This is a genomic window from Nocardia flavorosea NBRC 108225, from assembly GCF_001613385.1.
Lineage (GTDB): Bacteria > Actinomycetota > Actinomycetes > Mycobacteriales > Mycobacteriaceae > Nocardia > Nocardia flavorosea.
This window is the reverse complement of the sequence record NZ_BDCG01000022.1, coordinates 228,060-273,046: the sequence shown is the minus strand read 5'-3', so window position 1 is coordinate 273,046 and position 44,987 is coordinate 228,060. Positions and strand designations below refer to the sequence as shown.

Annotated in this window: 26 protein-coding genes and 1 pseudogene; 12 read left to right on the top strand and 15 right to left on the bottom strand. The window is 63.5% G+C overall.

Translation table 11 applies throughout. The annotated features are described in order from the left end of the window. Positions 1-125: 125 nt before the first annotated feature. Both NFL01S_RS29300 and NFL01S_RS37715 read right to left on the bottom strand, forming a co-directional pair. Positions 126-590, bottom strand: a complete 465-nt coding sequence (locus NFL01S_RS29300) for a TetR-like C-terminal domain-containing protein (protein ID WP_062979528.1) — start codon at positions 588-590, stop codon at positions 126-128. A gap of 6 nt (positions 591-596) precedes the next feature. Continuing rightward, positions 597-785 (bottom strand): annotated as a pseudogene (locus NFL01S_RS37715) (helix-turn-helix domain-containing protein); the annotation flags it as partial. 82 nt (positions 786-867) lie between these two features. Between NFL01S_RS37715 and NFL01S_RS29295 the strand changes: the two are divergent. From NFL01S_RS29295 to NFL01S_RS29270, 6 genes are all read left to right on the top strand, one after another. Further along, positions 868-1,722 (top strand): SDR family NAD(P)-dependent oxidoreductase, encoded by an 855-nt coding sequence (locus NFL01S_RS29295; protein WP_062979527.1) that lies wholly within the window; start codon positions 868-870, stop codon positions 1,720-1,722. After that, positions 1,719-2,945, top strand: a complete 1,227-nt coding sequence (locus tag NFL01S_RS29290) for a thiolase family protein (protein ID WP_062979526.1) — start codon at positions 1,719-1,721, stop codon at positions 2,943-2,945. Before NFL01S_RS29295 ends, NFL01S_RS29290 begins: the two co-directional genes overlap by 4 nt. Next, complete coding sequence (locus NFL01S_RS29285) at positions 2,945-4,495, top strand: class I adenylate-forming enzyme family protein (RefSeq protein WP_063916084.1); 1,551 nt, start codon at positions 2,945-2,947, stop codon at positions 4,493-4,495. Before NFL01S_RS29290 ends, NFL01S_RS29285 begins: the two co-directional genes overlap by 1 nt. Positions 4,496-4,523: 28 nt before the next feature. After that, positions 4,524-5,237 carry an SDR family oxidoreductase gene (locus tag NFL01S_RS34910; RefSeq protein ID WP_084493356.1) on the top strand — a complete coding sequence of 238 codons (714 nt, stop codon included), beginning with the start codon at positions 4,524-4,526 and terminating at the stop codon, positions 5,235-5,237. A 23-nt stretch (positions 5,238-5,260) separates the two neighbouring features. Beyond that, positions 5,261-6,172 (top strand): alpha/beta hydrolase, encoded by a 912-nt coding sequence (locus NFL01S_RS29275; protein ID WP_062979523.1) that lies wholly within the window; start codon positions 5,261-5,263, stop codon positions 6,170-6,172. A gap of 738 nt (positions 6,173-6,910) precedes the next feature. Continuing rightward, on the top strand, positions 6,911-7,945 hold the full coding sequence (locus NFL01S_RS29270) for a GlxA family transcriptional regulator (RefSeq protein WP_084493355.1): 1,035 nt from the start codon (positions 6,911-6,913) through the stop codon (positions 7,943-7,945). Here NFL01S_RS29270 and NFL01S_RS34905 read toward each other — a convergent pair. Next, positions 7,909-8,559, bottom strand: coding sequence for a hypothetical protein (locus NFL01S_RS34905; RefSeq protein ID WP_157117062.1), 651 nt, complete (start codon positions 8,557-8,559; stop codon positions 7,909-7,911). The genes NFL01S_RS29270 and NFL01S_RS34905 overlap by 37 nt on opposite strands. A gap of 558 nt (positions 8,560-9,117) precedes the next feature. Between NFL01S_RS34905 and NFL01S_RS29265 the strand changes: the two genes are divergently transcribed. The 6 genes from NFL01S_RS29265 to NFL01S_RS29250 all read left to right on the top strand — a co-directional run bounded on the left by NFL01S_RS29265 (position 9,118) and on the right by NFL01S_RS29250 (position 12,854). Next, positions 9,118-9,498 (top strand): YbaB/EbfC family nucleoid-associated protein, encoded by a 381-nt coding sequence (locus tag NFL01S_RS29265; RefSeq protein WP_245670939.1) that lies wholly within the window; start codon positions 9,118-9,120, stop codon positions 9,496-9,498. Then, positions 9,489-9,791 carry a PE family protein gene (locus tag NFL01S_RS37710; protein ID WP_084493352.1) on the top strand — a complete coding sequence of 101 codons (303 nt, stop codon included), beginning with the start codon at positions 9,489-9,491 and terminating at the stop codon, positions 9,789-9,791. Before NFL01S_RS29265 ends, NFL01S_RS37710 begins: the two co-directional genes overlap by 10 nt. Before the next feature lie 12 nt (positions 9,792-9,803). Next, complete coding sequence (locus tag NFL01S_RS34890) at positions 9,804-10,739, top strand: PPE domain-containing protein (RefSeq protein ID WP_084493351.1); 936 nt, start codon at positions 9,804-9,806, stop codon at positions 10,737-10,739. A 10-nt stretch (positions 10,740-10,749) separates the two neighbouring features. After that, positions 10,750-11,541, top strand: a complete 792-nt coding sequence (locus tag NFL01S_RS29260) for an ESX secretion-associated protein EspG (protein WP_062979563.1) — start codon at positions 10,750-10,752, stop codon at positions 11,539-11,541. 94 nt (positions 11,542-11,635) lie between these two features. Further along, on the top strand, positions 11,636-12,379 hold the full coding sequence (locus NFL01S_RS29255) for an alpha/beta fold hydrolase (protein ID WP_062979521.1): 744 nt from the start codon (positions 11,636-11,638) through the stop codon (positions 12,377-12,379). Next, on the top strand, positions 12,366-12,854 hold the full coding sequence (locus tag NFL01S_RS29250) for a MarR family winged helix-turn-helix transcriptional regulator (protein WP_062979520.1): 489 nt from the start codon (positions 12,366-12,368) through the stop codon (positions 12,852-12,854). Before NFL01S_RS29255 ends, NFL01S_RS29250 begins: the two co-directional genes overlap by 14 nt. A 90-nt stretch (positions 12,855-12,944) precedes the next feature. Here the strand turns inward: NFL01S_RS29250 and NFL01S_RS35820 are convergent, their stop codons facing one another. The 12 genes from NFL01S_RS35820 to NFL01S_RS29195 all read right to left on the bottom strand — a co-directional run bounded on the left by NFL01S_RS35820 (position 12,945) and on the right by NFL01S_RS29195 (position 44,038). Continuing rightward, positions 12,945-13,118 carry a hypothetical protein gene (locus NFL01S_RS35820; protein ID WP_157117060.1) on the bottom strand — a complete coding sequence of 58 codons (174 nt, stop codon included), beginning with the start codon at positions 13,116-13,118 and terminating at the stop codon, positions 12,945-12,947. A gap of 230 nt (positions 13,119-13,348) precedes the next feature. Further along, positions 13,349-14,893, bottom strand: coding sequence for an amidohydrolase (locus NFL01S_RS29245; RefSeq protein WP_281181551.1), 1,545 nt, complete (start codon positions 14,891-14,893; stop codon positions 13,349-13,351). 245 nt (positions 14,894-15,138) lie between these two features. Continuing rightward, on the bottom strand, positions 15,139-36,225 hold the full coding sequence (locus tag NFL01S_RS29240) for an alpha/beta fold hydrolase (protein WP_062979518.1): 21,087 nt from the start codon (positions 36,223-36,225) through the stop codon (positions 15,139-15,141). 53 nt (positions 36,226-36,278) lie between these two features. Continuing rightward, the gene (locus NFL01S_RS29235) at positions 36,279-36,785 is read right to left on the bottom strand and encodes a YbaB/EbfC family nucleoid-associated protein (RefSeq protein ID WP_084493349.1); all 507 of its coding nucleotides are present in this window, start codon (positions 36,783-36,785) and stop codon (positions 36,279-36,281) included. 6 nt (positions 36,786-36,791) lie between these two features. Continuing rightward, positions 36,792-38,375 carry a hypothetical protein gene (locus tag NFL01S_RS29230; RefSeq protein WP_245670938.1) on the bottom strand — a complete coding sequence of 528 codons (1,584 nt, stop codon included), beginning with the start codon at positions 38,373-38,375 and terminating at the stop codon, positions 36,792-36,794. A gap of 117 nt (positions 38,376-38,492) precedes the next feature. Beyond that, on the bottom strand, positions 38,493-38,816 hold the full coding sequence (locus NFL01S_RS29225) for a hypothetical protein (protein ID WP_157117058.1): 324 nt from the start codon (positions 38,814-38,816) through the stop codon (positions 38,493-38,495). 49 nt (positions 38,817-38,865) lie between these two features. Next, positions 38,866-39,153, bottom strand: coding sequence for a hypothetical protein (locus NFL01S_RS29220; RefSeq protein WP_062979515.1), 288 nt, complete (start codon positions 39,151-39,153; stop codon positions 38,866-38,868). 26 nt (positions 39,154-39,179) lie between these two features. Further along, entirely contained in the window at positions 39,180-39,479 is a 300-nt protein-coding gene (locus tag NFL01S_RS29215) for a WXG100 family type VII secretion target (RefSeq protein ID WP_062979514.1), read from the bottom strand. 38 nt (positions 39,480-39,517) lie between these two features. Beyond that, the gene (locus tag NFL01S_RS29210) at positions 39,518-40,756 is read right to left on the bottom strand and encodes a hypothetical protein (RefSeq protein WP_063916082.1); all 1,239 of its coding nucleotides are present in this window, start codon (positions 40,754-40,756) and stop codon (positions 39,518-39,520) included. Further along, positions 40,740-41,072, bottom strand: a complete 333-nt coding sequence (locus NFL01S_RS29205; RefSeq protein ID WP_062979512.1) for a type VII secretion target — start codon at positions 41,070-41,072, stop codon at positions 40,740-40,742. Before NFL01S_RS29205 ends, NFL01S_RS29210 begins: the two co-directional genes overlap by 17 nt. A 288-nt stretch (positions 41,073-41,360) precedes the next feature. Then, positions 41,361-42,146 (bottom strand): ESX secretion-associated protein EspG, encoded by a 786-nt coding sequence (locus NFL01S_RS29200; protein ID WP_062979511.1) that lies wholly within the window; start codon positions 42,144-42,146, stop codon positions 41,361-41,363. Then, positions 42,143-44,038, bottom strand: coding sequence for a hypothetical protein (locus NFL01S_RS29195; protein ID WP_168433921.1), 1,896 nt, complete (start codon positions 44,036-44,038; stop codon positions 42,143-42,145). Before NFL01S_RS29195 ends, NFL01S_RS29200 begins: the two co-directional genes overlap by 4 nt. Positions 44,039-44,987 lie beyond the last annotated feature (949 nt).

The following is a 44,987-nucleotide window of genomic DNA, read 5'->3' as shown; positions in this document are numbered from 1 at the left end:
CAGGTCACCGAGTTGGACCGGGCGAGCACGCATTCCGAGTATCGGACCGCTTCATCGACCTACCCAGAAATACCTTATTCTGCCGCTGATCGGACCGACATGACGATAAGTTATTGCTGAGACGGTTACTGCTGAGCTTCGCCCAGCCGAGATGCCACACCGTCTGATTCGGCAGTCATTTGGAGGGCGGGAGAGGCAAGCCCTCCAAGGAGGGCCTGGCTTGCACACTTGGCGAACTGATCGTCCAATACCCCGCCGGTGATCAAAAAGCGATAGTAGATCACGCCTCCGATCAAATCGAGGCAAACCTCGGTATCCAAGTCGTTGCGTAGTTCACCACGTTCTCGCGCACGGGTCAGTACCTGCGTGAGGGCCGAGCGGCGCTGTCGTAACCAGCCATCGCGGAAGCTGACAGCGAGTTCCTCGTGCCGAGCCATCTCGGAGACGATCTCAGGGATGAGTCGCGCCGGGCGAGAATCCGAGTAGAGGTGGACAGCTTCGCGTAAGAGTTCGTACAGATCATCTCCGAAGTCGCCTGTGTCGGGTATGCGAATCTCGCTGACCAGTTCTGCGATCGCATCGACGGCCAAGTGTTCCTTCGAACGCCAGAGTCGATACATGGTTGCCTTGCTGATACTCGCACGGGAAGCGACGGCGTCCGTCGTGAGTCCACGAAAGCCAACCTCCGCGACTATGTCGAGGGTGGCGTCGAGGGCTGCTCGGCGGGCTCGTTCCGTCCGAGCGTTGCCCGCGGATCGGGTTCTGGGTGACAGTTCTCTGGACACATAAAAAACTGTACGGTACAGTTCGACCTACTACTAGTACTGTACCGTACAGTTCACATCGCCTCAACGAAATGGAGGCATCATGAATGCCCTCTCAACTGGCCCCGCATATGGGGAGTGGCCATACGGGCCGCAACTGTCCGGAAGAAGAGTCATTGTCCTCGGGGCCGGCACCAGGCCATCGGCGGATGCGGATGCCCCAGTCGGCAACGGCCGGGCGATCTCGATCGGGGCCGCCCAGGCCGGAGCAACCGTTGCCTGCGTGGATGTCAGAGAAGAGGCAGCACGAGGAACAGCCCGGACAGTTGAGGGGTACGGCGGAACGGCTATTGCGTTGACGGCGGATCTGCGCTCCCCCGATGCACCCGCGAAAGTACTCGACCAAGCAGCCGAGACTCTGGGGGGCATCGACGGAATAGTCGTGAATGTCGGGATCGGTGCGGGATTCGGACTGGCGAGAACAAGCGTCGAACAGTGGGATGAGACGCTCGAAGTCAACCTCCGCGCGCATTTTCTCACCGCCAAAGCAGCACTCGGTATCCTGCCTCGCGGCGGCAGCCTGGTTTTCATATCGTCGACGGCTGCAGTAGCGGCGGGTTCGTTTTTCCCGGCATACGACGCTTCCAAGGCTGGACTCACCGGTTTGCTTCGTCAAGTTGCCTGGGAAGGATCACCTCTCGGGATCAGGGCCAACGCCGTCGCGCCCGGCGTCATCGACACCCCACTGGGGCGTTTCGCTTTCGATGCACACGGCACCGCCCCCAATGAGGTGCCGTTACCCCTCGGACGACCGGGAACGGCTGCCGAAGTTGCCGCCACGGTGATCTTTTTGCTGTCCACCCAGAGTTCGTACATAACGGGTGAAACCATCATGGTTGATGGCGGTTTGACATCTGTGCCATCGGCCTCGCCCATACAGACGTCATCGATTCCATGAGTTTCATTGTGGGCGTCGGTATGACGCCATTTCGCTACGACGTCGCATCAACAGTCAAGGGCCTGACCGCGGCAGCGATCACAGCAGCGTGCTCAGATGCAGGCGTGAGTCCAGGAGCTATCGACTCTGTGTTCTTCGCGAACAGTGGTCAAGGAGTCTTGGAGGGGCAACACGCGGTGCGAGGACAGGTCGCCTTGCGGGCCATGGGTATCCAGGGGGTGCCGGTGACAAATGTGGAGAATGCATGTGCCGGCGGTTCGACCGCCCTGACCTCTGCGATAGCGGCGGTCAGGGCAGGAATGGCCGATGTTGCGCTTGCCGTAGGCGTCGAGAAGATGTCCGATCCGGATCGCTCTCGCAGCTTCGAGATATTCGCAGGTGGCTGGGATGTGACTGCCGCTGAGGTCACGATGGCGCGGCTACGGACTCTCGGCACGAGTGTGAAAGTTCCGACCCAGTATCACGACCTCAATGGCAAAAGCCTTTTCATGGATGTTTACGCTGCGCTCATCAAGGACCACATGGCGCGGTTCGGTACCACAACCTACGATCTGGCGGTTGTCACGGAGAAGAATCGCACACACGCCGCAGGGAACCCGGGGGCTCAGTTCCGGAGCCCGATGACGGCCGCCGAGGTCCTTGCCTCGCGTATGGTCACCTGGCCACTGACTGTCCCCATGTGTGCTCCTCTGGCCGACGGCGCCGCTGCAGCCATCGTGTGCCGAGAAGAATCGCTGAACCGGTTCTCCCGCGGCCGCGCTGTACGTATCGCTGCCTCCGCACTCGGGACGGGGACGGATCGAAACGTAGATGACTTCACAAATCATCTCGTGTCCCGTACAGCACGCCGCGCCTATGATGAAGCGGGGATCGGCCCGCACGATATCGATGTCGCGGAAGTGCATGATGCGACGTCCTTTGCCGAAATCTGGCAGTGTGAGAATCTGGGACTGTGCGACTTCGGTATGGGTGCGGAGTTGGCACGTAGCGGCGACACCGCGATCGGGGGACGTATTCCGGTGAACCCTTCCGGCGGACTGGAGTGCAAAGGCCATCCCATAGCAGCGACCGGCTTAGGTCAAGTCCATGAGATCGTTACTCAGCTCAGAGGTGAGGCCGAAACTCGGCAGGTCGAGGGCGCGAGCCGCGGACTGGTCGAGAACGGCGGCGGTTTCATCGGATTCGAAGAAGCTGTTGCGTCCATTCTGATTTTGGAGCGCTGATGCGACCGATCGACTTTTTCGACCGAGGAGTAAGACTTTTCGGCAACGCTGTGTGCATGCGGGCAGCAGATGTCGTCCTTTCTTACGCGGAGATGGCCGAACTCACCCACCGGATTGCGGGGGCACTTCAAAACCGAGGAATCGGGCCCGGTGCTGCTGTCGCCGTCCTGAGCCCGAATGAACCGCTAGCGTTCGCCGCCGTGCTCGGAACCATGCGATCGGGCGCGGCGTGGGTTCCAGTCAATGCCCGGGGTACGGTATCCGAACACGCGCACCTCATACAACTTACGGGTTGCACGATGATCATCGCACACTACTCGCTGGCCGAACACGCCCGTAAGGTGGCCGACTGTGTGGACGGAATAGCAGTGGTCCAGTTCGGCGGCCCCGATCCGAGTCTGCCCGACCGGTGGCTGGCTCCGCGGGATACCCTCGTCGCCCCCCTTCCCGAGGACCCGGCCGCCACGGTGGCATTGCCAGGGACGGGGGGAACAACCGGTCGCCCCAAAGGTGTCGTCCTCACCGAGCGCAATTTCGAAACCATTGTGACCACGTTCAACGCTTGTCTTCCCTACCCAGCCGACCACCGTCCGGTCAATCTGGTCGCGGCTCCGATGACTCATGGTGCCGGTATGATGACTTTTCCGCTCCTGCCACTCGGCGCCGAGGTCGTGGTCAGCGCTCCTGACGCTGTCAGCATATTGGAGAACATAGAGCGTTACCGTGTAACTCAACTGTTCGTACCTCCGACACTGCTGTACATGCTGATCGATGAACAGCGGCAAAGACGTGCTGACGTCTCGTCGTTGCGTTACCTCGTCTATGGTGGCGCTCCAGCATCGGTGGAGCGGCTGCGAGAAGCTGTCTCCGTCTTCGGCCCGGTGGTTACACAACTCTATGGGCTCACGGAGGCACCGATCGTGTGCGCGCACCTCACACCCGAAGATCATGCACTCGCATTCGACTCACCTCAGTACGAACATCGGTTATTCAGTGCTGGACGACCGACTATCGCAACATCCGTGGAGATCATGGATGAAGCGGGAAAATTGCTCCCTGCCCACACCTCGGGAGAAATCGTAATCAAAGGATCGGTGGTCATGGCAGGTTATCACAACAACGCCACTGCTACCGAAGAGGCGATGCGATTCGGCTGGTATCACACAAACGACATCGGCTACCGGGACGAAGAAGGTTTCGTCTATATTATCGATCGAAAACGTGACATGATCATCAGTGGTGGGTTCAATGTATTCCCATCCGAAGTAGAGCAGGTTATTCATGCTCACCCGGGTGTCGCAGACTGTACTGTAATCGGTGTGCCGGACCCCAAATGGGGCGAGGCAGTAACGGCAATCATCGAGACGAAGCCGGGTGCGGCGATATCACCTGAAGAGATCCAGGAGCGATGCCGCCGGGAACTCGGATCGGTCAAGACTCCGAAGACAGTGGAATTTTGGACCGAACTACCTCGCAGTCCCGTCGGTAAGATCCTGAAGCGGGATATCCGTCAGCAATTCCAGCACGGCAAACAACACCGGGAAATCTGATCTCGCGCTGAAAAACCAAGGAGATAAAATGGACCTTTCAGGTCAACGTGTTGTTGTGCTCGGTGGAAGTTCCGGAATAGGTCACGCGATTGCGCGGGAAGCTCGAAAATCCGGTGCCGAGGTCACAATTGCCAGTCGTAACGAGCTTCGACTCGAGCGCGCAGCCTCGGATATCCCCGGAAGCCGCTTCCAGGTCTGCGATATGCGCGACGAGAGGCAGGTCGAACGACTCTTCGAGGAGTCCGACCCCATCGACCACGTGGTGGTGACGGCGGCCGAGGTCGGCGTGGGACCGGTATCTGGCCTACGCAAAGATGATGTGCAATGTAATTTCGACAGTCGAGTATGGGGGTCGTTCTTCGTCGCCAAACACGCGGCCTCCAGACTTCCCGAGCACGGGTCCATCACACTGATGTCCGGTATCGCGGCATGGCGTGGACTACCCGGCGAGGCGGTCGGCGCCGCATCAGTAGGAGCCGTCGAAGCCTTCGCTCGAGCTCTTGCGGTAGAACTTGCTCCACGTCGGGTGAACACGTTGTGCCCAGGTCTGGTCGATACTCCGCTGCTCGATCATGTTCTCGGAGACGAAAGAGAGGCAGTTGTCCGGCATTTCACGGAAAAGCTTCCAGCGGGACGAATCGGAACGCCGGATGAAATAGCGGATGCCGCACTTTTCCTGATGCGTAACCGGTACGTCACCGGTACAACTTTACACATCGACGGCGGTCATCTGCTCGTATAATCGACACGAGAAAGGTTGCAGAATTGCTCACAGATATTGAGTTCTTGGCCGATGACGGCACAGAGTTACGCGGCTGGCTATTCGAACCCGATCACTATTCCGGACCTCGCCCGACAATTATTATGGCGCACGGCATAACCGGGGTCAAAGAACTTCTCGAACATGTCGCCGAGGCGTTCTGCGCTGCGGGTTTCGCAGTTGTTCTATACGACCACCGCTGCTGGGGGTCGAGTGGAGGATTGCCACGACGCGATGTCGACCCTGTGGCCCAGGCACGTGATATGCGTGCGGCCATCACGTTCGCCGAGACCGTACCTCGAGTGGATGAGAAGCGAATTGGGCTCTGGGGCACCAGCTTCGCCGGCGCCCACGTGCTCCAGGTGGCAGCGGCGGACCAACGCGTGCGCTGCGTGGTTTCGCAGGTTCCGATGATTCGCGGTTACCAGAATTTCGCGACGCTATTGTCCACGGAGGATCTGGTCGCGCTTCAGCAGCAACTCATTGCCGAACAACGTGCACGATTCGATGGTGCGGAGCCTTTGAAGATCCCCGTTTCCAGCGCAGATCCAGATCAGCCGCACGCCCTACCCGGCGCGCGTACGCACTGGTACCTGAACCATAGCCCGAATACTGGCCGGTCGCCGGACTGGAGTAACGAAATCACCCTTCGTTCACTTGGCTGGGCACTCGACTACGACGTCGCAGCTTCGGTTCCACGCATCAGTCCGACACCCCTTCTGATGATAGTGGCCGAACACGATATGCTTACTCCCACAAACCTTGCGTTGGAGGCGTTTGAAAGTGCCCGGCAACCGAAACAGCTGGTGCTCATACCTGGCGACCACTACGCGCCATACCATGAGGAATTCGATCTGTGTTCCTCAGCCGCCGTCGACTTCTTCACGGAGCATTTGATCGAAACACAGCCGGCCTGACTCGTCGTGGTTTTGGTTCGACGCCACCACGCTTCCACGCCAGCGCACAGCGAAGAAACTACATCCGCCGCGTCCAGGAACCGCTCGCAACGTGATACTCCAGCCGCACTTGGTCATACCGATCGGCGTCAGTGAATCGTCTCGGTATGTCCGGAGAGCTGTTGTTCGATCCGGTCTACCTATTCACCGGTGACGACCTCAACGCTCCGCCACAGCCCCACGGCGTGATTTATCGGTCCAGCAGAGATCGTTCATTGTTTCGGCAAGGCGTTGATCCGGCAGCATGAGACCGACAGTCATACAATGATCGACTGCGCCGACCGACTACTGGATTCCGGCCGCTGCGAGGCCCGGTCAGCGCGATTGAGCTATACCGAGATTCTTCACACCTACGTATTCTTGGCGATCATCTATCACGTGCACGGGTCCGGATCACGGGCTCGATCACATTCGGCACCAGCGGTGTGGTCATCGCCATCGAGGTCGGGCACCTTGGGACCCGACGACGGAGGCGTCGATGACGAAAGCGAATCACCCCGACCACATCGGCGAATAGCGGTGGCGTTGCGAACGATATCAAAATACCAGCGATTAGCTACGCGTAAGTAGCTACCGCATGCTAAACTCACTCCCATCCCCGGACTTCCACAATGCAAGTCTCCGAACCGACGGTGTCACCGGATACAGTCCCCGCTGATTCGCTCCGGGCACACCATTCAAGTCCCAAAGGATGGCGTCGTGTCAAAACTCATAACAATTGCCGTTTTCGAAGGTGTGGAACCTTTGGATATCTTCGGCCCGATTCAAGTATTCACCACCGCCGATCGGTTGCTCGACACCGACAACGACGGGTACGAGATTGCGATAGTCGGCGCCCAGCAAGGGGCCGTTCACTGCGCCGGAGGATCAGTTGTGGTCACCGATAATTCCTGGGGCAGTCTCAGCAAGCCGATCGATACACTCGTTGTCACAGGCGGAATATCCCTGCGCACCGAGACGCCGACAGCGATCACCGATGACGACCTCATAGATTGGCTCGCCGACACTGCCGAGCACCTACCCCGCGTCGTTTCGGTCTGCACAGGGACTCACCTGCTCGCCGCTGCCGGGATACTCACCGGTCGCCGAGCTACGACCCATTGGACAACCGCCCCTCAACTCGCCGCGGAGTATCCCGAGATCACAGTCGATCCTGAGGGCATCTTCGTCCGCGACGGAAGTATCTGGACTTCTGCAGGAGGAACGGCGGCGATCGACCTCTGTCTTGCATTGGTGGCCGACGACTACGGCTCCGAGCTCGCCCGCAGAGTGGCACGTGCACTAGTGATGTCGATTCGCCGCTCCGAGATACAATCTCAGCGAAGCAAGTACCTGGAGCCTTCGAAAGCAACCGACGCGCGAATCCAGGACCTCCAGGAATGGATCCGTGGCAACCCTTCTGAAAATCTGTCCGTCCACGCCCTCGCCACACGGGTCGGTTTGAGCCCCCGGCACTTCACACGAGTCTTTCGCGAAAACTCTGGCGTATCACCTGCGCAATTCGTGGAAGACGTCCGCGTAGATGTGGCAGCCCAGCTATTGCTACATACCGCAACCGGCTTGCGATCGGTTGCCCGTTCGGCCGGGTTCGGCTCGATCGAAACCCTGCATCGGGTATTCAAGCGACACTTCGGCTTGGCGCCAGCCGCGTACCGGGAAGAATTCGCGCCCACGGAGCGCGCAATACCACGCAGCGGTCAACGCTGGGTCCGGCCCGCACTCATTTCGCAGTGAATGCCGGTTGCCGAAATAAGCTGATTGTCATATCGTCGGCGCCATGCCTTGCGCCGACGGCAGGCGTTGCGCAGGCATCCGACGGTGGCAGCCCCTAGGAACAGCGGCCAGAACACAGTGCTCAGATAGCAACTGAAGCACAGCCAAGCCCAGAGGTCGTACGCCTGGCCGGAAAATGGGTCGACCTTATCCCATGCGACGACAGACATCCCGATGATCACTGTGAGCGCCAGCGCACCTGCGATGCCGGCAATCCCGGCGATCACCTGCCCTGCAACATATGCTCGGGTCGGCACCCATTTTGGCGTGAATCTCTGAATATCCAGCACGAGAGCAAAGGAACATGCGGCTGCGGCCAGTTGCAGTGCCGACAGCACGAGAAGGTACCATGCGCCGGCCCCTGGGATGTCCTGCGCCGACCGCCAGGACGCAGGCGTCCCGAGCGAGTTTCCCGCAGCGAGCATGAGCCTCCAGACGATGGACGGAAGGGCCGCAGCGAACGCTCCCCACGCACACCAGACCACCCATTTCGGCATAGGAACAACCGTGGCTTTCAGAGTTACTTCGAGCAGCGGTTTTTGTAGTTGTCCGCTGGCACGTCCGGACTCATTCAACGCAAAATCCGATCTCGTGGACGATCCTGATTCCGGTCACCGTATCCGGAGATATGGACCATGGACGACAGGAGAGCTGGTGGTGACCGACTCTGACACAAACCTGTCCTTGTCTGCGGCACGCGAAGTCGAGAGACTTGCATCAGCGAGGTTCAACAATGCGACTCTCACCACCCGACACCCTGCCATGGACGCGAGGGACAACCATTACATTCAATGAAGGCAAGTGGACACTGTGGGATCAGCAGTATCAAGAAACGGCTCAATTGCGGTCGAGACCACCGAGGAAGGTCTACCGATCCGGCTCACCGTCGAATGCTACGAAATTTGTCGCCCTCCAGCGGAACTAGCGCGTGAGATTCTCCGGTTGTGTCAGCAGTCCGCCAACCGTGCCGGACTCGCGCACCGTGCGGAGCTGGAAGCCGCCGGACTCGGCCGCGAAGCTCTCGAGTGGACCGGCCTGCCGATGACGGCTGACATCGCACATCAGGAACTCGTCGAAGAATCACTATACGACTATGAACCCCGGAGTTGGCTGACACCGTCATGAGCACTGCAATGGATGCGTTGGAAGCGCTGGTATGGCAACAGCTACATACCGTTCGAGACCTCTCCGAACAGATCACGGCCATTCGCGTGCGAGAGGCGTCCGCCGATGGTGCCGTTATCGCCGAAGTCGATGGCAACGGCACTTTACAGGACCTGACCCTGTCGGAAGCGATACTGACAATGTCGACAAACGAATTCGAAAGCGCCGTTGTCACCACCGCCCGACGTGCAGCACATCTCGCTATCGCTCGGCGAGGCGCGTTGGTGACGACGTACCTGCACGCGTTGACCCACTCGGAGTCGAGCCTCGACGTCCCCGCTGATCGCCAGGGCCCAGCCGATCAGCGACCTACTGCCGTGATGCCCGACCAAGACAGGAAATGGCTATGAGATTCGATCCCGAGGGGACACTCCGGTGCGCGGCCGAACTCGACGCACTCGCCCATCGTCTCGAAGTCGATATGACTGCCAGACAAACAGTTCTCACTGTTCCGCCTGCAGGACGGGATGAGGTATCAGTTCGTGCCGCAACAACGCTGTGCCATGTTGCGACAGCCTACCGTGAAGCAGTTGACCTGGGAATCCAGGAAGTACGCGCAGTGGCTTCAGTTCTGCGTACCCACACGTCACAGTTGGTCGAGATGGACGACAGTAATGCAATCGTTCTTGAGTCAGCGCGTTAGTGCGGAACACTGATGGCCGAGCCTATCGAAACAGGTTTCACGGGCGTGATCTGGGCAGCCCGGTCCACGGAACAACTTTCACATGACCTCGGTGCCGGCCCCGGCGCTGCGCCGATGATCGAGGCCGGTATCGCTTGGGCCGAAATTGCCGCGAGCTTCGCCGCGGCCGCGTTCGAATACGAGGGGATAGTCGCCCGTCTTCGCGACCATTGGGACTCCACCGTAAGTGGTCCGCTGGTCGAAAGCTTCACCGTCCTCCGGGATTGGCTCGTCGACGCAGCAGAGAACGCGAGTACGAATTCAGTGTGTTGCGCTGCCCAGGCCACCGCACACGAAACTGCCCGGTCGGTGATGCCACACGGAGCGGATATCACAGCATTGGAATCCCTCAAAAATACCATGGAGATGGTGGATGCAGCGTTGGGAGCGGCGTTGTCTGCCGGAGCGGCGCAGATCGAGGCAGAACTGAGAACGACCGCATCCACCGCGGCACGCGTTATGCACAGTTACGAATCGGCGACCGCCCGTTTGGCCACACCGTGGCCTCAAAGCGCCCCACCCCGACTTGTCCCGACCAATATACTGAACGACGAGCCTGCCTCATCATCGGTAACAGCCGTCCAGAGCTCCCATACTATTCGCCCGATCCCGGCACCCGGTGTGGGCAGCCTGCGGGCATTGCAGGGGGTCTCTGAACACTCCGGCAAGGTGGTCAACCAACCATCGACGATCACCGGAGCGGCCACAGCATCGGCTACCCCAACCGAGCAAATGAGCACCGGGCCTGTACCTCTCAGTTCGGCGGCGACGGCAACCGGAACAAGCGAGCGCACGCACACCAGCCGGGTCATCGCGTCGGCTGGTGCTGTAGCGACGGAACTCGACACCGAAGCGGCGCCCCCGGTGCTCGGCGCCAGTGAACACAGCCCGCATACATCTACGGCATGATCTGCCGGCCATGGTGACCCTGACCGTCGATGCTATAGCCGTCCTGTCCGAGCTCTTAGGTATACAGACGCTTCCCCTTGTTCTCGATGTCGGCCCACGGCATGATTCAGTCGCGTCGTGGAGGGCAGCGCAGCAACAAACGACTGCGGCTTTGCGCGCGTCTGAACTCATCGATAGTTTTGGTGACGTAGCGCCCGGTCTGGCTGCGGCCCTGCACATCCTGGCGTTGCCCGACCGAGAGATAGCGGCACGGCAGTACACCGCGTCTGGCATACAGCGGGTGTGTGTGGCACGCAGGGGTGACCAGCACGCGTACGCCGCGAGGGCCGGCGATACCTTCGAAATTGCCACCTTTTGGTCTGGTTCTGATATTGCGGACCTCGTGCGACCGTTGCTCCATGCCCTGGGCTCACGACCGCCCGCTCGGGTATCGAGCTTCAGCCTGCCCACGGAGGACCTCGAGGACCATCTCGATCGCGCGGGGGGCGGATCGGGCGACTATACCCAGGCTCTCCGTAGGTCCGGACTCGACGAACGGACCGCAGTCGAGTTCGGCGTGGCGTTGGCCAGGTGTCTCGCCCGTGCGGAGATCGTGGGATATGCCTATGCCGACGGCGTCACATACCGCGCACCCGGGGCTGTTGTCGTCCATGACAGCGCGCAAGGACGTATTGTGGCCGGTCCTTCCTTATCGTCGGACGGACGGATGTGGTCGACTTTCACGGCAGGATCCGATCACCGGATCGTGCATTCCATAGCCGCCATGATCGAACTGCTACCCGGGCACGGCTGGGACAGCTAACAGAACGCTACTCGCTACGTCACCCACACAACCGCCAGAGGTGTGCCACACATCACTATGTTACACGACATGTATGTCGTGTAACATAGCCTCCATGCACACAACAACTTTGGTCTTCATTCCTTGCTTCTCCGGCGCACCCTGGGATCTCGATCAACTCGGACCACTGTCGGACTTTCCGATGCGCACGATGCGCCTCCCGGAAGGAATCGACAATATCGAGGCTTACGCCGATGCGGTCGCCGCCCACACCGCCGACCTCACCGACTACGCATTGGTCGGCGATTCCTTCGGGGCCAATATCGCACTGGCGGTAGCCACCCGCCGGCCCACCGGCCTCCGGGCCCTCGTACTTTCAGGGGGCTTCGCTGCCGACCCCATCTCATCCCCACTCTGGCGAGCCGGTATGCGGTTGATGGGAAAGGCCCGCGGCCCGCTCTATCGCCAGTTGGTCCTCCGTGCCCACGCACACCGATTGGCCTCACCCTTCGACGACGAAGGCGAAGTGGCGTGGTCCGAGGCCGACAGTCGACAACTGTTCCTGGACAACACTCCGGCTCATTCCTTCGGCACTCGTGTAGTCGCCGCCCTGACCGCCGACTACACACCGGCATTGGCCGCTATCCAGGTACCCACCCTCGTCCTGACCCCCGGCCATGATGTACTCATCGGTGAAAATGCAGCGACCGTGCTACGGGAAGGTATAGCCGACTCGACGGAGACAGTACTACCCCGCACCGGGCATATGTTCCGGTTCACCCACCCGCAGGCTTACGCACGTGCCGTCGACAACTTCTTGACAGAAAAACTCCCGGAGGTACACCGTGCGCCGCGCTGAGGAACTGCGCTACCTGATCCTGGCAGCTCAACGCGAAGGCAACCGGCTACTCGCCCAAGCCCTGCGCCCACTCGGCCTGACCCCGTCGCAGGCCGAGGTGGTGCGGGTCCTCCTCGAACGGCAACCACTGTCTCTCAACGGAATCGGCGAGTTGTTGATCTGCGAAAGCGGCACCAACCCGAGCCGGCTGATCGAACGCCTGGTCACCGCCGGAATAGTCCAACGACAACCTTCGGCCCACGACCGCCGTCATATCGAACTGACGTTGACTCCGACCGGCGCGGACCTGGCCGGCAAAGTCGGTGAGATCGAAGCCGAACTCTACCGAAACATAGATCGTGCCGCCGAGTTGTTCTCCACCGACGACATCACTGGGTTCCTATGGGCGTTCCTCGGCGATACCGCCGGGGCCCAGGCTCTTTCACTGCGCGCACAAATAAGCCGGCCGGACGGGACAGGCAATCACGGGGCGTGATCAGCCCGAGATGAATTCCGCTTGTTGAATCCTCCGGCATGTCCAGAGGCTTTGATGTACCCAGGCTTGTTGGAGTCGTGTCGTTGGACTTCAGGCCACGGGTTGGATGGTCGGTTGCATCATCCCGTGCTCGATCGGCGGTTCCATACTCGGAGTCGAGTGATGGAGTGGCCGGATATGGAACATATCCGGCCACTTCAAGATCGCACTGGTCAACCCGATCCGGGTGCTCCATCGTTTCCGGCTCAGTAGGTTGATTTGCATTCTCCCCAGAATGATTCGATGTGTATCGTAGGAGCTATCACCGACTCGGGCATCCAGAGCAGACCATAAGCCCACTGGACAGACAGTCTTCGGCGGCCCTCGTGGTTGTGACCGCGTGCTCGGCGCGGAGCGGGCCCGGCTGCTGACCAGTGCCGGCAAGAACACAACTCCTTCGACAGGATCGTGACCGAGGAGTCCGCCATCCCGACTCTGCGGAACCCGCGGGTACATCAGATGCGGTCGGAACTCGGGAAAGTGGATGTAGTCGCTGCTGCGCCGCTGGCGAGTACTGTGCCGGCGAGAGCTCGCGCGCCGTAGGCGAGTGCGCGTTCGTCGAGTGCGTGTTCGTCGAGTCCGAGTGGCGGTTGGTGCAGGCTGTACTTGTCGCCTTCACCGGACCATATGCCAACGTTGACGTAAGCGCCGCTTTTCTCTGTGTGATTCAGGAAATGTGCGAAATCATCACCACCCATGGACATCTGAATTGCTGTCGCAGCGCCCGGCCCGAGGGAGGCGATGGCCTTCATGAACAGTACAATAGATTCGGGGTCGTTGACGACCGTGGGCACCAACTCGTCATGGTGTAGTTGGGTTTTCAGTCCGGGGAACCGTTCTTTCAGCTCGGTGAGTCGTTGGTTGAGGAATTGCTCGACTTCCTGCTTATCGACGCCGGCGCGCCGGATTGTCCCGGTGAGAGTTCCGGCGCCATGGCTCGCATTGATGTCGTAACCGGCTTCGGCCTTGCCGAATACCGTGACGATTTTTCCGGATTCGAACCTTTCGGTGAGTGCGTCGTCCAGATCACGGGTGAACTCACCGATTGCATGGATCAGGTCCACTGACCCATCCGGGCGTCCCACGGGCCCACTCGGGTCCGCCGGGTCGGCATCAGGCTCATGATCCAGCGTGTATGTCAGCCCATCGAAACGTTGCTTCAATTCCTGCAGACGTTGCTGCAGAAGATTGTGAACAATCGGATATTTGATCACTGCGCGGCGAATCATTCCCTCAACCCGACCGGAATCGGGAATCGCATTCATTTTCTCGCCGGCCCGGAACTGCCCGAATGCCGCCTCGATCGTGCCGTCCGCACCGATGTGCCCGGTCAGCAAGATCTGCAGAGTGGCCGTAAACTCACTCATCGCGCGGATCAGATCCGCAGTCTCCTCCGGGTGTACTGTATGCCCACCCGGACCATTGAAGTCGACCGCGAGCTTGTCCGTGGAGGCGTCCACCGCGGAATACCCCGTCGGCTCACCACCGAAGTCGATGGTCAGCTTGTCCGCAGAGGCATTCATCGGGCCGACCACCACACCGAACTCGCCCACTGCCAGCCGTGGATCGCAATGCAACGCGAATGCCCTGACGATCCCGTCCAGCAGGCCGGCTTGCACCATTTCCTCGGCGCCTTCGGCTGCCTCTTCTGCGGGTTGAAAAACCAGCCGCACCCCGATTCCCACCTCTCCCAGCCTGTCCGGATTCGATGCCAGTGCCTGCCCGGCGGCCAGCACCATGGCCGTATGAGCGTCGTGACCGCACGCGTGTATGACCTTCTCTCGGCCACCGACGGGCATCTCCAGTGCATCCATATCCGCCCGTAGTGCGACGCGCTGTCCGTTGTCCGGGCCGAAATCACATACCACACCCCGCCCGTCGAGTACCAGTTCCGGGTTCAGCCCCGCCTCCCGTAGTACGTCGAACACGTATTGCGCGGTGTGGTATTCGTTACCGGCAGCTTCCGGATGATGGTGAATATGGCGACGCCAACCTCGTATCTGCTCGTCGTGCTCGGTCAGCCAATCCTGGACCTACTGGTCATCCAGAGGCGCTGAGACGTCCGGCAGACCAGCGAGTGGACCGACCCGGTCCGCCCACTCGTGCAGGCTCTCGCTGTCCTCCGGACCGGGCATCCGCTGCTGGTGCCCGAGGTCTTGGGGCACAGGACCGGGAATCACATCGGTCGTCTCGGCAGCCGATCCGATATTCGCATCAAGGCGGGAGTCCGGATCGACCGCACCCGTCACGGGGTCGAACGACTTCTCCTCTCTGCGCGCATGAGTTTCGCCACCGCCTGGCTGTCCCAGTCGCCGACAACGGAGGAGATGATCTGCCTCGACCGGGCCGGATCGTACGAGGTTCGCAACTCGGGCGGAGTCTTCAGCCAGTGCAGCTGCCCGGCCATGGTGAGTCCGGTGACCAGATGACCGGCATCAAAAATGTGCAGGAAAATACGGACGTCACCGTCCCGACCCACATTTTTCCGTAGCCATTCGGCATGCGTGGGCGGCGAGAATTTATCAGCGGAGGCGGCAACGATCATAATATTCGCCTTCTTGATCGACCGTACATCGAAACCCCACCCGAAAGGGTGCGAAACAGCGCGGGCATCGTCGATATACCCCCAGGGTCCGTTCTTGAACGATCGCCGGAAGTCCAGGCTCGTCGCGGCCCGGCGTTCCGGGTCGTCGTGCATTTTCTTATGGTCCTTACTGCGACCCGCACCGACGATGGCCTCGATATTATCTGGGTCCTCGACAAAAGCCTCATACTTCGGGCGGAATATTTCCACCAGCCTCTGATAGTCCGCCTGGTACATTTCGAGGTTCGTCGACGACATATTGCCGCCCCACTCCGGAAAAGATCCCATCGGGGCCTGCGGAACACCTGCCACCACTTTGGTCACCCGCTCCGGCATGATCGCGGTGGCCGCGAGTGCCGTGCCGGTCCCACCCGAGTAGGCGAGGACAGCAAACTTCTCGATCTCCAGAAAGTTCATGATGTCTTCGACGTCGTAGGCGTTATCGATCATCTGCCGTCCCGGGTTTCGATCCGAATCCCCAAACCCCGGCCGGTCGTAGGTGATCTGCAGGACGTCATCCTTACGAAGACTCGCCGCCCGATTCCCCGGGGTGCCGTGCAAATACAGGAGGGGCATGCCGTCGGCCGGGCCCTCGAGCCGAACAGCGAGTCGACGGCCGTCGCGGGTCGTTACGAAGAAATCCCGGTACTTCGCATCACCGGGATCCTCCTGGAGCAACGGTGGCGGTATCTCGGCGGCGGGCAGCCCGGCCACTTTCGCGTAGGCGCGCCGGCCCATCTCCCCGGCATCAGGTGCCAAGCGGTCCCCGTCAGCCTTCGTCCCGTCGGATCGGTGACCATCACCCGATCCAGCGCCACCTCGAATGTTCGGATCCCGGACAGGTATCCCGAATCGGCCCGGGCCCTGCTCCCGCACCGTACTCACCACATCGTCCCGAGTACGGACTCCCAGCTCACGGGCAATGACCTCGAGGTCGCGCTCCATCCGCTCCGGCCCCAAAGCCTCCGCAATGAGGTCGAACGGCAGCCCCGCACCGATCATCCGGACCAGCTTGCGCTGGCTCTCGGCAGGTGCCGTCCCCGGCACACGCTGTGCGGAATTGAATGCGTTCAGCCCGTCCTCCCCCGCCCCCGACGCGAACTCCACCGCCCCGTGAGGACTGTGCCGCTCAGTCGAGTTCGGAGTGAACAGGCTCGGCGGCGAATCAGGGTCGAGCCGACGCCGGGGAACTAAAGCGGGCGGTATTCCGCCGAACTCTGCCCGGCCGTCCGGCCCTAGAACTCGAACGTCCCTGTTCGGGGCCACGAGCCCGTTTCCCGGCTCCGGAACTCCGCCCAGGCTGCCGCTTCGCTGCATACCTCGTGAATCATCCCCATGTCCGTTGCCATCCGGAAAGAGCTCTTCTGGATTGTCAACAAGTGGTCGACGGCCGGCTCCGGCGGTTCCGTCAACGATCGTCCGCGGACCCGATACCGGATCTCCGTCTCGGTCTCCTGCGTCGCCTCGATCGACACCTGCCATATCGGCGGGAAGATCTGAACGCCCGGCACCGGCCGGCCCCTGCGGATCTCCTCGTCGTACTCCTGTCCGATCACCTCCGACGGCATGGTCCGGTGTTCGGTGATCACCCCTGTCTCCTTGTTCACCACGTAGTTCGGCAGGCCCCTCCTCATCTCGCTGTCGGCCACTTCGCTGGTCGGTACCGGTCGGCACACCCAACCGAACTCCGTCTCCAGAATGTTGCATGTCAGGTCCAAGCGGAGTCGGTAGCGCAGATACCGCGCCACTTCGCTGCTCGTTCGAAAGGGCGGGGTCGCCGGCAAGATCTACTCCCTCATCGGGCGGTACGAGAATGAACGTAAGAGATTTGGAGCGCTCCACATAGTTCGGAGGTGGAGTATCACTGGTCTCCCCCGATTGCGGATCCCACCACACCGGCCCCGTCGCATCGACCGGATAGACGACGAGAGTCTGGTGGCCACCGCCGGCCACCCAACGGATTCGCACCAGGGCGGCGGATCCTTGCCCCATCTCTTCGACGTGACGGTGGACTTCCCAGTATGCGTCGTCGGAGGAGCGCGCTATGGGCTCCTGCCACGCCGCGCCGAGCGAAACCTCAGGTCGGAGGCTCATATCCCCGCGAAAGTTTGCCTCGTAATCGCGCCAGGTAGGTACGGCTACGAGCGGGCTTCCGAGGAAGGAGGACAAGCCACTGAGCGTACAGTCGATGCAATTCTGCGTACGCCCGCGCGATCCGTGGGGCCCGTTGATCATTTGGCCGTAGGGATGGGATCGGGGATCGGCACCGACCGCGAACCGGAAACCCTCACGAAGCGCATCCTCCAGGTCGCTCTGATACTTCGGCTCCTCTAGCTCACGAAGCTCTCCTGGCCCATAGACACGAGAGGACTCCAGATCGGGGAATCGTTGGTGCGTATTGGCGTCACAAATCGACCTGCGGATTGCGCCCAGATCGTCCGCAGAGAGCGCCATCTCACCCCCGTGCCCCCACGGCACCAGGCCCAGATGCCGCCGCAGTTCACGTGCGATCCGATCGGGAGAGAGATCGACGGACCAAGGATTACCGACTGCTCGGCTCTCGCGGACCAGATCGACATGCAAGTTCGCATCGGCAGGGTCGGACACGATTTCCACGTCGACCAACAGATGGTGACCATCGAAAATCTCGATACCCGTATTGAAATAACGATCGACCACCATATCGAGCTCGGCAACAAAACCTTGGCGGTCATCCGAGGTGACATCGAGTGCGGATCCCAGATGGAGCCGGACCGTCAATGTGTACAGATATACACCGGATCCCAGGCGGTGGCGGGCGCTGTAATACGCCGGCCGACCTTCCGGATACAAGCTGGTGCCACCGGGAGTAACCTTGTTGCCCAACGGATAGTAGTAGCGGTGCTCGATCCGTAGGCGTCGTAGCCGAGCCAGCTCGGCATCCGACCGTTCCTCAGCGTAACCGTACTCGTAGACAGGCGAGGTGCTGGGCCGCTCCCGAATGGATTCCTCGCCGCGCGCCGCACCATCCGTCCAGTCCGCACCGCTGCCGGGCTCGTGCCGGAATGCTGTGAACCCCTCCACCAGGTTGCTCTTGAAATCCAGGCCGCTGGCGCCGCGACGCCCCCCACTACCGCGCCGGTCGTCCCAACTGGAATCCTCGATCAAGCCCTCCGCTGCAGCCTGGCTCGGAGGTCGGCCGGCCGCACCTGGCGGCTGGTGACGATGTTGTGTTGCCGGCTTCTTCCACCGTGCTACGCCATCGGTCACCGACGAATTTTCGACCCACGTGTTCATGCCCCAATCGGCCTCCTCGAGGCGTGCGCTCCCGGAGAAGACCTGCAACAAACTGGGCATATTCGACTTCAACACGTTGTGCACATTCATGCGCCGTATCTGTTCTTCGGTAAACCAGCCGCCCGCGACTGCTTCTCGGCCATCAACTCGAAGCTCGAACGCGCCAGGCGCATCGACGACCACCGTCTCATAGGTCCAGTCGTAAATCGGGTGCTCATAAATATGACTACCGACGATCTGAAGTCTGTCGAGCTCCTTTTGCGTTACACCGGCTTCTTCGAAGAGCTCTCTGGCGGCCGCATTCGCTGCTGTTTCCTTCGATCCTTTGGCTCCACCCGGGATCTGCCAATTCGCCTGAGAATATCCTTCGCTCATCTTCAACATCAAGTAACGAGGGACGCCCTGCTCATCTACGTGTCTCACCAGGGCTCCACCTGCACCGAAAAGCCCCCAAGGGCTACCTGGTCCTGCTACCGGTCCATCACCGGAGAATCCCGGGTCTTCCAGGATTCGAAGGGGAGCAGTCGATGATTGCGCCGAGAGTACAGTTTCGTGATTCACTTGGTTCCGGATTCGCCCGGCCGCCGGCGCCAATAGCTCTATGGCAGATTCGAATGATTCATGATTCCGTGGCAAACCATGTTCGTCCAACGCCTCCAATCTTTGGCCGTGTTGAGTCGACACCGGAACAATATAGTCCGCCCTGGAATCACTTTCTCGTTCTATCCTGTCCGAGATCGTGTCCATTGCCGTTCGAAGCTGACGTTTCATGCGGGCGTACATTTCCGGATTTCCCGGGAGGGAATCCGAGAGAATCATATCCGGAACTTCAATTACATGGCGATCCACCCAATTAATATCGTATCCAGCATCAAGGAAAACCCTCCGGACCGGGTCAGTAACCATCTCTTCCGAGGATGGCTCCGACCAGTCCGACCCAAACCATTCACCTTGCCTTAGTTGCCTACCGCTATAGCAGGGAATGATATACGCCCGATCCAGCGGGTAATGATATTGGTCAGAGTTCCCGAGAGGACGAAATACAGAGTCGGAAGACAGGTGGTCACCGTCCGGCGAGGTGGTCTTCACCTCCGAACGCAATGGCGTGTGCCGGATTATCTCCCCCAGTGGAAGCACAATCACAGCGCCCAGCGCACCCGGGATAAACCTTCCGGAGGCCGATTTCGTTTTGCTCGAATAATCGATATACCAGTTGTAGTTCTCGATCCCCATCCAACGGCCCGGCTTGATAAAGTGCACACCATCGGAATAAACGGCATTGGTGGTCGCCATTACGCCGGCGCTACGTCCAGAACGAAGCTCGCCGGTGAGCGCGATTTCGCGGATATTCGGCGTGAAATGACAGTACAACGTGGACGCCCGGTCCACATAGTCGTCCAATTGACCACCACGAAGGCGGCGCATCTCCTCTAATTTATCCGGAAAGTCGCTCGATACACCCAGTCGGCTGCCGAGATCGGCAGCAATGGATACGTAATTGGCAATTCTTTCGACGTCGGCCGAATCGAGAGAAACCCCGGCCATCGAAGCCTCCGAAAATTTCCCGACCAGCCATTTATTCAGATTCTTAAGGGCGTTAGAAATGTTCGCATTTGCAGGACGGGCGCGCTGGATTCTCTCGATGTCGCGAAAGAGATCGCTCGTACTAAGCTTCCCTTGCACCAACTCCGACAGCAGTGGAGTTATTTCATCGTCGGATATCTTCTCCCAGGGGTCGACAAATTTTCTCAGCTCTTCATAGCGTAGCCTTTCAAGGCTAGCCAAATAGTCGATGAGCCTTTCTCGATCCGTTTTGTTCGAGCCAGTGGGAATCCTATCCACGAACGTGTCGATCGGTCCGCTCCATAATGATTTCAGTTTATATGCTGCACGGTCCGCATCAGTTGATTCCATGAAAGACCGATTCTGAGTCAACTCGATCAACTGTTTCCGCGCGGATGCCTGTAGGGCTCGAACATAGCGGTTCCGGGCACCGGGAAGCAGTCCAACGATATTTCGCCCACCAGAGGAAAGAAGATTGGACAGCAATCGCATCTCCGAGACGCTGAGATGTTGCTTCTCGACCAAGAGGCTCAGCTGCGCGATTTTCTGGTCTTCTCGTCCACGTTCGGTGCCGAGAAAATCGCTGATCCGACGCTCCAGCACATCTTCGATTTGGGCCTGTATCTGAGATACGAATGGCGCCGTACTGTACACGCCCGATTCGTCGACTGCCTCCTCCAGTAAATTGCGCAAGTTTCGGATGCCGACGATACACCGGTCAACTCGCGCCCTGCGTTCCTGCACTACGTCAGCGAGCATCCGACGACCGTCCGCTGATAGTTCCAGCTGACCTTCCGGAACAATCAACGGCACCTCGGCCGTTCCCGATCCCGGCTCGACGGTGGCCGAGGCAGGGGGACCGGAGGACGTCGCACCATCCTGTCTCCGCTGCGAAGATCTCGGAGAGTTGAGGGCATTCGGTTCATCGCCGCCCACACCGGATGCAAACCCCACGGCACCGGGAGGGTTGTTGCGCTTCTGCCGCATCGACGGAAGCACAGCGATGCCCGTTTCAGTGTCCTCACCAAGGTCGTGCCGGAGCGGCCTTTCCGAAGTGTTCGCCGCGGGGTGCGGCGTGCCCTGATGACGAAGCTCGTCCGTCTCGACTCGACTAGCTACCGGATTTTCGTCACCGATGGCCGTGTCCAGGGAACGCATCCGCCGTTCGTACTCGAGGAAATCACGAAGAATCGAATACCTGGTTCGCGCGTTCGTTTGTTCCTCGGTCAGAGCGCTGCGCGGTTTTCCCCGCCCCTCTTTCACTTTCTGTTCCAGCGTCGCGAGTTCTTGCAGGAGTGGCGCCAGATCTGTCTGGGTTCCGGGGTCGATATTCAGCTTAGCGGCTGCGGCATCGCGTAGCGGGCGCAGGGCTTCCCGTTGTTCGCGGCGGTGGAGAAGTTCGTCCGGGTCGACGGCTGCCGCCGGTCGCGTATCCGGTACCGGCGGCGGAGAATCGTCCGGACGCGATATCTGCCGGGCATGTACTGGTACCGCCGCGGCTGCAACAGCGATCCCGTCGCGAACACCCCACGAACCACCGATCACTTCGATCGGCGCGCCGTCGAGATCGCGCGGGTCGTCCAGGAGCCGGGCCTCGAAGATCCGGGCTTCCAGGTCCACCGTTACCTGGATTCTGCGCTCCGGGATGGGTTCGGGGAACAGCATTTCGGTGGCCGAGTACACGGAGGCCTTGATCGAGTACAGGAGCGCAACCAAATGTATTCCGTTATGCTCCAGACGTTCGCCACCGATCTGCTCCATCCAGGCGATCTCACTGGGCACGAACAAGGCACCCAACTGCTGAGACGGCCCGTCGAAGGGGGTGTTCTTGCGGACACCGAGTCCGAGCGCGCGGATATCGTCCGCGGACGCCGCCAGTGCGGCGGTATAGCCGGTATTGCGTTCGCCGGGGCCTGGTACCGCGGTACCGATCACGCCTTCGGGCCAGAGCAGCGGGCCGTCCGTCGAATAGTTCGGCCGGACGGCCGCGTCGCCCCCGAGGGCGGCGAGCGCTCGGCGAGCGGCGACAGCGCCCGGATCGCTGTCGAACCGATCCCACAGCTCCGCCTTCGCGACACTTTCCGGAAGCCCTCTCACGAGCAGCGATTCGTGGAATGCCAGCCAGGTCGCGCGGCGACCCCCAGCCAGCACCTCCCCTGTGTCGTCGAGGGCCTGCGGCCGATCCGGTTCCGCCGGACGAGGGCTGGAGGCATGGTCGACGACCTCCACGATCAGCTTCCGGGCAGTATCTTCGCCGGATATCCTCGCGGCCACCCGAGCCCGGCTACCGCCGGCCTCCACCAGCTTCTCGACGATCCCGGCCGCCGCCTCGATCTGTTCGGAACTGCCCCAGTTCTCCGAGTGCAGCCAGGCGGTGAGCGCGCGGGCCGTATCAACGGCGCCGGCGGTTTGCCCGCCGGTATCGGTGACGATATCGAATCCCGGTCCGGCGGTGCGCCGGCCGGGATACACCTCCAGCGCGCCGGCGTCGGGCCCGGGGGTGAAGAGCCGGTCGATCCAGGACGGCGAACCGGGTGATGCCGCCATATCGAGTTCGTCGACTCGCACAAACCAGGATCTGCTGTCACCGATATCCGGGACGGTCGGCGACAGGCCGACCTGGGCCACCCGATGCTCCCAGTCGATCGACAGTACGTCGATCCCGAAGCCGGTTCGCAGCCTGCGCTCGGCGGAACGGATACCTGTCCACAACGACTCCGCGAATTCCCGCTGCCGACGTTGCCGGGGATCGAGATCGCCTGCGGGCCGGTGACCGAGGTCCTGGAGCACCAGCAACAGCTCCCGCTCGGCGGGCGAAGCCGGTGAGGTAGCCGGCGGATGCGCCGGGCGGCGCGTCGATGTCACGGCCAGTCCCAAATAGTACGACAGGTCGTTCACGAATATCCGGATGGAGTGCACCCGCTCACCGAGTCGGCGTAGCTCGTCCAGCAGATCGTCGGTCCGCGCCGGCACCGACGAATCCGGCGCTTTTGTGGGGAGAATCGCGTCGAGCTCTTCGGACAGCATTTTCCCGACCGGCCGAGCGTAATCCGACTGCGAGGATCTCGCTTCGTGCTCGGTCAGCCGGCCGAGCACCGGCAGCACCTCCGCCGTGCGTTCGTTCTGGGATATGAGATCCCAACCTCGCTGGTCCAGCTCGCGTAAACGCTTCTGGAGCTGAGCCACGGCCCGCAGTACCGTCGCGGGCACAATGTTCGAGGGGTTTATCTGCAGGTGCTCAGCCACCTTGGAACGGGCCGCAGCTTCTGGGTCCCCGTCGCTCGCCTCGTCGAGCGGCGGACGATGGTCCGAGTCCAGGCGGGGCACCTCGGCCGGACGCGGCCATTTCAGTTCCGGTCCCGCGACCGGGATATCGCGCTGCGCCGCGCCGTCGCCGGGTGCCGAGGTGTTGAGAGCATGCGGCTCATCGTCACTTACGCCGGAGGCATACCAGTTGGGATCGGGAGTTCTGTACTGCGACGGCCTCTGGATGCCCCCTTCGTCACCGTCGTGCCGCCGCCGCGACCCGTCCCATGCAACGCGATGAGGCTGCGGTCCCGGCGAGCGCGCGCCGGCCTCCTCACCGGCTGGCCGCAATACTTCGCCCACGGCACCGGCGCTCCCGTCCGGCGCACCGCTTCGCTGCTTTTGCAGGACGAGTCGATAGTTCCGGCCCAATCGTATGACCGCGTGCTCTCCCACAATTAGGTTCTCCCCACGGGGAATAGGTTTCTCGTCGACGAAGGTGCCATTGGTGGAGCCTTCGTCGCGGATCCACACGCGACCACTCTCATCCAGCCCGATAGTCGCATGTCGGCGAGAGATATCGGGGTACTGCGTCAGCCGGTCCGCCAGCGGGCTGTTCTCTCGTCCGATCACTAGGTCGCGGCCCGGTTGTATCGGCACGTCAGAGCCTGGACCGTAGGAAGAATGGAGCACCATAACGGAAGTCTCGGCAGCCGCAGCCTGCAAACGTCCGGCCGATTCGTCACGTCCCACCTCGGCGGGAAGCAGCCTGTCCGGCTTGAAATCCAACGATATTTCGCTATTCGCGCCGAGCCGGATGGTGTCGGTCTTCGCTATCACACGCCTCTCGCCGCGTGCCAATTTCGTCCCGTTGACGAAAGTGCCGTGACGGGAACCGTTGTCCTCGATCCACAATTCACCGTTACGGAACACACCCACCCGGGCATGATTGCGGGACACGTCCCCTAACAGCTCGAACAGTTTCGCACCGACCGCACTGCGGCCGATCAGCACATCCCCTCCGGTCGACACCTCGGCCTTCCCGGCCGGCACCGCGGCCTTCTCGGTCGACTCGTTGGGCTTCTTGGGCCGCAGCGATATGACCAGCTTGCCGGGGATACGTTCGGCATGAGGTGCGTCGATGCCGGTACTCCCGATGAGATACGCGGGCATGCCGGGGTGCTGGAACTTCGGATCGTGCAGAGCTCCGATGACCGGTCGCAGCACGCCGTCGGCACCGGTCCGGTGCGCGATGACCCATGCCGCCAGGTCCGTCCGATGGAGCCGGAGTTCCTGCCAGAGATCTGCCACCAGCGGACCGCCGACCAGCGGATCGACAACGACGACCTCATCGCCGACCGCAGCCATTTCGACCCGGTACGCGGCGCTGCCGCTGCCGAGCACCACGGTGTATACATCGGCACGCACCCCCGATTGGACAAGCCCCTCGTCGTTACGCACATAACCCTTCGACAGGTCATCGAGGATCTGGTCCACCGCGTCCCGGTATTCCGACGATTTCACGACGACCGGCACCAGCCGCCCGCCGATATCAGCCTCGAATGCTCGCCAGTCCAGCGGGCCGTCCGGTGCTCGGAATACGTCCTCGGCGCCGAGGGCCACGAGTACTCTGTTGCCCTTCGGCAGGGTTCGGGTCTCGGGTACGAGACCCCCGAATCGATCCGACAGCTCCGGGAGATACCTGGACATGTCACGGTCGAGGCCGATCCGCGCCATCATGCGCGACAGCGGATCCGGTTTGCCTTCGCGCACGCGAGCCGGGCGATAGGCTCCGTCGACCGCGGCGAGTCGCCTGCCAGCGTGCCGCTCCGAGGCGGTCCGCAGCTGATTCTTGTGCGTATAGGTGGTGTACATCGACACTGTCGGTGGCGGGGCCGCCGACGGCAGCACACCATCCGGATCGATCATGTACAGGGTGTGCAACCCCGCATCATCCGCGATCGCGTGCCCTACCGAGGCGGCGGCGCCGAAGGTGATCACCGCATACGGAACGACCGGACCGCTCTCCGCGGCAGCGCGACCGTTTCCGGAATCGGGGCGCTGGACAGCGAGATCGACCGTGATGTCGCGACGCAGCAACGCCCCACGCAATGCGGCGCCACCGGAATCGTCGAAGCCGGCTCCTCGTGCCCATGCCGCGACAGCGACACGGGCACCCGGCTGCATGCGTTGTATCTCCGTGTGAATCCGCTCAGCGGTGACACGTGCCTCGTAGTAGTCGACGGTGAAGTTCGGCGCCTGGGTCGGCGGTACCACATAGACCCGTCTGTCCGCGGTAGCCATATCGCCGTATACGAAGACAACCTCGCCGGTAACCGGGTCCAGATTCCGGAGATAAGGTGGCAGTCCACCGGAATCCCTGGTGAGGCTGTCGATCAAATCAGGCGTCCACGAGTATTCCCGGCTCTCCGCAACAGTGAAAGCGTCGCCGCTGCGGCTTTTTTCCTCGAGAATCCGCAGGCGAGCGTTCAGGGCGCGCAGCGCCGCCTGGGTACTGACCTCATCGGGAAGACCGGGCATCGTGGCCAGCAGTTCGGGACGGACGCGCAGCAGCGCACGCTGCAACCCGGTTAGTTCGAGACCGGAATCCTCAAGGCCGTCCTGCGCCGACCGTCCCCGTAGGTTATCCGGGATCGCATCGTCGGACAGGCCGCGCCACCATGCCAGGTTGTCCAGTGCCTGCTTCCGTCCCAAGGCGGCGAAGTATCGTGCGCCGAGGCTGTCGGAGACCGATGCGTCGACCGGCGGGAGCAGTCGCGTGGCCGCTTCCGCACCACCGGGATCGCCGTCGGCGCCGGACCCGCGTGCCAGCGCATACGCGGCGAGTCGCCGATCTTGCTCGTCCGGTGGATCGCTCACGCGGGCATCCGGTGGGCCGCGCCCCGTCTCCGGCGAATACCCGGCGATACCGGTGTTCGGGTAGTCCCGCCCGGCAATGGCCGCCGACTCCCCCGTTTCCGGCAGCGATATCTCCGGCCGCCCGTCCTTCCCGAAGGCGATTCCGTACCAGCCCACGACCTGCGGACCGATTCGCGCAGACCACACCGCGAATTCGACTCGGTTCTCGTCCCGCTCGGGGGAAGTGGCCTCGTCGATCACGTAGACCCGATCGCCCTCGCGATACAGCTGAACCGCATGCGCCCCGGCCACTCCGTGCCGCCGGAAACCCGCGAACTCCACGGCCGCGAGCATCGCCCCACCCTCGGGGACCGCGGCAGCCAGATCGGCCGGGTTCCGAAACTCTCGCTGACTCCAGTCGCCGCCCATAGCGCGCGCTGTTGCCGGGCCGGAGAACCCCGACGACGGCACCACGGCTCTGCTCAATTCCTCCGCTCGCCGGCGGAGTTCCTCGATCGTCGCGGGATCCCCGGACCCGTGCCGTTCCAGCCGAAACGCCAGCCGGTTCAGCAGACCGCTCCCGTTGCGCACGACGCAATCATTGGCCACGCCCTCGATCCGATGCGTGGGCATCCAGTGCGCAACACCGGATTGCGTTGCGGCAACCTCGATCAGATCCCGGTACCGGCCGAGAGCTGGATCCTCCCGGGCCCGGGATACGAGATCTCCGCCCATCCGGGTATCCCCGCCGGGCCCCGGGTCCGGTGACCCCGCGGCTTCGTGCCCGATCAGCACCACTTCCGGAAGCGCACCTCCCCGGGCCACCCGGGCATCCAGGATCTCCGCGACGGCACCGGCGAATTCCGCACTATCGACCGCAGGCAGTACCACGGTGGCGGCACGTCGGCCCGCCCTGGCGAGGTCGTCGATCGCCGCGGCGGTAACGCGATCACGGTCCGCGGGGGCGGCCGCGGTACCGAGATCCTCGCCGAGTGTGTGGAAGCGGACTTCGTCGGCAGCATCCAGATCACCGAAGATCATCGCGGAAGCGGCCGGGTCGAGCAGCTGCACTGCGGGATGCCCGGGGATCTGCGCCGCCCAGCGCTCGGCGGCGGCAAGCCGGTCGGCGTGTGCGTCGGCGGCCACCCGCGCCGCCGAGTCCGGGCCCTCCCGGTGGAGTCCGTTCCGCACACGCCGGAGCACAAGCCGGGAGGCTTCGTCGCGCGCCGGGGGCGGGAGTGCCGGGGTACGGGCGATCTCCTCCGGAATTATCTGGATAAGGGCTTGCTGCGTCCTGGAGTCGGTCAGCCGCCACAGCCGGGCCGTGTCGGCGAGAGTTCCGCCGTAACCCTGGATGGTCTGCCACCGCCGCACCGCGCGGACCCTCTGTGCCTCGGTTGTCCCGCGATCGTCCGGGAAAGTGGGCCGTGGTCGCGCGTCGGCGGAATCTACCCCGTCGCCGTGGGCCCGGATCCGTTCCTCGATCCGGCGCAGCCGGAACTCGGCCTCGTGATACTTCTTCGTGTACCGGCCCAGCAGTTCGATCCCGTGCGTCGGTTCGCCGGCGTCGGAAGGCCCCTCGGTGTGCCGGTCCAGTGCGGCGAGCGCATTGTCGTGGTCGGGGCCCACGAGCTGGGCGACAGTCACGGGCAGGGGCCCCATCTCTGCGGCCAGGTCGTCCAGGGCCTTCCGGGCGCTGTCCTGTGCGGCCAGCGCGTTGCGGTAGCCGCCGCGCAGGCCGGGCGGAACGTCGGTGCCGGGTATCCGCGGTTCGCCGATTCGCCTGCCGGCCCGGAGATCGGCCGGCAGGCCGGTATCACCCTCGTCCACCACCCCGGCAGTGTCCGGGATCGGTTCGGCCGGTGGCGCACCCGAGATCAGCACGATGCTGGCGTTGTCCTCACCACCGCTCAGCAGCGCACGGTGCCGTAGCCGCCACGCCATGTTCCGCAGGTCGGAATTCTGGCCCCCGTCCAGCACCACGGCGCGGTCCTCGACGTCCGGATCGGCGCTCCAGATGCCATCGGTGCTGACCGAGACGATATCGCCGGGCGCCAGCTCCCGCGACGCCACGAACCGGGCATTCACCGCATCGTCGGCGGCCGGTGGCCCGGCACCTACACCCAGGCTGTGCAGGATTCCGCCCTCGCTCTCGCGGAGAGCTTCGCGCTGCGTCATCCCCAGATCTGTCAGATAGGCCAGATCGGAGTGGTCCCGCGAGATCGCTGCCGAATCCCCCGTGGCGCGCAACAGATCTATTCGGGAGTCACCGACCCAGCCCGCGATCAGTTGATTCGGCGCACCATCGGTGCGGTGCTGGGTCAGTGCCGCCGCTACCGTGGTGTGGTCGGATGTCACGGTGGCCACTCGATCCTGCGCGGCAAGAATCGCGGCGCGCATCGCCTCCTCGGCCTCGACCCGGGTGAACACTCCCTGCTTCCGAAAGGCGAAGTGGGCCAGCTGCGCCCGGACCACCCGGGCCGCCTCTTCGGCAGCCCGGTGGGCACCCTCGTCCCGCCCGACACCGTCGGCCACCACAGCGATCCGGCTCTCCCCACCCGGGTAGGAGACGACCGCCGCTTCCATCCAGTCGTGGTTGTGCTCATTGACCGCGTTCGCACCGAGATCGCTGACGCCGTATACCTCGCCGAGATCCATGGTGCGATAGTCCACCGGGCCGCCGGAATCGGCTGTCGTCCGGTCGCCCGAAACCGGCCCCCAGCCCTCGTCCAGCTGAGCGAGAGTATGCAGAACGGGATCCGCAGCGAGTCGCCGCACGACCTCGTGGATCTGCCGGGTCGCTTCGTCAACGCCGCGCCGGCCCTCGGTCGTGGAATCCGGGCCCTCCTGCGCCACGGCATTCTTCGCGTCCCGCCACCCAGCCACCGCGACGCCGAGATCCAGTAGCTGCTGATGCTGCCGGGAGGTGAGCCCGCCCGGCCGGCCGGCGCCGAGTTCCTCGGCGAACGGCTCGATCCGCCGCTCGATCTCATACATCCGGGCCAGACTGGACCGCAGCGGCCCCCTCAGCCGGGCTTCCTCCGGTCCTGGGCGGCCCTCCTCCGGCCGGGGTTCGATTTCGTCGGCGTACGCGGCCTCGTCCTGCTCTTTCGCCTCGCGCAACCGGCCTGCTGCCGCTTTCACGTCCCGGCGGGCACGGTGGTAGGCGACCAGGTCGGCAAGGGCGGCCTGCGGATCGCGGGGTAGCGGCCCGGCCGGATCCGCGCCCAGCACCGCTGCGGCCGGCGGTGGCACGGCGCGGTCGTCCGCTACCCGGTTTCCTTCGGCGTCGTCCGGCCGGTGGAACCGTTCCGTGATGTCGGCGGCATACTTCCCGGCCCTTGCGTATTCCCGCGTAGCCGTCGTCAGACCGGCCGAGAGCGCCCCGCTCACCTCGCGGCTGCGTCGCGCCGTGGCGGTACGCATTTCCGGATCGTCGAGCGACCATGTCGGCGGATACTGGTGGCCGCTCGTGAAGTTCGCGTTCCTCGCGAGCCGCTGAGCGAACGCCTCCATCACCGTCTGCTCCGACCGCTTGCCGTCGATCATCGGACGCCAGTCGGCCAGCGCGTCGACCGCCGCGATCCCCTCGTCGACGGAACGGATACGCAGACCGGCTTCCTCCAGGGCCCGGCCCAGTATCCGGCTCGCCGGGTAGCGTTCCGACATCAGGTCTTCGACGGCCAGGGCCATCGCGGCCCGCAACCCCCCGGCCTCGGACAGAGTTTTCAGATCGGTGCCCGCCAGCGCCTGCACCAGCGGGTCCGGGTCGTTCTTACCGCGTTGTGCCTTGGTGACCTCGTCGAACGCGGTACCCAGGATCATGGCGTGGATACGCTCGGCCCGGGCCCGGTCGTAGCCGAGCGCATCAGCATGGGCGCGAGCCAGTTCCGCCGATTTCAGCTCGTCGTACCCGTCGGGATCATTGCTGTGCCGGCCGTTGCCGTACACGGCGTCGCTGTACATCTCGGCGACCACCGCGTCGAGGCATTCGAGCGGGGTCGCGCCGATATTGCGCAGGTGCCGCACCAGTGATTCCGCGTCGTGCAGCAGATCGAAACCGTTGTGATACGTCGCCGGAACACCGTATTCCGGTCGCTCGAGACTTCCGACGATCTGATTGGTCCGGCCGATCCGCGGATCCCCGTACAGGGTGTAGGCGATGTACAAACCGCCGGCAGCCAGGTGAACCGCGTCCGGCGCCGCGCTGTGCTCGCGTGCCTCGGCGGGCAGTACCCGCCATATCGCCTCGATCTCGTGCGCGAGCACCACCGGGGGCAGCGGCGGCCGGGAGGGATCGAGCAGGCGCTGCCGGATCTCCGCGGCGTCACTGCGGTCCTGGCTGCTGTCGCGGTCCTGCCACTGGGCATAGACATCCGGCAGGCCGGCGATATTCAGTCCACCGGGAGTGCGCCACGCCCGGCTCAGCGTATCCCGGTGCGCCGGCGAAGAATCCGTCGCGGCGACGATCGAATAGTCGCCGTTGCGCAGGAAGTTGCCGCTGTCCCCGGACTGCTCGGTCCACTGCGGGAGCGCGCGCAGCGCGGCGTAATCGGCGTCGAGCACCGAAAGCTCCACCGTGCGCCGCGCGGAAGGCACCTGCCCGAACACGGCGTCCATAGCAGCCCGCCCCAAGACAACCGCGCGGCCGGCGATCTCTCCGCCGAGCGCGGCGATAACACCCGCTTCCAGTTCGGTGGTCTCCGGTGCGGTAGCCGTTCGCATCTCCGGCCCGCTGTCCGCACCGGAATCCGTCGGATCAGCCGGGCCGGTCCCCTCCGGCGCTCTGCCGGGGCGCGCACCGGCAGAGGCGAGATCGGACACTTCGCCAGCACTACCCGACAGCGCGACTCCGGTGAGGCCGCCCCGCGCACCCGAGGCACGCGCAATGTCGATGATCTCGCCCACGGCGGCCGGCATATTCCCCGGATGACCGGCGAATGATCCGGCGAGCGCCGAGGCCGCGACAGAGGCGTCCCAACCGGCATTGCGCAACAACAGAATCTGGTGGTCGGCAAGCGTGCCGCGGCTGATCGCCGGATAGCTGGCCACCGCCCGGTCGGTGGACTGTGCGCGATCGGCCCCGGCGCTCTCGGAGAAGGTGAGCGACTGTGATGTTTCCGGGTCCGCGGGGTCCAGTAGGTCGAGCCGGGCCGCGCCGAGCCGGCCTGCCACATAGCTGCCGGGCTCGGTGCCGGATTCCAGCAGCGCCACCGCGAGGGTGAGCGAGGTCCCCGGACCGGCCGCAGCCTGTGCCGCAGCGAGCGCATCGGTCACCATCCGGGTGCGGTCCACGTCGCCGAGCGGTGCGCCGGGTTTGTGGGCCACCCGTGCCGATCGCACACTGCGATGCGCCGCCGTCACCGCTTCCGCCGGCGCGTCCTCTGCAAGCACCGCGAACCGGACCGGACGCCCGTCCAAGACCACCACATCCCCGGCCATGGCACCCAGGTCGATGTCGAGCCCCAGGCCGCGGTCGCTCACCCCGGCCACCGATCCCCGGTCCAACGTCTCGCGGCCCAGACGTACCCCGTTCGACTCCAGGGAATCGGCCCAGCCGAGCACATCGCTGATGACCTGGGAGATTTCGAGATCGGAGACCCGGGTCACCGTCGCATTGCGGGTATCGCGCAACGCGGTCGCGTACGCGGTGGCCAGGCCGGCCTGCCGGGCAGCCGTCTCCGACCACCGGCGCGAGCGCGAAGCACCGTCGCGGACCTGCTCGAGAACGACCTTGGTCTGCTGGAGCACGGCGGCGAGCTCGTGGTGATAGTGCGCATTCGCCGTCAGCGCACGCCAACCTCTTTCGGAGTCCGGCAGATCACGCAGCACCAATTCGAATTCCGGCGTCGTCAGCTTCTCCAGCACGGTATCGGACAGGCGCAGCTCCCTTCCCACGGTGACGAGCTCTCCCAGGGCAATTTGCAGGTTTGCTTCCAGCTGGGTGACGGCCGTCTCCAAGCGGGCAATGGCCACGGCCCGCGCCCGCTCAGCGGCGCGCTCCTGCTCGGACCGGACACTGTGGACCGGGTCGCGGGACTCTTCGTGCGCGGTATGCATCTGCCCGGTCAGCAGATCGTGCCGGGCGGCTGCGGCCCGGAGCTGGCTCAGTCGCTCCTCGGAAATCCCTGCCTCACCCAGCCTGGTGATCTCGGCCTCGGCACGGCCCGATACGAGCGGATCCACCCGGGCGCCCGGGATCCGTCCTGCAAAGGTAGCCAGGTCGCCCAGAGAGGACGACCAGTCCAGAACCGCCACGGCGTGCCGGCGCAGCAACTCCTGCTGCAGTGAACTGTCCGGACCGCGCGGGGATCCGAGTGTCCGCAACGCGGCGTCGAGTGCGTGATATCGCGGTACCAGCTCCCGCAGGCTTGTGCGGGCTTCCTGGATCCGCGCGGATTCTTCGGCCGATACGGCAGACCCCGGATCGGTGAGACCGGCGAGTACGCCCGGGAACCGGTCCGGATCGCGTAGCCCATCGAGCTGGTCGGGGGTGAGATCCGCGGCATCGGCCCGATCACCGAGTTCGCCCGCCACCCGGGTGTGTTCGGTGCGCAATGCCGCCATGGCGGACCGGGACCGTGCTTCGGTATCACCGGCTTGCAGGTCACGGAGGTGGCGTAGCGATTTCTCCGGGTCCTCGTCGTCGTTACCCGGGATCGAGACCGTGACCAGCGGATTGACCGGTGTTCCGTCGGCACGGAAAGCTGCGATCAGCAGTTCCCGTTTCTCGGCCAGGCCCGGCGGACGGTAATCGGGATCGAAGATCTCCGGTTTCTTCTTGGCGGGGTCGTATATCATGACCACGCCGTCGCGCTGGTAGATCGTGACGCCCCGGCCTTCCCGCCCGTACTCGTCCACCTCTGCGTAGCGGTACACACACACCACGGCGCCGCCTTCGCCGACCTCTTCGCTCTGTTCGATGATCCGGGCGCCGAGGGATGCCTTCCGGAATGCCGATTTGTCCTGGATCCGGCGGGCCGCGGCCAGGTCGAGCAGCCGTTCGCGCTCCGAGTCCGCGTGTTCGAACAGCGGGCGCGCCTGTTCTTGCGCCCGCTGCTGCGCCTCGGTTACCCGGTATCCCATCTTTTTCAGGCGATCGAGGCGGGCTTCCAGTCGCATCCGGTCCCTCTGGCCGAGCTCGATCCGCCGCTTCCCGGCATCGATCTTCCGCCCCAGCGCATCGACCCTGGCGGCGGTTTCCGCCCGCAGCCGGGCGTCGGTCTCCGCCAGGGCACGCAGCGCCTCCTGATCAACCGACTGTGGTACCGGTCTGCCGGTTTCCGGATCCGATACCGGGGGTGGGTTCTGCGCTCTGTCGCGCTGGTCCTGCAACTCGGTGAGCCGTGATTGCAGCTGCCGATTCAGCTCTGCCTGCTGCGACTCCCAGTCCTTGACCGACTTCTCGATCTTGCTGATGCGCCTGCTGACCGAATTACGCTCCGCCGAAACCTGTTTACGCACCCTGGCGGTGTATTTCAGTGTTTTCCGGGCGCGTTTACGCGCCGCGCCCTGGATGGCGTGACCGGCGTCGGCGAGCCGGCCGTGCTCCTCGTCGGCCCGCATCTTCAACCGCCACGATTCCTGGCGCGGGGTTGTGCCACGCAGAGTCTCGCTGCCCTGGAGCTCGGAACCCAGCGCTTGCCCGAGTTCGGTGGTACTCACACCTTTTCGCCCGGCACGCCCCATCGGCGTGATATCGGCGTCCGGGAACATTCCCGCGAGTTGCGATACCAGATGCGGGGCATTTTGCCCGGCTTCGTCGAAGTCGGGGGTCGCGATGTCCGAGTCCGCTCCCGGGCCAGGCGCCACCGGGTCGTCCGGTGCCGCATCTCCGGGAGGGGTATCCGCGCGGGGACCGGAGGTGGTCGGCGCGACACTCGGCCCAGACGAACCCGCCCGGGGTCCGGCAGCGGAGTCCGGGCCTGGGCCTCCGCCGGCCAGATCGGCACCGGCACCCGCGTTCCGATCCGTACCGGCAGCACCGGGAGCTGCGGGCGCCGGTGTATTCGTCCGCGCTTCGTGGGTCGTCCGGCCAGCGGTAATACCCTTATCGCTGCCGTCGGTCGCCGGAGCCGCCCCGGCCCTCGGATCGGTGGCTCCTGTCCGTTCGCCGGTACTGTCCGGCGAGCCGGTCGGCTCCGGACCACGAGCCGGCGACGACCGCACACCGGATCCGGCGGATCCGGTGATGGCGGAACCGTGCGGCCCCGCTCGCGGCGCGGCAGTCGACGGTCCGAGCGTGCCCGCAGCCGGGTTCGAGCGTGTCCCGCCGTCCGACGGTGCCGATGCTGTGGTGGAACCGGTGGCGCTCCCGGTGGCCGGGCTACCGCCCGCTGCTGTGGGTGCCGCACCGGAGGTCCCGGGCGGCGCGCCGCCGGTGACGGTATTGCCGATATCGGCCGCCCCGTCCGCGGCGAGCCCGGCCTGTCCGGCACCGAGCGGGGCGGACGCCGCGCCGCCCGGTGCGGTCGAGGCATCCGGCGGCAACCCGGCGCCGGGCCGTGCCGGGGCACCGTCGGCAGTGGTGTCCGGGTCGTCGTCCCTGGGGCTGCCGTCCCCTCTGTCGGGCGGCGCGGAATTCGGGCCGTCCGGCCGGGCCGTGTACTTCCCGCCGTCGCTACCGGTGGCGGACACGCGCGCTGCCGTGCCCCCGGGCTCGGTGCGGGCGCTCGCCTGCCCGGCCGGGCCACCGCCGGCTCCGGGCGCTGCCGGGGCAGCGCCGCCGGGGCGCGGTGCCGACGGTGTCCCGGATCCGCCGGGATCCGGCGGAGTCCCGGACAGAGTTCCGGTCCCGTCCCCACCGATCGGTGGTTCCTGGCGGCCGATCTGGAAGGGATTGCGCCGCGACCCCGGCGCACCGGAGTAGTCCGCGACACCCCGCCACCCGTTGAACACGCTGGGCGCGCTACTCGCCACGGCCGAGGTGAGTGCCAGCGGCGACCAGTCGTAGTGCCCGGTCATCATCCCGTACAGAATGGTGGCGACACCGGAACCCACCAGGTTCGCCCCGGTACCCGTAATCAGTCCGCGTGCTGCACCACCGAGTTTATCGGGACCCCACGGTAGTTTGTTCAATGCCTGATTCAGCCCATGCCCGGTAGCACCACCGGCGCCACCGGATACCGCGGCCACCGCGACATCACGGAGGAGTTCGTTCATCTTCCAGCTCTCCTGGTACCCCTGTGCCGTGAGTACGGTCTGGGTGGTACCGGCCTCGACCAGAGTCTGGAGAGCCTCGATGATCCCTTCCTGCACTACCTCATAGGCAGCCTTCGATATGACGTGCACCGCGGCCGCGGTGGCCCGCAGCCGCTGGAGCAGCCATTCGATCCCCCGCAGCAGCGTCCGGCCGATCATGTTGAATGCCAGCCGGGCGGACACGATGGCTTGCGCCTTGACCCCCAGGCCGGCCGGGCCGAGCGTCGTAGCCCACAACATTTCGGCCGCGAACCAGGACATGGCGAAGTGACCACTCAGCTTGGCCGCGACGGTTTGACCGGCGAAACCGTGGATCGATTCGGCCAGATCACCGAAACCTGCGCTGAGGCCCTCGGCGTACTCGCGGTGGACCTGCAGATCCTTACGGACCGCCTCGCCGCCCTGCCCCTCCGAATAATTGTTCTCGACCAGTTGAATCGCCCGATCGATTTTCGGCAGCGTCTCCTCGAGGAGAAATTGCTCTATCCCCTCGAAGCTCCTTTTCATCTCATTGGCGATGTCCTCGTTGCCGAGCGGCAGCTCCGTACCTGCCAACCATTGCAGGGTCCAGGCGAGTTCCGGCGGGTAAGTCGCAATAGCCACGGCAGGTCAGTACTTCGCTTCCCGCTCGCCGCGCCCGGTCCAGTGGAGCACCATCACCATCCGGAATCCGATATGCGCGACCGCACCGGCCGCCGGGCAACGGCGGTATCGAAATCATCGTGTGTCGCCGTACGATCGCCGTGCGGCCGTTCGGAAGATTCCGGTGCCGTTCCCGGACGCCCGGTCTCCGGGAAGACCGGCAGATCGGCGAAGAGATCCGAGAGCTCGGGGGCGTTCCGGCGTTCCGCGATCAATGCGCGAGTGATCTCCTCGGTCTTCACGGCCATCGCGGCGGACGCTGCGGTGGCCGCCTCGGTGACGGCCGCCGCGATATCGTCGTACCCCAGCTCCCCGATATTGTCGGCGAACCGGGTCTCAACCACGAGATTGTCGGCGTTCACGGTCACCGTCACGGTATTGCCCTGTGCGGATCCACTGGCGGTCAGCCGAGCTCGGCGCCGCCGGAACTCCTCGATCGCTTGCATCTGCCGGTGATAGCTCTCCATGGCCGCCGCCACAGCCTCCGAGTGCACCGGCATCGGTTCAGGCCACCCGCTCATCGTCTCCTAGATCCCCTGTCGTTCCCGGAAGCGCCGTTCGAAGCCCTTCACAAAAGTTGTCGGCGCCACCGAGGAGGACGACCGTTCCAGCACACCGTCATCGGCGATGTAGTAGATCGCCCGGCCGATCGCCAGTTCCCCGACCGGAACCGGCACATACACCATCCACCCGCAGCTGAACCTGTCGCAGACCAGCTGATCCAGCGGGTATCCCGAGATATCGATCCCTTCCCCCTGCACATGGCCGCGCACCCGGAACAGCGCTTCGTCCTGCGGCATCTCCGGCGGCAGTGAGGCCACGACACCGGCCAGCGACAGCTGGTACATCGCACCGTCGATATCGAAATGCTCGTCGTCGTCGAACAGCGCCGTCACGGTGTCCCGGGTGACCACACCGATATCCGCCGCCGTCACCAGATCCACCGCGGCCGCGCGCTCCCGGGGTCCCGCCGGCTGCGCCGCCAGGCCGGCGATGACTCCCGCTGTCGTATCCACGGTCCAGACACCGGGGACGGCGGAGACACACTGCCGCATCGAAGGGGATTCGCCCCGGAACCACCGGCCCCCCGTCCACCAGTAGACGAACGACATCAGCCCGGTCGACGCGCGCGGGCTCAGCACCGAATCGGTCACCCATTCCGGCGCTCCCGCGTATAGCTGTGGCATTTCGGCGCCGTCGTTGTACACGGCGTCCAGTTCCGGGGCCTCCCAGATGCCGCCCGACAGCACCGCGCGTCCGTTGGGCAGCGAATACAGGGTGGACCCGCCACGCCGCGAACTCTCGAACCAGCCCAGCGACGGCGAGACCCGCGGTCCCCAGTCGGACCGGGCCGCCACGAAACCCGCAGCGATACACGCCCACCGCGACCATAGTTGCGGAAAATCCGGGAGATCCTCGTACACCGCCGTGGGGCGTACCGAGGCCGCCGTATCCGCACGTGCCGCAACGGCCGCTTGCTGCGGTGTGCGCTGCTGGGGATTCCCTGGCGCGATATAGGCGGCCAGCCACACCGGCAGCCTGCCGCGCGGATACTCCGCCAGATCGGCTCGGTAGACCTCTGGGTCGAAGATCTGGTTCGGTGGGAACGGCTCCGCCCCGTAGTCGTAGCCGACCTCGAACTCACCGTCGGCGGTCAACCGCAGCAGCAACCGCCACCAGGGTTCCCCGTCTAGTTCGGCGACCAAGGCACGATGCTCCCGAACTCGAGTCGAGACCGCGTCCGGCGGATCGGCCCGCAGCGACCGTTCATCGTCGGTGTACACCACTTCGGCGATGTCCATGGTGGCGGTCACCGCGAACGCCGCCTCCACCTGTTTCCACCCGGGCGGCCCGAATGCCCCCAGATCTTCGGCGATCCGGCGCGCGGCACGACGGTCCGCCCGATCAGAATCATGTTCCTCGGCGGCGTCCTCCGTGCGCTGCGGAACCGGGAGGTCGCTGCCGTCCCGGGCTGGGTCACGGCTGTCGTCCTGGGCCGGGTCGAGCGCGAGACGGAAGCCGATATCGGGCGCGTCATCCGGAGTCGGCGCGGCACCGGACCCGCCGTCCACCGGCGAGTCCGGTTCGTCGCCGGGGTTCTTATCGCTCACCACCTGTTTCCATCTCCTTCCCAGTCCCGCCGGATAGGACCACCCCGTCGTCCGGGAAGTTCATCCGGCATTCACGGCCAGGAAATGCGCGAATCCTGTTCTCGTTCACTACCGGATTCACACCGACTTTCGGATAGTCTCCGCCGATAAATGTTCGACGTCGTCGAGCAGTGTTGCGGCACTGCTGATTCCGGTGTTGATCTCGTCCCAGGAATCCACCATCGTCCTGGCACTCTCTTCGTGTAGATCGCCCATCATCCGGAACCCGTCCGCCCCCTCGGAGAATCGGCGTCCGAAGCTGTCGTCACCACATGCCACGTCGAGGTCGCTCATTATCGCGCTCGTCCATTCGGCGATGCGCACGAAATCCGCGCGGATGTCCGCAGCGACCGAGGCGGCACTGTTGGTCCCATCTCCTAATCGGTCTGGATCTACGCGCATATCACTCATTCCTTCGCCTTCCGGAGGCCGCCGTCAACCGCCTGTAGAATCAGAAGCTGTTGTAGACCATCTTGTCCGCCGCACCGGCGTTACCGAAGGCCGCCTCGATGGCATCTCTGAGCTTTGCGAGCTTCAAGTGGGTGTCATCCATCGCGAGCTCCAACTCGTGCGCCTTCGCGGCGAAAGCCTCCGAACTGCTGTTGTCCTCCCATGCCACGTTTATCAGCTCGTTCTTCGCACTTATGAAATTATCGTGGTGAGTATTCAGCGCCTTATAGTATTCGTTCATCTCCTCAACCAACTGTGCGCCAATAGATCCTTGATAGTCCATGGTCATTAGTCAACTCCGTTTCGAATATTTCCTCAGAGCAGATTTGTCAGTGCAGCAACGTTCTCTTCGTCGACGTTTGCGAGCGTTTTATTGCCCTCGAAAACAGTGTCTTTGAGCGCGACGATCTTGTTGTTCAGGTCTTGCGCCTCACCAGTCCACTCGTCCGAAGCTCGCTGCCCTGCAGCGGCTGCCGCACCTTTCCATCCGCTACGAGCAGCGTCGAACGAGCTCTGCACTTGACCCACGACGGTAGAAATACCGTCGACGGCATCGACCAGCCGGTTGACGACATCGGCCGCGGCGCCTTCTTCCAGGCTTACTCTGTCGGACATTCCATTACTCCTGTCGTTGTCGCTTCGATCCAGTTCAGTCAGAGAGTGAGGGCCTTGTCCGGTGTTCCGCCCTGTAGCTCCTCGGAAATATGCCGGGCCGCACCGACCACCGGCAATGTGACGCCACTGATCTCGCCCACGACCTCGGCACCATTACTCTCGGACACCTCGGCCGGACGAGCACTGGCAGCACTCGACTCATCTGCCGGTCGCGCCAGGCCTGCGCCCAGCCCGCCCATCGGCATCATGCCCCCGGGCCCGCGCGCTGGGCTCGAGCCCGTCATCGGTGTCGCTCCGGGGCTGCCGGCGGTAGGCAGGGAACTGGGTACCCCGCCTGCGCTGAAGCCGCTACGAGGCCCCCAAGCTGCGAGATACTGCGGCTGGCTACCGATCCCCGTCGACGGCAATCCGGTCCCACCCGCACCAGATGGCCTGCCCACACCACCGTCGAGATCATCATTCTGCGTACTGCCCGACTCCGGCCCGGGCGGTTCCCGACCGGCAGCTCTTGCCGCTGAAACGGCCATCCCGGACAACGCCGGAACGAGTTGCGCCAGTTGTGACAGGATCTGCACAGGATCCATACCTTCAGCACCCGAAACCGGCAGTTTCTGGCCGGACTGCATCAACTGCGCACTTTCGATACCGAGTTCGGTGCGAGTCTTGCCGACGACGACCAAGGCCTCGGCCAGAGTTTCCGCCGTCATTGTCAGCAGGAACATCTGGCCGCCACCGGTAGCAAGAAAAGGTGCGGCCGCTGTCACCGAGGCCAAGTATTTCGCGATGATCGCCGCCATTGACGCGGCTCCGGTGAACACAGACCCCGCGGCCTTCACTGTATGCGCCGATGTTTGGGCGCTCTGCAAGGACACCGCAGCACTATCTCGCTGGACCTGCGTGGCAGTATCGGACGCGGCGTCGGCGCCCATCCCCTGCCATAAGGACATGGCGACCTGCAGGGCAGATGCCCCTACTTGTGCCACCGACTGGATTGTTCCGGAGATGTCCGAGAACACTTGGGCGGGATCGGATCCGGGATCCGCGGACAACCGTCCGGTGCCGAAGGCATCGGCCAGATCTGTGAGCGGCTTGACCAATAACGAAAGGTCCAAGGCCGGAAGCGGTGGCAACTCCGGTAATACCACTTCCGACGGCAACGCCGGGAGCGGACCGAGCCCGAGGTCGGCGAGCACTTCGGAAACCGGACGGGTGGATATGGAATCGGGAACATGCTGAGCCAGCAGACTCTGCACAGCATCGTCAATCGGTGTCATCACGCTGGCACACACCTATGGAAGTCAGTTCGGCAACGCTCGCCTCTTCCGCGCCCTCATAGTGCGCGGCTCCCTCATACGAGGCGAGGGCTGTGGCAGCATGCACGGCGGCAATTTCTGTCACCGACCGTAGGTTATTGACCTGAGCGAAGGCGAACGCCGCCAAGAAATCCTGCCCGATAACACCGAAAACCGGCACCGCAGCTGCGATGATTGCGGACTGATTCGTTGCTCCGGCGCCCGCCGCCGTCACCGCCATCTCGGCGGACACCTCACCGAAGCGGCGGACAGCATCGGTGACGACAGACAAATCATTCATCTAAGCCCCTGCTACCTGAGTAATCCGGCTCGTTCTGTATTCCGACGACCGATCCCCGTTGCCATTCGCGCCAATAGGGGAATTCATCACCGCAGAAAATGTTTCACAGTGAGACTCCGTCGACATCATGGATACATTCTTCGTCACCAGCCACGCCCCTGACAAGGACATGATCATGTCAGATTCGGGCGAACTCGATTCTCTCGCAACGTCTTCGGGGCGGCGCGGCTGCGTGCAGGATCACATCGGCCCACTATGGTGCAACCGGACGAAGGACGCCGCTTCAACTCACCTACGCTGGTCCCGGATCGCCTCGATCACGTGGATGATCTCCGTATTCACCTTCTCGATCAACTGTTTGGGGCCGGCCCCGATGGCGACAGGGGCGTCCTCCTGGTAGATCACATACCGGCCATCGTCGCGGATATCGCGCCAACCGAGCTCACGCACGAGCCGATCACGCGGACCGAATCGTGAACGCCCCTGCTCCACCTGGATCACGCCGATCCCGGTTGCCGGACTCCGCAAGAAAGCAGCAGCGGCATCACGTTCGTCTTCGTCGGCCGAATCCCATACCCGAGGCATGCCGGGCCGGTGATCCAGCCCGTCATCGGGTCCGCCGGGGAGCCGCAGAGTCGACGATCGCCGGCCGGCGGGCACGTCCGGCAGCTCTGCGACCAACACATCAGCGAGACGCAACGGATCACATTCGGCCACCGTGAATCCGGCACTGTGATCGACAGTTTCCCCTGGCAGCTGTTTCAACAGATAGCCGCGGTCCTCGAAACGCACTGCGAGCAAACGGATACTGCCTTCCGGATTCCGCGGATTCCGGCCGTCTGCACCACGCACGACAAGCCGGACATCCGGCCGCGCAACACGTTCCAAAACACCGGCGAACATTGGGTCACTGGATTCACGCAGCCTGTTCCAGGTTTCTCTGCGCTCATGCAGATAGTCGCCGTACCGGAGGGTGCGACTGGTGAACACGAACGGCCTCGGCAGGAAATCTTCACGTAGCTGTGCCCAGAGCATGACGAACTCCAGGTCGGTGAAACTCCAGACCCGACTCATTCTTCCACCACCGGCCGCACCGTTCTGGGCGCAGTGCCGAACGCTTCCTCCAGGTGCTCGGCGGAGTTCAGCGAGGCGGGGCGCTTATATTCTTCTTTCTCCCCACCTTGTCCAGCGCCTCGTCCCGCAGCCCCCGGCGATCCGGGCGCCATGGGTGTGCCCGCCGGGCCCATGCCGGAACCGGCCAGGCCGGCACGACCGGGCTGCAGGCCTGCAGAGGCAACAGTATTAGCCCTGGGAAACAGTTTGGAATGATCGAGCGGAGTCCGAGCCGGACTCGACCCTCCAGGGGCCGCGGCACCCGCCGACCCTCCGCCCCCCGGAGTTCCGGCCCCCGCAGGTTTGGCCGCGTTCGACAGTCCCGGGACAACGCTGGGCCCCGGGCCGACGAGATCACCCACCGGGGGCTGCTGCGCCGCCGCTGCCGCCTGCCCGAGTTGCTGCGCCAGCTGTGCGGCCTGCTGGCTCGCCTGTTGACTTGCTTGTCGGGCGGCCTGGTCGGCCGCTTGCTGGGAAGCCTCCTCGGCGGACTCCCGTGCCCCCAGCCCCTCCTGCGCCGGTGGCCGGCCCCAGTCGAGCACCGGAAGTCCCGGCTGCCCGCCCGAGCCTCCGGGCCCCGGCATCTCGCCGACCGCGCCCGGCGGGACAATCGGTGCACTCCCACCGAAACTCGGCCCGCCAGCATCGCCGCCGTTCCCGGTCGCCATGTTGTCGCGGGCAGCATGGTCGTCACCACCCTGTTCTGTTGATGTGTCGCGAGGATCGCCGAAGACAGTGCCCGGAACCAGCAGCTCTGGTATCGATTCGGCGGACTGTGGCAGTCCGGTCAGATAAGTTTTTTTCATATTCTCGCGGTAGGTCTGAAGCGACAGCGCAGAATCGCTGCTCGTCCCGGTCCCGCCCGTTACGGAGTACCTACCTGTTTCAGACCATCCAGCAAGATCGGAATCTTCGGGCGACTGCGGCATATGCACCGCAGTCGTCCGCAGCCATTCGGCCGTGTAATGGAGATTCTCTCCGATGAATCCGGTTCGCCGCACCAGTTCGCGTACGCCTGCGGCATACTCGCGAATCGCGGTAACCACCGCCTCTTTACCCTCACCTTCCCACCTGTCCACGGTGCTGGAGTCGAGATTCGTCATAAATGAACTGTATATATCTTCGAGCTTTCCGGATATCCACGACCACCGACCCGCAGAGTCGGACACCACATCCGGCACGTTTTTTCCCGCACCAATGATACTCTGACCGAAATCGTAGAGTTGCCTGTAAGTCATCGCATCAACTGCGATGTCTTCCGCCATAATACTACTCGGGACCAAACCACCTTCGTCACTACTCGCGATGGTATCCCGAAGTTCTTCCAAGGATTCTGGGAACTGTACCGATTCGGGAGACTCACCAACCTGGTCGAATTCGTATACGAATTGATTCAAGTGATCGGATGTATAAGGAACCGCACGAGTAAACTCTCGCGAGTACGATGCACCCGCAGTCGGCGGCGGACCCTGCAATTCGACTGCTTCCCGAGGCACCGAAATATTGTCGAATCCTGCCACGCTCCGGTCCTCCGCTTCTGCGTAGGTTCTCCCCGCAGCAATGAACAGATCCACCAAGTTCTCGAGAATTTCTATATGCTGCCCAAGGATCCGCGCAAGGCGCGCTCCGCTGTCATTGAATTTCAACGCCAGAGCAGCACCGGAACGAAGGTTGCTCAGCGACGGTATTTCCAATTCCTCGACTACCGCCCTGACCGCCCGAACACCGCCGATCACGTCAGATGCGAGCTCCGCGGCCTCCAACGCAATACCATCATCGAACTCGAGATGCCCTGTACGAGCGTTTTCCACAATTGCGTGCCAGTCATTGCCCGAATCGCTCTCGCCACTCAATCTCAAACCCGTCCACCATGATAAGTTACAATTTTCTGGATCTGGAACAAACTTACGTGTTGTGTTGCTCGATCGCCAGCGACCCGAAAACGGTAATGGCAGCGCACCGAGCCTATCCGGGATCACCGAAGAATCGGCGCGAAGGTCCAGAACTTCGAGGTAGACCCACCACCGCCCTTGCTCGTAATCGCAGTCCCGGTGCCACATCGCAGACCCCAGGCGGCAAACATGTCCGATATCGGCACAGACTCGGCTGAATCTGCGCCTGAACCGTCGACTTATCTGCAGAGCAGCGGTTTCGTAGTCGAGGTCGGCTGCCCCGTAGCGTGCCATAGGAGTACGGAAGGGTTGACTAGTGAACCGTCTGCCCCTCGCGGTTGCCTGCGATGTGTATACCCGGCCGGTCTCCGTTCACGGTCCGCCGTTCATCGACCTCGGCGCGGCCGAGCCAGTTCCGCAGACACGAAACGGAGATCCCCCAAGCTCTTGGCGACCTGTCCGACCGATCTGTCGCTGGTTCGGGCGAGCTCGATCGCGCTGCCAGAACTCCGGCGGGTGTGCTGCAGGCATCCAGACTCCTCTCGTAGGCGAGTATTTCGCCTCACCGTCGGTGTCCGGCAACCTCAGAGCCGCCGCCAGGAACTACAACCACCAGGCGCCACCGCAGACCAGCGCTTGATCCTCGCGATCAACATCGTCTACCGTTCGATGTGATCGAACACACCGAATCGGTAAATCTGCCGCACAGAGGGGTTCAAGTCCCCCCTCGCGAACAGCTCACAGCTCTACCCCCCGATTCGTGTCATTCGCGACACGAATCACTCGGGCACCGTCTCAGAACCGAATCCACCGCGAGGCTGATCACGCCGGCGGTACACGGTCCCGGTCCTGCGCGGCGGGCCTGTTCACGGTGTCGGTGATCAACGGTCGCTCCCACGTCGTCGCCGCG

Coding starts and splice junctions, on each gene's coding strand:
- NFL01S_RS29295 (WP_062979527.1), top strand. CDS start 868: ATGAATGCCCTCTCAACTGGCCCCGCATATGGGGAGTGGCCATACGGG.
- NFL01S_RS29290 (WP_062979526.1), top strand. CDS start 1,719: ATGAGTTTCATTGTGGGCGTCGGTATGACGCCATTTCGCTACGACGTC.
- NFL01S_RS29285 (WP_063916084.1), top strand. CDS start 2,945: ATGCGACCGATCGACTTTTTCGACCGAGGAGTAAGACTTTTCGGCAAC.
- NFL01S_RS34910 (WP_084493356.1), top strand. CDS start 4,524: ATGGACCTTTCAGGTCAACGTGTTGTTGTGCTCGGTGGAAGTTCCGGA.
- NFL01S_RS29265 (WP_245670939.1), top strand. CDS start 9,118: ATGGATGCGTTGGAAGCGCTGGTATGGCAACAGCTACATACCGTTCGA.
- NFL01S_RS37710 (WP_084493352.1), top strand. CDS start 9,489: ATGGCTATGAGATTCGATCCCGAGGGGACACTCCGGTGCGCGGCCGAA.
- NFL01S_RS34890 (WP_084493351.1), top strand. CDS start 9,804: ATGGCCGAGCCTATCGAAACAGGTTTCACGGGCGTGATCTGGGCAGCC.
- NFL01S_RS29260 (WP_062979563.1), top strand. CDS start 10,750: ATGGTGACCCTGACCGTCGATGCTATAGCCGTCCTGTCCGAGCTCTTA.
- NFL01S_RS29255 (WP_062979521.1), top strand. CDS start 11,636: ATGCACACAACAACTTTGGTCTTCATTCCTTGCTTCTCCGGCGCACCC.
- NFL01S_RS35820 (WP_157117060.1), bottom strand. CDS start 13,118: ATGCAAATCAACCTACTGAGCCGGAAACGATGGAGCACCCGGATCGGG.
- NFL01S_RS29235 (WP_084493349.1), bottom strand. CDS start 36,785: ATGAGCGGGTGGCCTGAACCGATGCCGGTGCACTCGGAGGCTGTGGCG.
- NFL01S_RS29225 (WP_157117058.1), bottom strand. CDS start 38,816: ATGCGCGTAGATCCAGACCGATTAGGAGATGGGACCAACAGTGCCGCC.
- NFL01S_RS29220 (WP_062979515.1), bottom strand. CDS start 39,153: ATGACCATGGACTATCAAGGATCTATTGGCGCACAGTTGGTTGAGGAG.
- NFL01S_RS29215 (WP_062979514.1), bottom strand. CDS start 39,479: ATGTCCGACAGAGTAAGCCTGGAAGAAGGCGCCGCGGCCGATGTCGTC.
- NFL01S_RS29205 (WP_062979512.1), bottom strand. CDS start 41,072: ATGAATGATTTGTCTGTCGTCACCGATGCTGTCCGCCGCTTCGGTGAG.
- NFL01S_RS29200 (WP_062979511.1), bottom strand. CDS start 42,146: ATGAGTCGGGTCTGGAGTTTCACCGACCTGGAGTTCGTCATGCTCTGG.